The sequence below is a fragment of the Pseudomonas sp. BMW13 genome (genome assembly GCF_013357275.1).
Taxonomy (GTDB): Bacteria; Pseudomonadota; Gammaproteobacteria; order Pseudomonadales; family Pseudomonadaceae; genus Aquipseudomonas; species Aquipseudomonas khazarica.
On sequence record NZ_SUKD01000002.1, the window covers coordinates 52,514 to 107,952 of the forward strand.

The window sequence follows — 55,439 nt, forward strand, 5'->3', positions numbered from 1 at the left end:
GCTGCCCTCTGTCACGGCCAGTGCGCGGACGATGCCGCTGTGCTCGGCCTTGACCTCGAATTCCATCTTCATCGCCTCCAGCACGGCGATGTTCTGGCCCACCGCAATGGCATCGCCGGCGCGTACCGAGAGGCTGACCAGTACGCCGGCACTGGCCGCATGCAGCGCCAGGGTGCCGGGCGGGGCATCGACCTCCGGTTGCCTATCGCTGGCGGCCTGGGCGCCGGCGAAGTAGCGATGCGGATGGGCCTGCTCGCGGGCCGCCAGCAGCGTCTCCAGATGACGTTCGACATAGGTGGTGTCGACCTGATTGGCGCGTACCTCGTCGCGTTGCAGCAGGTTCTGCAGCAGGTGCAGGTTGCTCGCCACGCCTTCCAGGCGAAACTCGCAGAGCCCGCGATAGGCGCGGCGCAGGGCGCCTGGGTAGTCGCTGGCGCTGGCGATCAGCTTGGCCACCAGCGAGTCGTAGGCCGGGCTCACGGCATAGCCGGCATAGCCGCAGCCATCGATGCGCAGGCCGGGACCGGACGGCGGCTGGTAGGCGCTGAGCACGCCGGCAGCCGGGCGTGCGCTGCCATCGGTAAGCAGTGACTCCAGATTCAGGCGCACCTGCACGGCATAGCCGTTAGTCGCCGGCGGTGTGAGCAGGCCCAGGTCGGCCAGGCTTGCGCCAGCGGCCAGGTGCAGTTGGCTGTGCAGCAGGTCGATGCCGGTGACCTGTTCGGTGACGGTGTGCTCCACCTGCACGCGCGGGTTGGCTTCCATGAAGTAGAAGCGCCCCGGCTGGTCGAGGTCGAGGAGGAACTCGAAGGTGCCGATGCCCTGATAGCGCACTTCGGCAGCCAGGCGCAGGGCGCTGGCGATGATGGCGTCGCGGGTGCTGGTCTCCAGGTCCGGGCTGGGAGCGATTTCCACCAGCTTCTGGTGGCGCCGCTGCAGGCTGCAGTCGCGCTCCCACAGGTGGCTGACCGCGCCGCTGCCATCCCCGAGCACCTGCACCTCGATATGCCGGGCGTGGCACACGCGTTTTTCCACGTACAACGCGCCGCTGCCGAAGGCGCCCAGGGCTTCCGACGCGCAGCGGGCGAAGGCGTCGGCCAGCTGCGTCGGATCATCCACTGCGCGCATGCCACGTCCGCCGCCACCGGCCAGGGCCTTGAGCATCACGCTGCCGTGCTCGCGCAAGAAGGCCTCGGCCTGCTCCAGGGTGACGGCGTGGTTGAGGCCGGGCACCAGCGCCACGTCGCAGCGCTGGGCGAGTGCGCGGGCCGCCGCCTTGTCGCCGAACAGCTGCAGGGTCTCCGCCGTCGGGCCGATGAAGGTCAGGCCTGCCGCCTGGCAGCGCCGGGCGAACTCGGCGTTCTCGGCGAGAAAACCGTAGCCGGGGTGGATCGCGGTGCAGCCGTGCGCCACGGCGCTGGCGATCAGCTGGTCCATGTCCAGGTAAGCGGCCACCCCGCGTCCCTCGAGTGCCACGGCGAGGTCGGCCTTGCGCGTATGCAGCCCGGCCGCGTCGTCCTCGGCGAACACCGCCACCGAGCGGATGCCGAGATCGGCACAGGCCTGGGCAATGCGGATGGCGATCTCGCCACGGTTGGCGATGAGCAGGGCGGGGAAGGGCATGGCGGCTCCAGACGTCTTGTCGTTATGGAGCCATCTTAGGAGGCTGGGCGCAGGGGTAAAGCAAGCCTCATGCGGCGATCATGCGGTCATAGATGACAATGATGGTGCGATCGCGGCGGCAGCCGCCTTCACGAGAGCGGCCTAGCTGCGCCGCTCGACGATGTAGCGCGCCAGCTCGCGCAGCGGTTCGGCGCTGTTGCCGAAGGCGCGCAGCACGTGCAGCGCCTGGTCGCGCAGCTCCAGGGCATAGTCCTTGGCGGCGTCGAGGCCGAGCAGGGCCGGGTAGGTGGGCTTGTCGTGGGCCTCGTCCTTGCCCTGGGTCTTGCCCAGAGTGGCGGTATCGCTCTCCACGTCGAGGATGTCGTCCTGCACCTGGAAGGCCAGGCCGATGGCGCGGGCATATTGCAGCAGGGCCTTGAGGCTGAGGTCGTCGGCCTTGCCGCTGGCCAGGGCCCCCAGCAGCACGCTGGCTTCGATCAGGGCGCCGGTCTTGTGTCGGTGCATGGTTTCCAGCGCCTCGCGGTCGAGTTTCTGTCCGACCGAACCGAGGTCGATGGCCTGGCCGCCGACCATGCCGGATGGCCCGGCGGCACCGCCCAGGGCACTGAGCATCTGCAGGCGCACCTCGGGGTCCTGCGGGTTGCGGCGGCGGTCGGCGAGGACCTCGAAGGCCAGGCTCTGCAGGCCGTCGCCCGCGAGGATGGCGGTGGCTTCGTCGAAGGCCTTGTGGGTGGTCGGCTGGCCGCGACGCAGGTCGTCATCGTCCATGGCCGGCAGGTCGTCGTGGACCAGCGAATAGGCGTGGATCAGCTCCACCGCACAGGCGGCGCCATCGGCTCGTTCGATATCGCCTTGCAGGGCTTCGCAGGCGGCGTAGACCAGCAGTGGACGCACGCGCTTGCCGCCGTTCATGACGCTGTAGCGCATGGCCTGGTAGAGGCGTTCGAGTTCGTCGCGCGGGGCCTGGAACAGTTCATCCAGCGCTGCGTCGACGCGGCTCTGGCAGCGCTTCTGGTAGCTCGCGATCATGCCTGTTCATCCGTGTCGAACGGCGCGGCCTGCAATTCACCGTCGCGTTCGAGGAGGATCTGCACCTTCTGCTCGGCCTGGGCCAGCGAAGCCTGGCATTCGCGGGTCAGGCCAATGCCCTGCTCGAACGCAGTCAGCGAATCCTCCAGCGACAGCTCGCCGCTCTCCAGGCGCTCGACCAGCGTCTGCAGTTCGGCAAGGGAGTGTTCGAAGTCGGGAGCGGCTTTCTTGCGGGCCATGGCGCGGGTTCTCGCTGATTCTGGAACGGGCGCGACACTAGCAGAGCCGCGCCTCTCGGGCAAATCAGGGGGGCTGATCGATAGGCGCTTGCAGAAGCGGCTGGGCGGCATTCCGTTTTGTCCGCGATGCTGTCCAGGCACCCACCGGCCATCGAGGCTGAAGCCGCTCCTACAAAGAAGTCGCTTCATTACGCGGAGAAGTAGGTGCTCCAGAAGTAATAGAGGGTCATGCCGCTGCCCACCAGAATCACGAAGCTGCGCAGCAGCGCGGGCGGCAGTTTTTCGCCCAGTGCGCCGCCTGCGTAGCCACCCAGGGTGGCGCCGGTGAGCAGGATGACCAGCTCGTACCAGCTGACGCGGCCGGCGATGACGAAGGTCAGGGTGGCGACGCTGTAGATCACGGCCGAAATCAGATTCTTCAGCGCATTGGCACGGGCCAGCGGATGCCCCTCGATGGAGAAGGCCGCCAGTTGCAGGATGCCCATGCCGGCGCCGAAGTAGCCGCCATAGATCGACACGCCGATATGCGCCCCCAGCGACAGCGGCGTGTGGGGCGGATGCTCGGCCTCCTTGCGCCGCGCCGCCAGTGCGCGCCCCAGCCAGGGGCTGGCGGCGAACAGTGCGGTGGCGGCCAGCAGCAGCCAGGGGATCAGCACGCGGAATACATCGTCGCCGCCGGCCAGCAGCAACAGGCCGCCGAGCAGGCCCCCGGCCAGGCCTGCACCCAGCAACGGCAGCAGGTAGCGGCCCAGCGGGCGCAGCGAGGCACGCGCGGCCCAGGCGCCGGCCAGGCTGGCGGGCCACAGCGCCACCGCGTTGGTCGCGTTGGCGGTCACCGGTGGCAGCCCGGCGGCGAGCAGTGCGGGGAAGGAGAAGAACGTACCACCGCCCGCCAGGGCGTTCATGCCGCCGGCGGCGAAACCGGCGAGGGCCAACAGCAGCAGATCGAACAGGGACATCGGGCAGGCTCGCACAAAAAGAGTGCAGCATAGGGCTGACCGTACGGTCAGCCAAGTGCGACCAAGGTCCGCTCGCAAAGTGGCGCCGGGGCGGACAGGTGCTCGACGGTGCTGGCCGGGGACCTTCATCAGGCCTATAGTTAGTTGCCTTGCTAATCATTTGCGGCGCGCCGCGCGTCGAGTATCCAATGACCTCCCTTCCGCTATCCGGCGCCAATCACCCCTTCAAGGGGGTCGCGCTCATGGTCGTGGCGACGTTCATGTTCGCCAGCCACGACGCCATGTCCAAGTACCTGTCGGGGTTCTACCCGATCATTCTGATCGTCTGGGCGCGCTACCTGGTGCATACGCTGCTGATGGCGGGCATCTTCCTGCCGCAGTCGGGGCTGCGCGTGCTGCGCACCAAGCGCCCCGGCCTGCAGGTGCTCAGGGCGCTGTGCCTGCTGGGCGTCAGCCTGCTGTTCACCTCGGGGCTGATGTTCATCCCCCTGGCGGAAGCGACGTCGGTGATCTTCCTGGCGCCGTTGCTGGTCACCGCGCTGTCGGTGCCGCTGCTCGGTGAGCGCGTCAGCCTGGGCCAGTGGCTGGCGGTCAGCGTCGGCTTCGTCGGCGTGCTGGTCATCGTCCATCCGGGGGGCAACCTGTTCACTCCCGCCGTCCTGCTGCCGTTCAGCGCTGCCTTCTGTTTCAGCCTCTATCAGCTGCTGACACGGCGCCTGAGCGAAGTGGACAGCGCCACCACCAGCAACTTTCTCGCCGGGCTGGTCAACACCCTGGTGATGAGTGCGCTGGTGCCGTTCTTCTGGCACGTTCCTAGTCTTACCCACGGGCTGATGATGCTGGCGCTGGGCGGTTTCGGCATGGGGGCGCACCTGCTGCTGACCCATGCCTTCCGGCATGCGGCGCCTGCATTGCTGGCCCCTTTCGGCTACGCGCAGATCATCTTTGCCGGCCTGCTGGGCATGCTGGTGTTCGGTCACACGCCCGACAGCACCACCCTGATCGGCATTCTGATCATCTGCCTGAGCGGCCTGGCGGCAGCCTGGCAGACCCGCCGCCGCTGAGGCCTCAGCGCTCAGTCGTGTCGCTCGCCTGCGCCACCTGGTTGCGACCGCTGTGCTTGGCCAGGTACAGGCCTTCGTCCGCCTTGATCACCAGGCTCAGCGGGGCGCGCTCCGCCGAGGGGCGGATGGTGGCGACGCCGATGCTGACGCTGATCGACGAGCCGGCCTTGGGCAGGTCGTGGGGGATGCCCAGGGCCTCGACGGCACGGCGGATCTTCTCCGCCTGCAGACGGGCGCCACCCATGGCGGTGCCCGGCATGATCACGGCGAATTCCTCACCACCGTAGCGCGCGGCCAGGTCGCTGGCGCGAGTGCAACTGCTGCGCAGGGTCTCGCCGACCTGGCGCAGCACTTCGTCGCCGGCCACGTGACCGTGCTGGTCGTTGTAGGCCTTGAAGTAGTCGACGTCGATCATCAGCAGCGACAGCTCGCTCTGGTCGCGCTGCGCGCGGCTCCACTCGATCTCCAGGTACTCGTCGAAGTAGCGGCGGTTGGCCAGGGCGGTGAGGCCATCGGACTTGATCAGGCGTTGCAGCACCAGGTTGGTGTCGAGCAGCTGCTGCTGGCTCTCGCGCAGGGCGCGGTAGGCTTCGTCGCGTTGCAGCAGGGTCAGGTAGGAGCGCGAGTGATAGCGAATGCGCGCCAGCAGTTCGATGACGTCCGGCAACTTGACCAGGTAATCGTTGGCGCCGGCGGCGAAGGCGGCGCTCTTGACCTTGGGGTCTTCCTTGGTCGACAGGACGATGATCGGCACGTCGCGCAGGCCCGCAGCGGTGCGGTACTGGGAGAGCAGTTCGAGGCCGTCGACGCCAGGCATGATCAGGTCCTGCAGGATCACCGTCGGCCTGATCTGCTGAGCCACGCTCAGGGCCTGCTGCGGGTCGGAGCAGAAGTGGAAGTCGATATCGCTCTCTTCGCTCAACGCACGCCGCACGGCCTCGCCGATCATGGCCTGGTCATCGACCAGCAGCACCATCATCGAATAGTCGGGCAGGCCATGATGGTGAATCGGATTGTCTTGAGGCCCTTGCATAAATGCGTCTCCGCCGGTGTGTTCGTTAAGGGGGCGGCGACTCTGGCCGCCAATTGGCATTCTCAGCCCAGGCACTCGACCAGGCGTGCCGCGATCCGTTTCAGGGGCAGCACTTCCGTTGCTGCGTCGAGTGCCACGGCGGCCTTGGGCATGCCATAGACGGCGCTGCTGGCCTGGTCCTGGGCGATGGTGTGAAAGCCGCGTTCGCGCATCTGCTTCAGGCCTCTGGCGCCGTCACGGCCCATGCCGGTCAGCAGCACGCCGATGGCCTCGCCGCGCCAGTGGTTGGCCACGCTCTCGAAGAATACATCGATAGAGGGCCGATAGACCTGATCGACCGGCTCCGGTCGATAGACCAGGTGCCCTTCCGGGGCCAGGTACAGGTGATTGTTGGTGCCGGCCAGCAGCACGGCGCCCGGTTGCAGGACCTCGCCCTCCCGGGCCAGGCGGACCGGCATGTGCGCCTCGCTGGCGAGCCACTGGGCCATGCCCGCGGCGAACACCTCGTCTACGTGCTGGACCAGCACGATGCTGGCGGGGAAGTCGGCGGGAATCTGTTGCAGCAGCTCCACCAGCGACGCCGGCCCACCCGCCGAGGCGCCGATGGCGACCAGGCGCTTGCCACGGTTGTCGCTCTTGCGCACGACGCTCGGCTTGACCGTGCGCGAGGCCTTGTGCCCGATCATCCAGGCGATGTTGTGGATCTTGCGCCGGACGCTGGCGGCGTCGAGCACCAGTTGCGGGCCGAGTGACGGGGCGGCGACCACATCGAGCGCGCCGACGCCCATGGCGTCGAACACCCGCGCCATGTTGCGCTCGACATCGGAGGTGACGATGAGAATGGCGCAGGGCGTGTCCTGCATGATTCGCCGGGTCGCCTCCACGCCGTCCATGCCCGGCATCAGCATGTCCATCAGCAGCAGGTCCGGCAGGTCGTCGTGGCAGCGGCGCACGGCTTCTTCGCCGTCACTGGCGACCCAGATCAGCTCGTACTCCGGTTCCGCAGCCAGGGCGCGGCGCAGGGCCTCGACGGCCAGCGGCATGTCGTTGGCGATGGCAATCCTCATTCGCGGGCTCCGCCGATCAGGGTCTGCACGGCGTCCAGCAGGGCTTCGTCGTGGAAGCTCGCCTTGGCCAGGTAGTAATCGGCGCCGGCTTCCAGGCCGCGGCGGCGATCCTCTTCGCGGTCCTTGTAGGACACCACCATCACCGGCAGGGTGCGCAGGCGGGGGTCCTGGCGGACCTGGGTGACCAGCTCGATGCCGTCCATACGTGGCATGTCGATATCGGTGATCAGCAGGTCGAAGTGCTCGGCGCGCAACGCGTTCCAGCCGTCCATGCCGTCGACCGCCACCGAGACCTGGTAGCCGCGACTGAGCAGCAGCTTGCGCTCCAGTTCGCGCACGGTCAGCGAATCGTCCACCACCAGCACGCGCTTGCTCACCGTCTGGCGGGCGTTGCTGGCATGGTCGACGCGGTCCAGGTGGCCGGTGCCGAGCAGCTTGCCCACGGAGTTGAGCAGGTCATCGACATCGAGGATCAGCACCGGCGTGCCGTCGTGCAGCAGCGCACCGGCGGCCACGTCACGCACCTTGCCCAGGCGCGCATCCAGCGGCATCAGCACCAGGGTGAATTCACCGAGGAAGGCTTCCACCGCCAGGCCGTGGTACTGCTCGCGATCGCGAATCAGGACGATGGGAATGCTGTCGTCATCGTCCTGTTTCTCCTGGCGCTGCAGCAGCTGCGCCGCCGAGATCAGGCCGACGTGCTCGTCCTCCAGCCAGAAGTGCTGGCGGCCCTCGAGCTGGACGATGGCGCTGCGCGGCAGGCGCAGCATGCGTTCGATCTGGGCCAGCGGGAAGGCGTAGGCCTCGCCGCCGATGGTCACCACCAGGGCGCGCACCACCGACAGCGTCAGTGGCAGCTCGAGGTGGAACAGGCAGCCCTGGTCCGGCTGCTGCAGCAGGCGCACGTTGCCACGCATGCGGCGAATCTCGTGCTGCACCACGTCGAGGCCGACACCGCGACCGGACACTTCGGTGACCTGCTGGCTCATGCTGAACCCAGGCAGGAAGAGGAAGGCCAGCAACTCTTCCTCGGTCATCTGCTCGACCTGCTCGGCGGAGGCGAAGCGCCGCTTGACCACGGCCTCGGCGACGCGCTGCAGGTCGATGCCGGCGCCGTCATCGCTGACCTCCAGTACCAGCATGCCGGCATGGTGACGTGCGCGCAGCTGCACCACGCCCTCTGCCGGCTTGCCTTTGCGCGAGCGCAAGGCAGGCGGCTCGATGCCATGGTCGACGGCGTTGCGCAGCAAGTGGGTCAGTGGCGCCTCCAGGCGCTCCAGCACGTCGCGGTCGACCTGGGTGTTCTCGCCCTCGATCTCCAGGCGGATCTGTTTGCCCAGCGTGCGGCCCAGGTCACGCAGCATGCGCGTCTGTCCGGTCAGCACGTCGGAGAAGGGGCGCATGCGCGACGCCAGCGCCAGGTCGTACAGCTGCTGGGTACGCTGGCCGCCGTGCCAGACGAAGTCGTCGAACAGTTCCTGGTGGCCCTGCAACTGTTGCTGGCACTCGATCAGCAGGTTGCGGCTCTCGTTGAACAGCGCCTGGGCGGTGGCGTCCAGGTCACTGCCCAGCAGGTGCTCGCGCAGGGTTTCCAGGGTGCGCCGGGCCGACTCCTGTTGGCGCTTGAGGCGGTGCAGCGACTCGCTCAGCGGCTTGGTGCGCTGGAACTCCACCAGCGACTTGCCGGAGAGGTCGATGAGGTGGTCGAAGCGCTCGGCCGAGACCCGCAGCACGCGGCTGGTGCGCTCCTCCGGGACGGCGGGTTCGAGCGTGGCGCTGGCCGGTGCGCTGGCGGGCTCGGCGGCGTCGCTCGCCTCGGCAGGCGTTTCCTGCGCCTCGGGGCTGGTGGCCGGCAGGCGCAGCGTCGGCACGGCGTTGCCAAGCAGCACCTGCAAGCGGCTGGTGACGGTCTCGACGCGCGCCTCCAGGTCGGCATCCTGCTGCGCCTGGCCGATACGCAGGAGCAGGTCGGACCCCTGCAGCAGGGCGTCGATATGCTCCGGTAGCAAACGCAGCAGGCCTTCCTGGGCGGCGACCAGCAGGTCCTCCATCGCATGCGCGACCTGCACGCCATGATCCAGGCCGACGATGCGCGCGGCGCCCTTGAGCGAGTGCGCGGCACGCATGCAGGCTTCCAGCTGGCCGGCGTTGCTCGGGTCGCGTTCGAGAATCAGCAGGCCGGTATCGAGTACCTGCTTCTGCGCCTCGGCCTCCAGCCGGAACAGGTCGAGCAGCGATGCATCCCTCATCTGGTCCGGTGTCACGCGAGGCTCCCGATCATGTTCTGCAGCAACTGCTCGTCGTTCAGCAGGGTGATGCTCTGTCCCCGCCATTGCAGGACGCCGGCAGTGAAGCGGCTGATGGTTCGCTTGTCATCCTGCTTGGCATTGCTGATGCGTGCCAGCGGGATCTTCTGGATGCCGCTGACTTCGTCGACCGGCACGACCAGCGGGCCGCTGCCGCTTTCCAGGATCAGCATGCGCGGGATGACGCGCTGGCCGTTCTGTCGGCTGTCGTCCGTTTCGAGATCGAGCAGCTCGCTCAGCGACAGGCAGGCAACCAGCGTGCCGCGCACGTTGGTCACGCCCAGCAGGCCGGCGCTCTTGCGGTGCGGCAGGCTGTGGATCGGCGACACCGGCATCACCTCGGCCAGGCAGCGGGTGGCGATGGCCAGCCATTGTTCGCCGAGGCGGAAGATCAGCAGTGAGCGTTGCTCGCCAACGGGTTCCTGCGCCTCGCCCTGGCCATAGTCGTCAGCGTCGCGCTCCAGGCTGCTGCCGTAGCGGTCGAGCAGGGCGATGGCGGCGGCCCCGTAGACCTCGCAGTTGCGGCAGTGGATGTGGCGCTCCAGGCGCTCGCAGCGCTTGTCGCCAAACACGCCGATACGGTTCCAGCAGTCGTCGACGGCGGGTTGGCTCTGGAGCAGGTCGTGGTCAGTCACGTTCGCCTACCTCGGGGTTCTGGGCGCGTCGGTACAGGCGCTGTGCGCCGGCCAGATCACCCTGGGATTCCAGGTGCGCGGCCAGGTGCGTCAGGGCTTCGCGGTGCTGCGGTTCGAGATAGATCGCCTTGCGGTAGTAGGCGCATGCCTGGTCGCTGCGGCCTGCCGAGTCGCTCAGCAGGCCCAGCCAGTAATAGGCGGTGGCGCTGGGGCCGCTCTGTTGCAGGTGCTGCTCGCTGCGCAGGCGCGCTTCGTCGGTGCGCCCGGCATTGGCCAGGCTGGCGACCTCGGCCCAGATGTCTACGGCAGCGACCTGGGGCGCGGCGGTGACCACGGCCTTGGGCGTGGCGCGGGGCCTGGCCGGCGGCTGCGGGCGGATCGGCGGCGTCGGGAGCGGGCGCGCGCGGCTGACGGTGCCCCGGCCGGGCACGCTCCTGGCGGGTTTGGCCGGGGCCAGGCGGAAGGCGAAGGTCTGTTGCCGCCCCAGCGCCTGCAGGCCGTTCTGGCTGGCCAGGCTGGCTTCGGCAGGGCCGATGAACAGCATGCCGTCGCCCTGCAGCTGGCGCTTGAGCAGCTCCAGCACGCGCACCTGGGTGGGACGGTCGAAATAGATCAGCAGGTTGCGGCAGAAGATGAAGTCATAGGCCGGCTCGCCCGCGAACAGGTTGCTGTCGAGCAGGTTGCCGGTGCGCAGCCTGATGCAGTTGCGCACCCGCTCATCGAGGAGGAAACCGCCACCCGGCTGCTCGCGGAAGTAGCGCTGGCGAAAGTCCAGGGCGTCGCCGCGGAATGAATTGCGCCCGTAGAGGCCGGCGCGGGCCTGCTCCAGCACCTTGTCACTGACGTCCAGGGCGTCGATCTGGAATTGCTGGGGCATGAGGCCGCTGTCGAGCAGCGTCATGGCGATCGAGCAGGGCTCTTCGCCGCTGGAACAGGGCAGGCTGATCAGGCGCAGCGGACGTGCGCCGTGCAGTTGCGCGTGGCGCTCCAGGGCCAGGCTGGCGAGTGCGTTGAACGACTCCGGATAGCGGAAGAACCAGGTCTCCGGCACCACCACCGCCTCGACCAGGGCCTGCTGCTCGCGCGGCGAGCCGCCGAGCGTGGTCCAGTAGCCTTCCAGGTCGTCCTGGCCGAGCTGATTCATGCGCTGGCGCACGGCACGTTCGATCACGCTGCGCCCCACCGATTCGGCGTCCAGGCCGATGCGGCTCTTCAGCAGGCGTTCGATATGCTCGATCATGGCCTCAGCCCTGTGCCGGCTGCTGGAACAGCAGGGCGCGCATCTCGTCGTCGAGCAGGCCGCCGACTTCGATGCGCTGGATCATGCCGCGGGCGTCGCGTTGCAGCGGGCCCAGGTAACCGGGCTGGCTGGCTTCCAGGCCGCTGGCCTTGAAGGCCTCGGCCGGCAGGCGCAGGGTATCGGTGGCCTGCTCCAGTATCAGCCCGAGCACCGGGGAGCGCTCACCCAGCTGCGGATCGAAGCGCACCAGCACCACGCGTGTGCTGCTGCGGGGCAGGGCGGGGCGGCCCAGCACCCGGCGACTGAGGTCGATCACCGGGGTGACCCGGCCGCGATGCTCGAACACCCCGGCTACCCAGGCCGGCGCCTCGGGCACCTGCTTCAGGCGCCGCAGCGGCAGCACTTCGACCACCTCCTGCGCCGGGAGGGCATAGCGGTCGTCGCCGAGCTGGAACTGCAGGTGCAGTTCGCCGGCCTGGGCCTTGCTGGAAACCGGCATGTTCAGACCTTGAAGCGACTGACGCCAACACGCAGGTTGTTGGCCACCTGGTTGAGCTCGTCGATGGCGGCACCGGCCTGGCGCAGCGAGTCGACGGTCTGGCTGCTGGCCTCGCTGAGCTGCACCAGCGCCTGGTTGATCTGCTCGGCCCCGGTGGACTGCGCCTGCATGCCTTCGTTGACCATCTGGATGCGCGGTGCCAGGGCCTGGACCTGCTGGATGATCTGGCTGAGCTGATCACCCATCTGGGTCATCTCGCCGATGCCACGGCGCACTTCCTCGGAGAACTTGTCCATGCCCATGACCCCGGCCGAGACGGCGGACTGGATCTCGCGCACCATCTGCTCGATATCGTAGGTGGCCACTGCCGTCTGGTCCGCCAGGCGGCGCACCTCGATGGCCACCACGGCGAAGCCCTTGCCGTACTCGCCGGCCTTCTCCGCTTCGATGGCGGCATTCAGCGAGAGCAGGTTGGTCTGGTCGGCCACCTTGACGATGGTGGTGACCACCTGGGTGATGTTGCCGGCCTTCTCGTTGAGGATCGACAGCTTGCCGTTGACCACGTCGGCCGCGCCCATCACCTGGTGCATGATTTCCTCCATGCGGGCCAGGCCCAGCTGGCCGGTGCCGGCGAGGATCGAGGTCTGCTCCGCGTTGTCGGACACCTCGCCCATGGTCCGCACCAGGTCGCGTGAGGTGGCGGCGATCTCGCGTGAGGTGGCGCCGATCTCGGTGGTGGTGGCGGCGGTCTCGGTGGCGGTTGCCTGCTGCTGACGCGAGGTGGCGGCGATCTCGGTGACCGAGGTGGTCATCTGCACCGCCGAGCGCTGGGCGCTGCCGACCAGGGTCTTCAGCTCGCCCACCATGCTGTTGAAACCCAGCTCGATGGCGTTGAACTCGTCGCGTCGATGCAGCTCCAGCTTCATCGACAGGTCGCCGCTTTCCAGCGCCTTCAGGCCGTTGACGATCAGGTCGACCGGGCGGGTGATGGCGCGCACCAGCAGCCAGCCACAGACTGCCGAGGCGATGATCGCCAGCAGCACGGCCAGCAGCAGGTCGATCTTCAGGCCGAGCACTTCATCGCGGATCGAGCGCGCGGCGTGGTCCGACTGCACGCGATTGTTCTCGACCAGCTCGTCGAGCACCTGCTGCGCCTGGTCCCAGGCCGGGAAGACATTCTGGATGCTGAACTGGCTGGCCTCCTGTGGCGTGGCCTGCTGCAGCATTTCCCGCAGCTGCGCATGCTGGCGCAGGTACTGCTGGGCCTGCTGCTCGAAGCGTTCGATGAGGGCGCGGTCGCTGGCCATGCGCACCGTCTGCTGGTACTGCTTGAGCAGTTCCACCAGGCTGCTTTCGATTCTGGCGAACTCCTCCTGGTGGGCGGTCATTACCATCGAGTCCGAGCGCGTTACCAGGTCGACCAGGGTGCGGCGGGTTTCCAGCATGTGCCGCGCCCACTCGTTCTGCGTCTTGTTGATGTAGTAGGCACCCGGAACGGAGTCATCGAGCATGCTCTGCGTGCCTTTCTCGATCTGCGCCAGGCGCAGATACGAGGCGCCTGCCAGCAGGGCCAGAATGGCGATGATCAGCAGGAAGCTGCCAATGATTCGATTGCGTACGGTCAGGTTCATCATGTCCCTTGGGCCTGGCGGGTCAGGTGTGGTGATCGATTACAGCATACCGGCGCATGGCCGTTTTGCCTGAAAGTAGCGAATTTGTACCGTCGGCCTGAAGCGAAAGGCAATAAAAAAGCCGGCTTGTGGCCGGCTTTTCGGAGGTGGTCAGGGCTTATTTTTGATAAGCCGCGACTGCCTTGTTGATCAGGCCGCGGGCTTCTTCAGCGCCGCCCCAGCCTTCTACCTTGACCCACTTGCCCTTCTCGAGATCCTTGTAGTTCTCGAAGAAGTGCTTGATCTGTTCGATCAGCAGCGCGGGCAGGTCGGTGTATTCCTGAACGTCCTTGTACAGAACGGTCAGTTTGTCGTGCGGTACGGCAACCAGCTTGGCGTCGCCGCCGGCTTCGTCGCTCATGTGCAGTACGCCGACCGGACGCGCGCGGATCACCGAACCCGGAGCGACCGGGTAGGGGGTCACGACCAGCACGTCGAGGGGGTCGCCGTCGTCAGCCAGGGTGTGCGGGATGAAACCGTAGTTGGCCGGGTAGAACATCGGGGTGGCCATGAAACGGTCGACCATCAGGCAATCGGTGTCGTGGTCGATTTCGTATTTGATCGGCGCGTGATTGGCCGGGATCTCGATGGCGACGTAGATGTCGTTCGGCAGGTCTTTGCCAGCCGGGATCTTGCTGTAGCTCATGGGGGAACTCCCAGGGAGGGCCAAAAAAGTGGGGCGCATTATAGGCGTATTCGCATGGCGTTACTACGTTGGCCTACTCAGCCATTGGTCGCGTTTTCGACCTCCCTGTAGTCGGGGTGTTCCGCCTGCAGGCGCTGCAGCCTGGCCAGGGTGTCCTGGCGGTAGAACAGTGACAGCTGCCGGTAGACCTCGGGAAAGGCCGCTGCCAGCAGGTCCGGGGCGGTGAAGAAGTATTCGCTGGTCACGGCGAAGAACTCCGCCGGGTCTTCGGCGGCATAGGGGTCGATGGCCGTGTGGGCCTCGGGGTCGGCATCCAGTTCGGCATTCATCCGTTCATAGGCCGTCTGCATGGCATTGGCCCAATCGAGCACGCGCATGTCCCGGTGCAGGGGCGGCAGGCCGTTGGCGGTGCCATCGAGCATGTCCAGCTTGTGCGCCAGCTCGTGGATGACCAGGTTGTAGCCCTCCCAGCCGCCGCTGGCCACAACGCCGGGCCAGGCCAGGATCACCGGACCCTGTTGCCAGGCCTCGCCGCTGCGGGCGTCATCCCACTCGTGCTCGATGCCGCTGGCGTCGCGATGGCGCTGCGGGCTGAGGAAATCATCCGGGTACAGCACGATTTCGTGAAAGCCGCGGTACCACTCCAGTTCGCCCAGGTGCAGCAACGGCAGCTGCGCCTGCACGGCCAGCAGCAGGCGCTCGACCGGACCGAGCGCGAGGCCGGACAGCGTGGTCAGGTGCTTGTCGTGCAGGAACAGTACGGCGCGTTCGCGCAGCAGTTGCTCTTCCTCTTCATCGAGGCCGTCGAGAATGGGCAGGTGCCTGCGCACCTCGGCCCACTGGGCGGGATCGACGGGGTTGTGTTCGAGGGTGCGGCGGCGGCGCCAGGCCTTGAAGGACCACATGCAGACAGGCTCATGGAAAAGACCCGTTCACCATAAGTGCGGGCGGCCTTTGCCACAAGTCGGCACAAAGGCTGCAACGCTGGCAGTGACATCGCTGCTACAGGAGGGCGGGGCATGGCGTTGCAACTGCTCGAACATCCCGGCGTCAGTCTGGCGTCCGGCGCGGGACTGGACTTGCCGCAGCAGGCTGCGCGCACGCGGGCCATGTGGCTGGCGGGCCGGCAGCAGCGCCCGCCGCTGCTGCTGGTGATGCTCCTTTGGGCGCGCCACTGCCCCGATGTGGTGCAGTACCTGGAGCGCCACCTCGATGCCTTGTTCGCCGATTTCCGCTGCACCCCGCAAAGCTGGAGCGAGACCCAGGCCGCGCGCCAGGTGCTGGCGGCGTTGAACCTGCAGCTGTTCCGCCGGCGCCAGAGCGGGCAGGGCGTGGCCGAGCTGCATGCCGGCATGCTGTTGATCCAGGGCGAGGAACTGCAGTTTCTGCAGGCGGGCAGCGTCGGCCTGACGCGGGTTCGCTGCGGCGCGCCGAGCACCCTGGTCGGGCGTGACGGTCAGGCCCTCGGCGGGCAGGCGGAGCTGGCCCTGGTGCAGCACAGTCTGCTGCTGCAGCGTGACGAGCGGGTGTTGCTGGCGCCGCAGCCGTTGCTCGACGTCAGCGACCTGCAGGCATTGTGCGGTCAGCTCGACGCGTCCCCGGGCGAGCTGCTCCAGCCCCTGCTGCAGGCCCCCGGCGCGGCGGTGCTGCTGCGTGCCGGCGCGGGCGACGAGTGGCCGGCGCTGGCACCCGTGGCGAGCTGCCCGGCATTGGCCGAGGTGGCGTGCGGTCAGCGGATCGACGGTTGGACGCTGCGCCGCGACTGCGCCTATGGGCCTGCCGGGCGGATGTTCCTCGCCCGTGACGAGGCGGGAAGAGACGCGCTGCTGTGGTTTGCCGAAGAGGCCGCCGACGAGGCGTTCTGGCAGCGTGAGTGGGCGTTGCGGCGCAGCACGCACCAGGCGTTGCCGCAGGTGCTGTCGTCGCTGCGTGCCCGCACGCGGGCCTACCTGGTGTTGGCCGCGCCGCCCCGTGGCATGCGCAATCTGGTCGACTGGGTGGCCGCTCAGGGGGCGCCCGATGCGCAAACGCTGCTGAGCGTGCTGGCGCAACTGATCGGCGCCGTGCGCTCGTTGCAGCGCCGGGGCATGCAGGGGCTGTGGCTCAACCCGAGGCAGATCCTGCTGGGCGATGACGGCCGGGTGCTGTTGCTGCCCGGCGCCGCAGCGATTCTGCCCACTGTGGCGCGTCAGCCGTTGCCCGAGCATGCGCTGCCGCTGGCGCCGGAACTGCGCAGCGGGCGTGCCCTGGATGGCCGCGCCGACCAGTTCGCGCTGGCGGCGCTGGCGTACTGGCTGTTGTGTGGGCAATGGCCCGAGGCAGCGCGAGCGGATGTCGGTCCCGGACATTGCTACGTGCCCCTGGCCAACTTCGCCGTGCGCGCCCCCCAGGGCTGGGATGGCGTGCTGGCGCGGGCACTGGCCCCGCAGCCGCAGGCGCGCTTCGAGGCGCTGTCGGAGTTTCAACTGGCCTTGCAACAGCCGTTGCAGCAGCGCCGCAGCCGGGCCTTGCAGCGGCCTTCGCTGCAGCCTGCGCGGCTGCTGACCCTGGCTGCGCTCGTGCTGCCGCTGTTGCTGGGCCTGCTGCTGAGCCTGGGCGGGTGAGGCTCAGTCGCTGTTGATCGGCAGCACGTAGTTCTTGAACTGCTCGTCTTCGACGAAGCCGATGGACTCGTAGACCTTCTGCGCGACTTCATTGTCACGGCTGGTGGCCACGCGCATGCGCACCGCGTGGGTGTCCTTGGCCATCTGCTTGGCGGTATGCAGCAGGCGGTCGGCTACCAGCTGGCGGCGAGCGTCTTCGGCGACATAGATGTCGTTGAGGATCCACACGCGTTTGAGCGACAGCGAGGAGTAGCTGGGGTACAGCTGGCAGAAGCCGAGCAGCTTGTCTTCGTCATCGGCCAGGGCGAGGTAGATCACCGACTCCTTGCGGCGCAGGCGTTTTTCGAGAAACTTGCGCGAGGACTCCGGGTACGGTAGTTCGTTATAGAACTCGCGGTATTTGACGAACAGCGGGTTCAACAGGTCCAGGTGCTCCAGGGTGGCTTGGACGATGCGCATGGTGGGCCTCGGCTTCTGTCTGTGATGGGGCAGGCGTGACGATGCAGCTGTTGTGCCAGTCGCCCGAACGATGCTGCCTCAAAGCCAGTTGAAAGCGCAATCCAAGCAAGCGTTTGATTCTGTTCGGCTGCGCACCTAGCGTCGGATTCGTGCCGTGGTCCTGCTTGCCAACCTGCCGGCAAAGGCGGCGTGCAGGTCGGTAGTGGGCGGCGGGATGAAACGCAGGCGGGCGAACAGGTTGCGCAGGTGATGCTCCATCAGGGTTTCAGCACCGGCGTTGTCACCTTCGGCCAGCCGCTCGATCAGTCGCTGCTGCTCATCGCAGGCACTTGCGTCGTAGGGCTGGGTGCGGCTGAGCGCGACATGCAGGGCGGTCTGGCGCAGGAGCCTGGCGAGAAAATCCCGGAGCCAGGGGTTGTCCGCCAGCGTTGCCAGCTGAAGGTGCACGCCGTTCACGGCTTCGATCAGGCCCGCGTGGTCGCGTCGTTGCAGGCAGTCACGCTGGCGTTGTACCTGCCCGCAGAGGCTTTCGAGTTCAGCCTGTTCCAGGCGGGCAGGGAGCAACCTGAGGATCTGCATCTCGAGTGACAGGCGGGCCTGCAGCAACTTGCCGGCGCGTTTTGCGCAGGGGCGCGTCACCCGTGCAGGTTGGTTGGCTGGCAGTTCCACGGCGCCATCCTGCGCCAGACGTTGCAGCGCTCGCTGCACGGCGTTGCTGCTCAGGCCGAACAATTGGCCGAGCGTCGCCTTGTCCAGCGCTGCCGCCGGTGCCAGGCGGCGTTGCAGTATGGCGCCCTGCAGTGCCTCGTAGAGCGTCTGTTCCGGCGGTCTGCTCATGCCTTGTGGAGGCTGCTGCTGCGCGGGCGTTGGGCCGGGGGTGATGACTCGCATCGCTGAGGATCTCCGAGGGCACGAGCCGCGTTCAGGTTTCTGGCAGTTGCAGCTGCAGGTCGAGACGGCTGCCTTCGTTGAGGATGTGCTGGCGCATGGCGCGGCTGGCCAGTTCGCTGTCACGGCGGCGAATGGCGCGCAGGATGGTTTCGTGCTCTTCGAGAACCTGCTCGGCGTGTTCAGGCTCGCGCAGGGTCGGGCCGTCGCTTTGCTCCAGTGCGCCAGCGGTCTGCTGGGACACGCTGAGGAAGATCGGATTGGAGGTGATTGCCACCAGCTTGCGATGGAAGGCCGAGTAGGCCGTGCCCAGCGCCTGCGGATTGCGTTCCTCCACCGCTTCGCGCATGTCCAGAACGAGCAGGCGCAGCTGGCTCAGCGCGCTGTCGTCGATCGACTGCGCCACCAGACCGGCGATGAATGGCTCCAAGGCATAGCGCAGCTGCAGCACGTTCTCCAGGGTGGCCGAGCGCGGAATCGCTTGCCGGGCCGCGCCGTCGCGTCGCTGCGGCGAGCTGTCCAGCACCTGCACGCCCTTGCCCGGCAGGGAGCGCAGGACGCCCAGCGTTTCCAGCACGGTGATGGCTTCACGCAGGCTGGGGCGGCTGATCTGGAGTTGCTCGGCCAGCTCTCGTTGTCCTGGCAGCATCTGGCCCACGGCCCATTGTCCGCGCTCTATGGGCTCAAGGAGCTTCTGCACGATCGAATCGACTCGTTTGGATGAGGCGAACATTGAGCCTTCCCCTATGGTTGAAATCTTCTGTGGGCCGCCGTCATCTCTCAGGCGTCTGTCTTGCCGGGGCGAGCCAGTGGCGTCTGTGGGCTGCCGGAGGGCTCGGCGTTGCGCGCTTGTGCATGCTCGGCGATGCAGTGCTGGGCCCGAGTGAGGTCCATGTCGCTCTCCCAGCGGGCGATGGCGACGGTCGCGACGCAGTTGCCGGTGAGGTTGGTCAACGCCCGGCCGATGCCCATGAACCAGTCGACCGAGAGTACCAGCACCAGCCCGGCTGCGGGGATGGCGGGAACGGCCGTCAGGGTGGCTGCGAGGATCACCAGGGCCGAGCCGGGAATGCCATGGGCGCCCTTGGAGGTGACCAGCGACACCAGCAGAATGGTCAGCAGATCACCTGCCGAGAGCGCGGTACCCGTGGCATGGGCGATGAACACCACGGCCAGCGTGAGATAGATCGAGAAACCGTCCAGGTTGAAGGAGTAGCCCGTGGGGATCACCAGGCCGACGGTGGAGCTGCGAATGCCCATGCGTTCCAGCTTGCGCATCACCTGAGGCAGCACGGCATCGGAGGAGGCGGTGCCGAAGACGATCACCAGTTCTTCACGGAAGTAACGCAGAAACGGCAGCAGCGGCAGGCCGCAGACACGCAGGACGCTACCGAGCACCAGCACCACGAAGAGGATGCAGGTGAGGTAGAAGACGGCGACCAGGGCGCCCAGGTGGCTCAGGGACTCCAGGCCGTAGCGGCTGGTGGTGAAGGCCACCGCGCCGAACACCCCGATGGGGGCCAGGCGCACGATCATGCCCATGATGCGGAAGATCACGTGGCTGACCTCGCCGATCAGTTTCGACACCCCGGCCGCCTGCTCGCCCACCAGGTTCAGGGCGCTGCCGAACAGCACGGCGAACAGCAGCACCTGGAGGATGTTGTTTTCGGCGAAGGCACTGAATACCGAGGTGGGAATCAGGCCGAGGATGAACTCCACCGGGCCGTGCAGGTGGGTTCCCGAGCTGAGGGCCGCTGCCTCGTTGCCGGACAGGCTGGCCAGGTCGATGTTGGCGCCCGAGCCAAGACCCAGGCCGTAGGCGACGCTCAGGCCGATGACCAGGGCGACCGTGGTCAGTACCTCGAAGTAGATCACCGATTTCAGGCCGATACGGCCGACCTTCTTCAGGTCGCCCGCACCGGAAATGCCGTTGACCACGACGCAGAAGACGATCAGCGCGATGAGCATCTTGATCAGTTTGATGAAGCCATCGCCGAGTGGCTTGAGTTGCGCCGACAGCTCCGGCAGCGCAACGCCGGCGAGGATGCCGAGAATCAGGCCGATGATGACTTGCAGAAATATCGAGCGGGAGCAGAGCTTGAGTAGCATGGCGGGGGTCTCCGTTCGGCGCGCTCGCGGTGCCTCTGGCGGCATGGGTGGCGAGCGCTATTCATTATTGTGGTATTACCGGTCAGACCAGTTGAGCCTACTGCCAAGACTTGCCGGTTGGCAAGCGCCGTTTGTCCTGCGTGCCGTGCGCAGAATTCTGCGAGGTGCCGTGATCTTTTCCGCGCGCGCGGGTCAAACGGCTGCTGCGTCGGGCATGGGGTTGGCCTGGGCGCTGTGCTAACCTGCGGCAAGCTTTCCGGGCTGAAGCGGCCCGTTCTTGAGGTCATCCATGCATATCCACGTTCTCGGCATCTGCGGCACCTTCATGGGGTCGCTGGCCGTCCTGGCCAAGGAACTTGGCCACCGCGTCACCGGCTCCGACGCCAATGTCTATCCGCCCATGAGCACCCAGCTCGAAGCCCAGGGCATCGAGTTGCTGCAGGGTTATGATCCGGCGCACCTGCAGCCGGCACCCGATCTGGTGGTGGTGGGCAACGCCATGAGCCGGGGCAACCCCGCCGTCGAGTACGTGCTGAACCAGGGCCTGCCTTACGTCTCCGGCCCGCAGTGGCTGGCTGACCACGTGCTGCAGGGGCGCTGGGTGCTGGCGGTGGCGGGCACCCACGGCAAGACCAGCAGTTCGAGCATGCTGGCCTGGGTACTGGAGCATGCCGGCATGAGCCCGGGCTTCCTGATCGGTGGCGTGCCGCAGAACTTCGGCATCTCCGCGCGCCTGGGCGGGACGCCGTTCTTCGTGGTCGAGGCCGACGAGTACGACAGTGCCTTCTTCGACAAGCGCAGCAAGTTCGTGCATTACCGTCCGCGCACGGCGATCCTCAACAACCTGGAGTTCGACCACGCGGATATCTTCCCGGATCTGGCGGCCATCGAGCGGCAGTTCCATCATCTGGTGCGTACCGTGCCGGGTGAGGGGCTGGTGATTCATCCGGCCAGTGAAACGGCGCTGGCGCGGGTGATCGAGATGGGCTGCTGGACGCCCGTGCAGACCACCGGCGACGGCGGCCAGTGGCAGGCGCGGCTGCTCGCTGCCGATGGTTCGCGCTTCGAGGTGAGCTTCGAGGGCAAGGTCGAAGGCACCGTGGAGTGGAACCTGACCGGCCAGCACAATGTCGCCAATGCCCTGGCCGTCCTGGCTGCGGCGCGCCATGTCGGCGTGGTGCCGGCCCTCGGCATCGAGGCGCTGGGCCGCTTCGTCAACGCCAAGCGGCGCATGGAAAAGGTCGCCGAGGTGAACGGCATCACCGTGTTCGACGATTTCGCCCATCACCCGACGGCCATCGCCACCACCCTGGATGGTCTGCGCAAGCGCGTGGGTGACGACACGCAGGTGATCGCGGTGATCGAGCCTCGTTCCAATTCCATGAAGCTCGGCGCGCACCGTGATGGCCTGGCCGAATCGGCGGTGCAGGCCGACGCGGTGTTCTGGTATGCGCCGGCGAACCTCGGCTGGGACCTGGCCGCCACCGTCGCCGGGGCGAGCAACCCGACCCGTGTGTGCGATTCGCTGGAGGCGATCATCGATGGGGTGAAGGCGCTGGCGCGACCGGGCACCCAGGTGGTGATCATGAGCAATGGCGGTTTTGGCGGCCTGCACGGCAAGCTGGCGCAGGCCCTGGCCTGAGACGCATAACCCGGTGACAGGGCGGGGCAGCCCGCCACCCAGATGAACCGGCGGGGCACACCCGCCCAGTGGAGCATCCATGAGCGGTCCTGAACGCATTACTCTGGCCATGACCGGCGCTTCGGGCGCGCAGTACGGCCTGCGCCTGCTTGACTGCCTGGTGCAGGAAGATCGTGAAGTGCACTTCCTGATCTCCAAGGCTGCGCAACTGGTGATGGCGACCGAAACCGACGTCGCGCTGCCGAGCAAGCCGCAGGCCATGGCGCAGTTCCTCACCGAGTACACCGGTGCTGCGCCGGGGCAGGTGCGGGTCTACGGCAAGGAGGACTGGATGGCGCCGGCGGCATCCGGTTCGGGGGCGCCGACCGCCATGGTGGTGGTGCCGTGCAGCACCGGGACCCTGTCGGCGATTGCCAGCGGTGCCTGCAACAACCTGATCGAACGCGCCGCCGACGTGGCGCTGAAGGAGCGCCGCCAGTTGGTCCTGGTGCCGCGCGAGGCGCCCTATTCGAGCATCCACCTGGAGAACATGCTCAAGCTGTCGAACCTGGGGGTGACCATCCTGCCGGCCTCGCCGGGCTTCTATCACCAGCCGCAGACGCTGGATGACCTGGTGGACTTCGTCGTCGCGCGCATCCTCAACTGCCTGGGCATTCCCCAGGACATGCTGCCGCGCTGGGGCGAACATCACATGGTCTCGGACGACTGACGTGCGCCTCGCCGCCCTGGCGCTGCTGATCCTGGCCATGCAAGGCTGCGCCACGCTGCGTACGCTGGATGCGGCCAAGGCCGACGCGCCGGTGGTGTACGCGGGGACGCGGTTGGACTGGTATGCGCTGAACGGAGGCTGTTGCCCGCTGGAACGCTTCGGCACCGAGGCGCCACGCTATCCGGGGCTGGATCTGCCGGGCAGTGCGCTGCTCGACACCCTGCTGCTGCCGTTCTCCCTGGCCGCTGCGCTGGGCGTGAGCCTGGGTGTCAGCGGCGGCCTCTAGCTTCGTTCAGCAGGCTTCGGTTTCCACCGCCTGGCAGACATCGACCCATTCGGCATCGACCAGCTCGGCCATGCGCCGCGGTGCGATGCGCACCGCGCTGTGGGTAGCGCCGGCCGCCGGCAGCACTTCATCGAAGGCCAGCAGCGAGCGGTCGCAATAGACGCTCAGTGGCGTGGCCAGGCCGAACGGGCAGACGCCGCCGACCGGATGGCTGGTCAGCTCGATCACGGTCTGTGCGTCGAGCATCTTGGCCTTGGCGCCGAAGCACTCCTTCATCTTGCGGTTGTCGATACGCGCATCGCCACTGGCGACGATCAGCAGGTCGCGTTCGGCGATGCGGAAGGCCAGGGTCTTGGCGATCTGTCCCGGCGATACACCATGGGCTTCGGCGGCCAGCGCCACGGTGGCGGTACTGGACTGCAGCTCGATGATCGAAATGTCGGGCGCCTTGGCGGCGAAGAAGGCGCGTACAGAGGCCAGGCTCATGAAGCGGTTCCCCAGGGCTGTCGAGGTGGACACGGCACCACGGCCAGTCTTCCGCTGACCAGGCGCGAACCCCTCCCTGGGGCGCCGGTGTGGTTGCGACCACGGCTGAAAAACAAGCGGCCATGCTCGCGCTGCATGACCGCTACGTCAAGGCCCGGTGGCGTCAATTTGCCAGCAGATGCGCCGTTTTTACCGCCTCATCGAGACCATAACGGCCTTTTTCATCGCGGCTTACCCGGCCCATGGCGGTGTCCGGGTCATGGGTGAACACCAGCCGGCCGCCACGGCCGAACAGGTCGGCGAGCAGGGCTTCCTTCTCTTCGATCAGGCCTTCGGGAAAGCGGTCGTAGCCCATGGTGATCGGCAGGTGAACCCAGGGCGCGCCGGGAATCAGGTCGCCGGGGAACACCACCGGCCCACCCGGCATGGCCACCTCCGGCAGCAGCTGGCCCGGGGTGTGGCCATCGCTCCAGTGCAGGCGCCAGTCGGCGCCGAGCAGGTCGCAGTGGGTCGCGCCTGCGTCGATCAGTTGCAGGCGGCCACTGGCTTCGAGCAGGTCCAGCAGCTCCGGGATGTACGACGCACGATCACGCGCATGGGGCTGGCGCGCACGCTGCCATTGCTGGCGGCCGGTGACGAACTGTGCATGAGGGAACAGCAGGCGCGGCGGCTGGTCGTCCTGCCAGGCGGCGAGGAGGCCGCCGGCGTGGTCGAAGTGCAGGTGGGTGAGCACCACGATATCGATGTCGGCGTCGCTCAGGCCCAGCGCGGCCAGGCTGTCGAGCAGCACGTGGCGATCTTCCTGCACGCCGAAGCGCTGTTTCAGCACCGGGCTGAAGAAGGCGCCGATGCCGGTTTCCACCAGGATGTTGCGCTCCTCTTCCTGCACCAGCAGGGCGCGGCAGCCGAGGTCGATGCGATTCAGTTCGTCGGCGGGCATCCAGCGTTGCCAGAGGGCCTTGGGGGCGTTGCCGAACATGGCTCCACCGTCGAGTTTCTGGCTGTTGCCGGTCAGGGTCGTCAGGGTTCGCATGGGATTCTCTTGTTCTTGTCCGGGATTGCAGGGTGGGGCGGTGCAGCCTGAGCCACCCTGCGAGCGATGCAGGCGCAGGGTGGATGGCGCTTTTTACCGCCACCGCCTCCTTTGTTCTAGCGTTCGAGAGCCAGGGCCACGCCCTGGCCGCCGCCGATGCACAGGGTGGCCAGGCCACGGCGTGCCTCGCGGCGCTGCATCTCGTGGACCAGGCTGACCAGGATACGGCAACCCGAGGCGCCGATGGGGTGGCCGAGGGCGATGGCGCCGCCGTTGACGTTGACCTTGGCGCTGTCCCAGTGCAGTTCGCGGCCCACGGCGATGGCCTGGGCGGCGAAGGCTTCGTTGGCCTCGATCAGGTCGAGCTGTTCCAGGCTCCAGCCGGCGCGCTCCAGCGCCTTGCAGCTGGCGAACACCGGGCCGATGCCCATCACGGCCGGGTCGACCCCGGCGCTGGCGTGGGCGGCGATGCGCGCCAGCACCGGCAGGCGCAGTTCGGCGGCCTTCTCGGCACTCATCAGCAGTACCGCAGCGGCGCCGTCGTTGAGGGTCGAGGCATTGCCGGCGGTCACCGTGCCGTCGCTCTTGAAGGCCGCCCGCAATTTACCCAGCCCCTCCAGGCTGGCGTCGGCGCGTGGCTGCTCGTCACGCTCGACGATCAGTGCTTCGGCACCACGGCGGGGTACGGCGACCGGGACGATCTCGGCGCTGAAGCGCCCGGCCTGGATGGCCGCCTGCGCGCGTTGCTGCGAGCGCAGGGCGAAGGCGTCCTGTTCGGCGCGGCTGATGCCGTACTGCTCGGCCAGATTCTCGGCGGTGATGCCCATGTGATAGTCGTTGAACGCGTCCCACAGGCCATCCTGGATCATCGTGTCGAGCAGTTGCGCATGCCCCATGCGCAGGCCCGTGCGGGCGCCGGGCATGACGTAGGGGGCCAGGCTCATGTTCTCCTGGCCGCCAGCGACGATGATCTCGGCGTCGCCACCGCGAATGGCCTGGGCACCGAGGATCACCGCCTTGAGGCCGGAGCCGCAGACCTTGTTCAGGGTCATGGCCGGCACCGTGTGTGGCAGACCGGCGAGCAGGGCGCTCTGCCGCGCGGGGTTCTGCCCGCTGCCGGCAGTGAGCACCTGGCCCAGGATGACCTCGTCCACCTGGGCCTCGTCCACGCCGCTGCGGGCCAGCAGCTCGCGGATCACCATCGCACCCAGCTCCGGGGCCGGGATGCGGCTAAGCGCCCCCTGGAAACTGCCGATGGCGGTACGGCAGGCGGCGACTATCACGACTTCACGCATAAGGGGTCCTCGGCGGAGGCCTGTGCTGCCTCCGCTGCTGAATAAAAAAGCGCGGCGCAAGGCCGCGCAACACGCTCAACCTTCAGAATTGCTCGGCGGCCAGGCCGTACAGCGGCTGGCTGCCGGCGCGAATGCTCGCTTCCAGACTCAGGGTGCGCGGCAGCAGGCGGCTGAAGAAGAACTCGGCAGTGGCCAGCTTGGCGCTGCAGAAGGCTTCGTCCTCGGCCTGCTTGCGCTGCGCCACGGCGGCCATGCGCGCCCACATGTAGGCGTAGGCGACGTAGCCGAACAGGTGCAGATACTCCACCGAGGCGGCGCCCACCGAGTTGGGGTCGGCCTTGGCCTGCTCCAGCACCCAGCCACTGACCGCCTCCAGGCGCTCCAGTGCTTCGACCAGGCGCTCGCCATGGGACGACGCGTTGGCGTGGGCGAAAGCACGCACTTCACTGGCGAACAGGCGCAGTGCGGCGCCGCCGTTGGCCACCACCTTGCGCCCGAGCAGATCGAGGGCCTGGATGCCGTTGGTGCCTTCGTAGATCTGCGCGATGCGCACGTCGCGCACCAGCTGTTCCTGGCCCCACTCGCGGATGTAACCGTGGCCGCCGAACACCTGCTGGCCATGCACGCAGCTTTCCAGGCCGGTGTCGGTGAAGAAGGCCTTGGCCACCGGTGTGAGCAGCGCGACCAGGGCTTCGGCGTTCTGCCGCTCGCCGGCATCCTCGGCGTACTTGGCCAGGTCCAGCTGCTGGCCGACGTAACAGGCAAAGGCGCGGCCGCCTTCGTTGAGCGCCTTCATGGTCAGCAGCATGCGGCGCACGTCGGCATGCACGATGATCGGATCAGCGACCTTGTCCTGATTGACCGGGCCGGTGGCGGCGCGGCTCTGGATGCGCTCGCGGGCATAGCCGACCGCCGACTGGTAGGAGGCCTCGGCGCAGCCGATGCCCTGGATACCGATGGACAGGCGTTCGTAGTTCATCATGGTGAACATCGCCGCCAGGCCCTTGTTGACCTCGCCGATCAGGTAGCCGGTGGCGCCGTCGAAGTTCATCACGCAGGTGGCCGAGGCCTTGATACCCATCTTGTGCTCGATGGAGCCGCAGCTCACCGCATTGCGCGCGCCCAGGCTGCCGTCGGCGTTGACCAGCACCTTGGGCACCAGCAGCAGCGAGATGCCTTTCGGGCCCGCGGGCGCGTCCGGCAGCTTGGCCAGCACCAGATGGATGATGTTCTCGGTCAGGTCCTGCTCGCCGCCGGTGATGAAGATCTTGCTGCCGGTGACCTTGTAGCTGCCATCGGCCTGGGGTTCGGCGCGGGTGCGGATGATGCCCAGGTCGGTACCGGCATGGGCCTCGGTCAGGCACATGGAGCCGGCCCAGCGGCCTTCGTACATCGGCGGCAGGTAGGTGCTCTTCAGTTCCTCGCTGGCGTGGGCGTCGATGGCCAGGCAGGCGCCGGAGCTCAGCGCCGAGTACAGGGCGAAGCTGGAGCCGGCGGCGTAGAGCATTTCCTCGAAGGCCACGGCGAGCATCTTGGGCATGCCCATGCCGCCGTACTCGGGGTTGCCGGAGAGGCCGACCCAGCCGCCCTCGGTGTAGGTGGCATAGGCTTCGCGAAAGCCTGCCGGGGTGCGTACCTCGCCCGCTTGCCACTGCGCGCCTTCCTCGTCGCCGCTGCGGTTGAGCGGGGCGATCAGGGTGCCGGTGACCTTGGCCGCCTCTTCGAGGATGGCGTCGGCGGTGTCGGCGTCGACGGTTTCCGCCAGGGCCGGCAGGCGCGCCCACAGGCTCGGCGCCTGGAACACGTCATGAAGGACGAAGCGCATGTCGCGCAGCGGGGCGTTGAATTCGGGCATGGTGCAACCTCGACAGCAGGGGCGCCGCGACGAGCGCGGCGCGTGTGGAACGAAAAAGCGTCAGTCGGCTTCGGCCGTCTCGCTCGGCTTATCCTTGACGCTGGTGAATTTAAGCAGATGGGTGCGCTCGACCAGAATGTACAGCGCAGCGCCTGCGGCCAGGCCCCAGCCCGCGCCGTAGACGGCGAGCACCACACCCATGGTGCCGGCGATACCGCGTTCGGTGTTGTTGTTCAGCTGCTCGAAACCGACCATCAGGCAGATGTAGCCGGTGAGGATCAGCGTCAGCGACAGGGCGATCGGCAGCACCGGCTGGAAGAAGCTGACCAGCGGCAGCATGAACAGCGCGGCGAAGCCGGTGATCCAGAAGGTGCCGGCGCCGCTGTAGATCGAGTCCATCGCCTTGCGTCCGTACTTGTAGCGCTCGGCCATGGTCGCCGCCACGGCCGTCCACAACGGCCCGGCGAGGCCAGGGTAGGGCGCGAAGAAGGCGTGCAGGGCGTTGCGGATGGCGGTCACCAGGTGCACGCGGTCGACGTTGTTTTCGATCACTTCATCGGTGCGCAGTTCATCGGCGCGTTGCATCAGCGACTGGCCGACGATGATGTCGCCGAAGGCGATCACGTAGGCGATCACTGCGGTGGGAACGGCCAGCATGAACACGTCCAGGCCGGGGAAGCCGACGCTGAACGGCAGGTAGTTCCACATTTCGCCGAAGGCCGGCGCGGTGATGCCCCACCTGACGTCCGGCATCTTGTACTCGCCCACGGCGATGCCGATGAAAATGGCGATCAGCATCCCGGGCACCATGCCGTAGTTGACCACCTTGCGCGCCAGCGGCAGGCGCTCGGTCAGGCCCTTGAACGACACCGAGAACATCAGGTACAGGCAGATCAGGCTGCCGAGCACCAGCGAGATCGGCGTATTGGCCAGGCGTCCGCCGGCACTGATCTCGCCCATCAGGGCGGCGATGCCGGCGCCGATGATGATGCCGCCCTTCATCGAGTTGGGGATCAGCCGCACCAGTGTGCTGCCCAGGCGCGTGACGCCGAGGAAGAGGAAGATCACGAACACCAGGAACTGCAGGGCGAACAGCGCCCGGATGGCCTCCGGGCCAGGTTCGTAGTTGCCGAGAAACAGCAGCACCACGGGGATGCCGGGGGTGATCCAGCCGGGCACGAAGGGCACGCCGAGCAGTGCCGGCAGCATGAAGCCGATGCCGCATACCACCACGTAGGCCAGCGCCACGTCGTAGGGCAGGCCGAGGTACTTTTCCAGCAGCGGGATCATCGCCAGGCTGACCACGAACATGATCAGCGCCTGCAGCATTTCGGCGGTTTCCCAGCGGTAGTGGACGAAAGGCAGGCGCACCTTGAACGGGCCGACAGGCCAGTGCGGTTGCTCGTCGCCGTCACGGCGCTTGAAGATTTGCATGAGGGTTCTCCGTCGGCCGCCAGGGCCAGTTCTTGTTGTTGTGAAAACGGTAGGCTGCGGTCTGTGGGAGGCGCTCGCGGCTGAAGCCCCTCCCACATAGGGTCAGAGCGCCTTGGCCATGTCGCGCAGGACGAACTTCTGGATCTTCCCGGTGCTGGTCTTCGGCAGTGCCGTGAAGACCACGGTCTTCGGCACCTTGAAGCCGGCCAGGTGCTCGCGGCAGAAGGCCATGATGTCGCTGTCGCTGGCCTGCTGGCCGGTCTTGAGGGTGATGAAGGCACAGGGCGTCTCGCCCCATTTCTCGTCCGGGCGGGCGACCACGGCGGCCTCCAGCACGGCAGGGTGGCGATAGAGCACGCCCTCGACCTCGATGGTGGAGATGTTCTCGCCGCCGGAGATGATGATGTCCTTGAGGCGGTCGCGGATTTCCACGTAGCCATCGGCGTGGCACACGCCCAGGTCGCCGGTGTGGAACCAGCCGCCCTCGAAGGCTTCGCTGGTGGCGCTGGGGTTCTTCAGGTAGCCCTTCATCACGGTGTTGCCGCGCATGAAGATCTCGCCGATGGTCTGGCCGTCACGCGGGACCGGCTCGAGGGTTTTCGGGTCGGCGACCATGACGCCTTCCAGGGTCGGGTAGCGCACGCCCTGACGCGCCTTGATGGTGGCGCGCTCCTCCAGCGGCAGGTCGTCCCACTCGGCGTGCCAGGCGCACAGGGTCACCGGGCCGTAGACCTCGGTCAGGCCATAGACGTGGGTCACGGAGATGCCCATCTCTTCCACCGCGCCGATCACCTTGGCCGGTGGCGCGGCGCCGGCGACCATGGCCTTGACCGGATGATCGATGGCCGCCTTGGCCTCCGCGGGCATGTTCACCAGCGCGTTGAGCACGATGGGCGCGCCGCACAGGTGGCTGACCTGCTCGTCGCGGATCAGGGTGAGGATCTTCGCCGGGTCGACGCGGCGCAGGAACACATGCACGCCCGCCAGCGCGGTGATGGTCCAGGGGTAGCACCAGCCGTTGCAGTGGAACATCGGCAGGGTCCACAGGTAGACCGGGTGGTTGCCCATGTTCCAGGTCATCTGGTTGCCCATGGCGTTGAGGAACGCGCCGCGGTGGTGGTAGACCACGCCCTTGGGGTTGCCGGTGGTGCCGGAGGTGTAGTTGAGGCTGATGGCCTGCCACTCGTCCGTCGGCCATTGCCAGGCGAACTCCGGGTCGCCCTCGGCGAGGAAGGCTTCGTAGTCCAGGTCGCTGACCGCCTGGCCTTCGCCGTACTCGGGGTCGTCGACGTCGATCACCAGCGGCGGATGGTCGAGCATGCCGATGGCCGCGTGGATCACATCGAAGAACTCGCGGTCGGCGATCACCACCTTGGCTTCGCCATGCTGCAGCATGAAGGAGATGGCTTCGGCATCCAGGCGCACGTTGAGGGTGTTGAGCACCGCGCCGATCATCGGCACGCCGAAATGCGCCTCGAGCATCGCCGGGATGTTCGGCAGCATCACCGCCACCGTGTCGCCCTTGCCGATTCCGCGTCCGGCCAGTGCCGAGGCCAGGCGCCGGCAGCGCGCGTAGGTCTCGGCCCAGTCACGTCGAATCGAGCCATGCACCACGGCCGGGTAGTGCGGGTATACCGCCGCCGTACGTTCGATGAAGCTCAGGGGGCTGAGGGCGACATGGTTGACGGCGGCGCGGCCGAGGCCCTGCTCGTAGATCGACATGGCGGATACACCTTTGGCTGATTGTTAGCTCTGGTTATTCCGGTAATGATGCAGGCATTACCGAATCTTTCTGGCGGTAATTTATAGGGCATTTCTAATTTATATGGAAGTTGTACCAAGGTTTTATAGAATAACTACTATATGAGTCTTTCGAGCGATCAGGCGGCCGTGCCGCTGCAGGCCTGGCTACGCATTCAGCGCGAGGCGCCGTCCCTCAACGAACGGGCGGCGGCTCTGCGCCGCGCCGTGCTGGGTTGCCCGCAGGTGCGCCAGGCCTGGTACCTGGCCTGGCAGCCGGCCAGCGGGACCTATGCGCAGGAGGGCGGCGGCCCGCGCCTGCCGCCGGGGCAAGGCGACCCCCTGGCTGCTGGCGACCAGGTGCTGTTCGAGGCGCTGCTGGCGCAGCCGAGCATGAGCCTGGACGCATTGCGCCAGCTGCCGTGCTGGCTGGCCGGGCGCTTGCGCCGCGCCGCCATCCACCATGGCCAGGCGCTGGCGCTGAGCCTGGAGGACGGTAGTGCGGGGCTGTTGCTGCTGCAGGTGGAGGAAGGCGCCGGGCTGGAGTGGTTGCCCTGGCTGCGTCAGTTGCTGGTGCAGCTGGTTGGCCTGGCCGGCGGCATGAGTCGCAGTGCGCCGTTGCTCTCGGCCGATCCGCAGCCGGCGCTGCTGCTCGACGAACGAGCGCAGCCGCTGGAGTTCAACCAGGCCTTGCAGGCGCTGCTTGGCGAGCGCTCGCTGGCGCAGGTCGAGGCCCTGCTGCCGGTCAACCACCTGCCACTGGTGCGTGCCTGCCTGGAGCAGCGCAGGGCCATCGAGGCGGTCGAGGCGCAGGATGGCGAGCGCATCCTGATCTGGAGTTTCATCCCCGACCTGGCGGAGCGGCAGGTGCTGGCGCGCTGCCGCGAGGCGACCCAGGAGGTGCGTGATCAGCGGGAAGCCGCGCGTGCGCGTCGCCTGTACCGGCTGATCACCGAGAACACCACGGACCTGATTTCCCGTCACACGCCCGAAGGCGTGTTCCTCGATGCCTCGCCCGCCAGCTGGACCCTGCTCGGCTACTGGCCGGAGGAGCTGCGCGGGCGCAGCGTGGACAGCCTGCTGCATCCGCTGGACCAGACCCAGCAGGCGCGCCAGGCCTATGAGGCGCTGGAGCAGGATGGCTATCACACCATGACCTACCGGATTCGCCATCGGGACGGCCATTACCTGTGGTTCGAGACCGCCAGCCGCGCCATTCGCGAGACCTACACCGGCGCGGTGGTGGAGGTGGTCAGTGTCTCGCGCGACATCACCGCACGCATTCAGGCCGAAGAGAACAAGCGGCGTCTGGCCGAGGTCGTCGAGGCCAATACCGATCTGGTGCTGTTCATCGAACCGGGCGGACGCCTGACCCACCTCAACCCCTCGGCACGCCGGGCGCTGGGCATCGCCGCCGAACAGCCGCTGCCGACCTTGCCGCAACTGCTGGCCGAGGCCGATCTGGCGCTGCTCGAACGCGAGGGCTGGGCCCGCGCCGATGCCGGCGGTGTGTGGAGCTGCGAGGCGCGCCTGCTGCCGCTGGCAGGGGGCTCGCTGCCGGTGTCGCTGGTGTTGCTGGCGCATCGTGGCGCCGGTGACGAGCGCTACTACTCGCTGGTGGCGCGGGACATGACCGAACGTGAACTGCGCGAGGCCCAGCAGCGTCGCCACCAGGACGAGCTGGCGCACACCGCGCGGCTGGTCACCCTGGGCGAGCTGGCCTCGGGCATCGCCCATGAGATCAACCAGCCGCTGGCGGCGGTGGTCAACTACGCCGGCGCCAGCCAGCGCTACCTGCAGGGCGTCGGTGGCGACCCGGCGGCGACGGACAAGGTGGCCCAGGGCCTGGCGCGCATCACCGAGCACGCCAACCACGCCTCGGAGGTGATCAAGCGCCTGCGTGCCTTCCTGCGCAAGGGCCAGCGGCGCATGCAGGCGCTCGATCTGGCCGAGGTGGCGCGCGAGGCGGTGCGCCTCTGTCATTGGGAAGCCGGTGCCGCGCAGGTGGCGGTGTGCGACGCCTTGCCGGACAATCTGCCGCCGGTGTTCGCCGACCGGGTGCTGCTCGAACAGGTGCTGCTCAACCTGCTGCGCAATGCCATCGAGGCCAATCGTGAAGTGCATGCCGGCGCGGCTTCGCAGATTCGTCTGGAGGCCTGCGAGCAGGACGGCAGCCTGGCGATCCGTGTGCTCGACCAGGGGCCGGGAGTCAGTGACGAGCAACTGGTCAAGCTGTTCACGCCGTTCTACACCAGCAAGGCGGAGGGCCTGGGTCTCGGCCTGTCCATGAGTCGCAGCATCGTCGAGGGCTTCGGCGGGGCGCTGGAGGCATTCCCGCTGGAGGGCGGCCTGTGCCTGGAGTGCCGCTTGCCGCTGGGCAGGGACGACGAGTCGTTGTCGAACAGTCGCGGCTAAGGCCCCTCCCACCAAGCCTGCACGTTGTGGGAGGGGCTTCTAGCCGCGAGCGATGAAATGCATAACAACAAGAGGAGCTGCACGCGGATGCAACAACTGGTTTATGTGGTCGATGACGACCAGGGCATGCTCGACTCGACGCTCTGGCTGCTGGAGTCGGTGGGCCTGAAAGGCGTGCCCTTCACCAGTGGCCGCGCCTTTCTCGAAGCCTGCGAGGCGAACGCCAATGCCTGCGTGCTGCTGGATGTGCGCATGCCGGGGATGGGCGGGCTGAACGTGCAGGACGAGATGCGTGCGCGCGGCATCGAGCTGCCGGTGATCTTCGTCAGCGGCCATGCCGATGTTCCCATCGTGGTGCGTGCGTTCAAGGCCGGCGCGGTGGATTTCATCGAGAAGCCCTACAACGAGCAGCTGCTGCTCGACAGTGTGCAGCAGGCGCTGGAGCGTCGTGCGCCGGTACCGCGCCGCGATTCACGTCTGGCCGAGGTGCAGGCGCGTCTGGAGCAGCTCACCCCGCGCGAGCGTGACGTGCTGCTGCCGCTGGTGCGCGGCTACACCAACCGTGAGGTGGCCGAGCAGCTGCATATCAGCGTGAAGACCGTCGACCTGTACCGCTCGCGGGTGATGAAGCGCATGCAGGCCGAGACCCTGCCGGAGCTGGTGGGCATGGCCATCGCTGCGGGGCTGGTGGATGCGCTGGCGCTGCGGGGCTAGTGGGCCTGCTCGTCGCCGACGCGCTCCAGCCGATAGCCATAGCCATAGATGGTGAGCAACTGCCAGCCATGTTCGGGCGACAGGCCCAGCTTGTTGCGCAAACGGTAGATATGGGTATCCAGCGGGCGCGAGGAATGCACTTCTTCATGGGGCCAGAAGCGCTCGTAGAAGTACTCGCGTGATAGCGGGCGGCCGAGGTTGTTGAACAGATAACGCGCAATGCGGTACTCGCGCTCGGTCAGCGTCACCGGCTGGCCGGCGCGGCTGACGCAGAGCTCGGCGTCGTCGAACAGCAGGTCGCCGAACTGACTGCGTTCGGCCTCTGCCGGGCGGACTCCGCCCCGACGGCGCATCACCGCGAGGATGCGCGCCCGCAGCTCGTGCGGGCGAAAGGGCTTGCAGATGTAGTCGTCGGCACCGGCGTTGAGGGCTCGCACCACGTCCTGCTCGCTGTCGCGGCTGGTGATCATGATCACCGGTGGCGAATCTTCCAGGTGCTCACGGCTCCACTTGAGAATCTGCAGGCCACTGATGTCCGGCACCTGCCAGTCGAGGATGAGCAGGTCGTAGCGCTCGCGCTTGAGCCGCCGGAGCATCTCTTCACCGCGACAGAAACAGTGCGTGAGCCAGGGCGCGCGCTGCGACTCGTCCATGCTCTGCAGGGTCTGCTCGAGGCGCTGCAGTTCAGCCGTCTCATCGTCCAGTATCGCCACGCGCATGGCCTGTCCTCCGTTACTTCGCTGCTCTGATCGCCTGGCTGGCGATGAATTCTCGCTGATTCTGAAGAAATGTGACGGATCCCTCAAATCCCGCGGGGTGCTTGCTAGAGTCCGCGTCAAAGGGAGGGGCCCCGGTGTTGTCTGCGGGGCCTGTATCAGGCCGCCAGGGAGAGGGCGGATGTCTGGAGGCAAAGGGGCGTTGATGCGTACAGGAGTCGTGTTGGCATTGGGGTGCTTGGCTCTGTTGTCGGTCACGCCCACGCGTACTCGGGTGTTCGTCGAGGCAGAAGCGGCGTTGCCACGCCAGCCGGTAGGCCATCTCGAGCAGAGGGTCTGGTCCCGTCCTGCGGTGCCGGAACATCTGCTGCTGATCGGCGACGACTACCCGCTGGAGGTGGTGAGGCCGCGCTGGGTCTTCTGAAGACCCTGTCCAGGGACGGTTTGGGCACCCGGATTGGGTGCCCGGGCAGGGAGCCCGCAGCGAACCGGTCCGGGATGGACCTTGCCTCGTGGCTCAGGGACTGGCCGTCGGGGTTCCTGGCGGTGGACGGCGTGCCATGGAGGCTGCCGTCGGCTGGCCAGAGGGGCGCAGGGAGGCGCTGCCCCTCATTCATGTCGTGTGTGCTGGAGTGATGATGATGAATAAATACGCTGCCGAACTGCTTGGTACGTTCTGGCTGGTGATGGGGGGCTGCGGTACGGCCATCCTGTCGGGGTTCGGTGTGGGCCTGCTGGGTATCTCCCTGGCGTTCGGCCTGAGCGTGCTGACCATGGCCTATGCGGTGGGGCATGTCTCCGGTGCGCACTTCAATCCGGCGGTGACGCTGGGTGTGTGGGCCGCCGGGCGTTTTCCGTCGAGGGACGTGCTGCCTTACATGCTGGCGCAGGTGGCTGGCGGCCTGTTGGCCGGGGGCGCGCTGTACCTGATCGCCGCCGCCAGCTCGGACTTCGACCTGGTCGGCTCCGGCTTCGCCGCCAATGGCTATGGCGAGCACTCTCCCGGCAACTACCCGCTGCTGGCGGCGCTGATCTGCGAAGTGCTGATGACCGCGATGTTCCTGCTGATCATCCTGGGCGTCACCTGCGGGCGAGCGCCCACCGGCTTTGCGCCGCTGGCCATCGGCCTCGCGCTGACGCTGATTCACCTGATCAGCATTCCGGTGACCAACACCTCGGTGAACCCGGCGCGCAGTACCGCCGTGGCCGTCTATGTCGGTGGCTGGGCCATCGAGCAACTCTGGCTGTTCTGGCTCGCGCCGTTGCTGGGCGCGGTCCTGGGTGCCGGATGTCACCGCCTGATCGGGCGTGAATGAATTCGCAACGGAGGTGGGCGATGGCAACTATCACATCGATCCATGGTGCGGACGTATCACCTCCGCATGGGCCGACGCATGCCCGGTTGCGCCAGTTGCTGGAGGCGCTGCATGCCCAGCAGCACACCGAGCAGATCATGCAGGCGCGCATCGTCAGCCTGCAGGTCGAACTCGATGGATACCGCAAGCGCCTGCAGCGCCTCAACGGGCTGGCTCACCAGCAACAGCGCCAGGCGCTGACCGATGTGCTGACGAAGCTGCCGAATCGCCGGGCCTGGGAACTGCGCCTGAGCGAAGCGCTGGCCTGTCACCGGCGCCACGGCGGCGACCTGCAACTGGCATTCCTGGATGTGGATCACTTCAAACGCATCAACGATGACTTCGGTCATCCGGCGGGCGACAAGGCCTTGCGCCTGATCGCCCGGTTGCTGGCGTCGCGTTTGCGCGACAGCGACTTTCTGGCGCGATATGGTGGCGAGGAGTTCGCTATCCTGTTGCCCAATACTGGCCGGGAAGCCGGCTACGCGGTGCTCTCGGAACTGTGCAAGAGCATCGAGTCGGCGCCCTTTCATGTGCGTGGCCGGCGCCTGCGTATCACCTGTTCGGCTGGTCTGGCGTCGTTCTCGGCTGGTGAGTCGGGCGTGGATACCCTGCGCCGGGCCGATCAGGCCCTGTACAGAGCCAAGAGAAATGGCCGCAATCGCCTGGAGTTGGACTGAGTGACAAGGGAAATGGGGATGCTGGGGTTGCGTGGTGCCTTGAGCGCTGGCGCGTGGTTCTGCAGGGCATTGCTGGTCGTGGGGGCGTGCGCCAGCGTGGACGCATTGGCCGAGCCTGTCGAGGACGGCGAGCTGGCCGGCCCGCTGGCTCCGCAGTTGCCCGTCTATGTCCAGTACCTGGAAGGGCGGGCGTGGATCGTCGACGCGCGCGGCGCGGAAACGGCATTGCGCGAAGGCATGCTGGTCGATGACAAGGAAGGTATTCGCACCGAGGACTCCACGTTCGTCAGCCTGGTCAGTGGCGACGGTTCGCGCATCGTCTTGCCGTCCAGCTCCCAGGTCGAACTGCACTGGGAAGAGGAGCACGAACGCCTGCAGATCATGCTGCGCCAGGGCCAGGTCGAATCCTACGTGCGCAAGCAGGCGGAGGACGACGAGCACTATCAGGTGCTGACCCCGGTCGGGGTGCTTGGCGTGCGTGGTACCCACTTCCGCGTGCGCATTGCGGAGGGGGAAACGCGCAGTCTGTCCGAGGTGCTCGAAGGGGGTGTCGCGGCGCGGCGCGTCGATGACGAGCAGTCTGCGGTGCTGGTCGGTGCCCGTCAGGGGCTGAACCTGCTGCCACAGGGCGAGCTGCGTCCGGTCGAGCTGCTACCGGCGCCGCGTCTGCTGGGGCAGGGCGGTCGCGACATGAGTTCGGGCAACTGGACACTGCTGCTGCAGCCGCTGCCCGGCGCCACCCGCTATCGCGTGCAGCTGGCCAGCGACGAACAGTTCCTGCGCATTCGCCAGGAGCGTTTTTCCGAGACGCCCAGCGTCAACTTCAGCGGGCTGCCGGTCGACACCTACCACGTGCGCCTGTCCGCCTTCGATGACAATGGCCTGGAAGGCATGACCTCGGTCTACCAGATCCTCTATCTGCCGGCCTGGCGTCGCAATGCCCCATGAGCCGGGGCGCTCGGGCGCCTTCTCGATGTCCGGGCGGCTGTTCCGGCGCATCGTCCGTGAATGGGCGTTGCTGGCGCTGATCCTGCTGCCGCTGGTCGCCTTTCTCGCGCAGGGGCGACTGAGCACGCTCGACAACCTGATCTACGACCGCTTGCTCGGCTGGACCGCGGTGCCGCAGGACTCGCGCTTGCTGCTGGTGGAGATCGATGACCGCAGCCTGGCGGCCATCGGGCGCTGGCCCTGGCCCAGAGGCGTGCATGCCGACCTGATCGAGCGTCTGCAGCAGGCGGGGGCCGAACTGGTGTTGTTCGACGTGATCTTCACCGAATCGGCCCGTCCTGAAGAGGATGAGCCGCTGGCCAGGGCCGTCTGCCGTTCAGGCAATCTGCTCCTGCCGCTGCTGCGTGACGGCAGGACCCGGCAGGGCCAGGCCCCGGGTGAGATCCTGCCCTTTTCATCGCTGCGCGAGTGTGCGCTCGGCCTCGGTCACATCAATGTCGAGGCGGATGGCGACGGCGTGGTGCGCTCCGTCTACCTGCACGAGGGCCCGCCGGGGCGAACGCGCCCCCTGCTCGCGCTGCAGGCCTTCGCCCATCTGCAGCCGGATGCCGCCGCCGAGTTGCCGGGGCGCCCGGAAGGGGAACTGCTGGCTGGCTGGCAGCGGCAGAACAGGATCCGTATTCCGTTCTCGCGGCAGTTCCCCGTCGTGCCCTATCTGAGTGTGCTGCGCGGGGAAGTGCCGGACAGCCTGTTGCGCGGTCGCGTGGTACTGGTCGGCGCCAGTGCGCCGGGTCTTGGCGACCGCTACGTCACTCCCGTAGCCGGTAGTGCGGGCGTGACGCCGGGGGTGGCGATCCAGGCCAGCATTCTCAACGGCTTGCTGCAACGGCGCAGCATCGTCGAGCCCGCCGCCTGGGTCACGGCGCTGATGGCCTGCCTGCCGGTGGCGTTGCTGCTGATCGCCTTCCTGCTGGCGCGCTTGCGTCATGCCCTGGCGCTGACACTGCTGATGGCCACCGCGAGCCTGGCGCTGTCCTGGGGGCTGCTGTCCAGCGGCTGGTGGTGGTCGCCCGCGGCGAGTCTGCTGGGGCTGCTGCTGACCTACCTGCTGTGGCACTGGCGGCGGCAGAGTGCGGTCCTGGCCTACTTCGGCTGGGAGCTGGCCCGCCTGGACGCCGAGCCTCGCGTGCTACCCGAGCAGGGCGTGGCGGCCGCCCCCGAGGGGGATGTGCTGCAGCAACGCATCATGGCGCTGGAGCGTGCGCTGGCGCGGGTTCGCGACACCCGCCGCTTCATGACCGAGGGGCTGGAGCAACTGCCCGTGGCGACACTGGTGTGCGATCCGCAGGGGCTGATCCTGCTGAGCAGCGCAAGGGCCCGGCGCATCGTCGGCGATGCCCGTCTGGGCGGGCAGGTGAACGAGTTGCTGGTCGAGCTTGGCTATCCGCCGGGCCTCGCGGGTGACCTGCGTGACATGGGTGGCGTGGAGTTCCGCAGCCCGTCCGGTCTGCACCTGCGCCTGGAAGTGGCAGCGATGCGCTCTGCCAGCGGAGCGCTGGCACTGGGCTGGCTGGTGGCCCTGCTCGACCTGAGCGCCGAGCGCGAGGCGCAGGCGCAGCGCAGCACCATGCTGCGCTTTCTGTCGCATGACCTGCGGGCGCCGCACTCGGCGATTCTCGCCCTGCTCGAGCTGCAGAAGCGCGTGGCGCCGGGTGACGACAGCGTGCTGCAACAGATCGAGGGGCAGGTCCGGCGGGCGCTGGGCCTGACCGAGGATTTCGTTCAACTGACGCGTGCCGAGTCCGAGGACTATCGCTTCGAACCGACCCTGATCGGGACGATCGCGCTGGACGCCTTCGAGCAGGCCTGGCCGCTGGGGCGCGCCAAAGGCATCGAGCTGGTGCACCGGCTGGACGACGACGAGACGCTGGTCAGCGCCGACCACGGGCTGTTGTGCCGCGCGCTGTTCAACCTGCTGGAAAATGCCATCAAGTACAGCCCGTCCGGAACGCGCGTCGAGCTGGCGCTGCGGCTCGAAGGCGACTGGATCTGCTGCAGCGTCATCGACCAGGGGCGTGGTATCGCGGCCGCGGACCTGTCCCAGCTGGCCCTGCCATACCGGCGGCTGGGCGATGTCGAGGCGAGCGAGGGGCTTGGCCTGGGGCTGACCATGGTGCGGGCCGTGGTCGAGCGGCATGCCGGGCATCTGGTCTGCGAGAGCGAGGTCGGTACGGGCAGCCGTTTCAGTATCGTCCTGCCGCGTCTGGAGAGCTGAGCGCTCAGTCTGCCCAGCCGCGATAGACGTGGGTCATGGGCCGTGGACCCTTGAGGTAGCCGCTGTCCAACTGGCGGATGTGAAAACCACCGGCCTGGATCAGCGCCGGTATGTCACGGTCCAGGTGGCAGCCGCCGGCCAGGGGTTTCCACACCGGCGTGAGGCGTCGCTGCCAGCGCACCACTGGCTGATCGGGTGCCAGGCCGTGTTCGCAGAACAGCAGGCGACCTCCCGGCTTGAGCACGCGGCGCATCTCCCTGAGCGCGGCGACGGCGTCGGGAATGGTGCAGAGGGTGAAGGTACAGACGATGTCGTCGAAGCTGGCATCCGCCGCCTGGATCTGCCCCAGCTCCAGGGCGATCATCTCCACCGCGACAGGGCAGCGCGCGGCCCGTTCGCGGGCCAGGCGCTGCATGTCGGCGGAGGGGTCGACCCCGACCACGACCTCGACCCGCTGCGGATCGTAGAACGCCAGATTGAGACCGCTGCCGATGCCGATCTCCAGCACCCGGCCCCGTGCCAGTGGCACGATCTGCGAGCGGGCTTTCATCACCGCCCCCATGCCGCAGGCGAAGTCGATCAGCTGCGGCAGCACATGACGGTCGTAGAAGCCCATGGCCTAGGCTTCGTCCTCATCGTCATCGTTGTCACCGCGAAAGGCGGCGAAGCACTTGAGGTCATGGCTGACGCCGTCACTCTCGAGGTGCCAGCTGTCGTCCTCTTCGCTGTGGCGTGCGGCCTGGACCGAGGCCAGGGAAAACTTCCACAGGCGCCGTTCGCGGCCATCGATGCAGTGCACCTGCAGCAGGGGCTTGGCCGAACTGTCGCTGCCGGCCGTGCCCGCGCTGATCTGTGCCAGCAATTCGGTGTCGAGGTCGAACTGCCAGGCGTACAGGCCGTCGATCTCCAGCATGTCGGCGTCTTGCAGGGCTTCGATCAGGCTCGTCGGTTTCATCGTTTCATCCACGGCATCAGCGCCCCAGACGGCGCAGGTCGGCAGACTCTATCACGCGGATACCGTCCTCTTCCTCCAGCGCCAGGCGCCACAAGGCACGGGCCAGGGCGCAGGCGTCGATGCCGCGGTACTTGCCTGGCAGCCAGCGCAGCAGGGGGGCCGCGAGGCGCTCGCCAAGGCGGAATTCATGGCGCGCCCCGAGCAGCAGCGACGGGCGGGCGATGGTCAGTTGCGGCCAGCTCATGGCCTTCAGCGCCTCTTCGGTCTCGCCCTTGACGCGGTTGTAGAACACCGACGATTTCGGGTTGGCGCCGAGTGCGCTGATCACCACCAGGTGCCGCGCACCCAGCTCGCGAGCCCGGCGGGCGAAGGCCAGGATCAGGTCATGGTCGATGGCGCGAAAGGCGTCCTGCGAGCCTGCCTGCTTGATGGTGCTGCCCAGGCAGCAGAACGCAGTGTCGACCTGGCCGGACAGTTGCGGCAGCAGGCCCTGCAGTTCGCCAACCGGGTTTTCCAGGTGTGGGTGGGCTGCCAGGGGGCGACGGGTTGGCGCCAGCACGCGGGCTACCGTCGGTTCGCTGAGCAGGCGATCGAGCAGGTGTTCGCCCGTGAGCCCGGTGGCTCCGGCGATAAGGATGTGCTGCGGAGTCAGATACATGCACTTGTCTCTTGTTCGTTACAACTGAGCTTAGTCGTTCGCTGCAGGACTGGCCACGGCACTGAGTGCGCGTTCGGCCTGGCTCTGGCGCAGGTTGCGCCAGTGCTGGAGTACACCACGCGGCGCCCAGATCTGCGGTTCGGAGGGTTCGAAACCGTCGCTCTGCTCACGTTCGGCAACTCTTTCCTTGGCCAGTTCAAACGCTCGTTCGAGATTGTCGGTCTCGCCCAGTGCCTCGGCGAACAGGGCGCGGCCGAAATAGGTGAAGTCGTTCTCTTCGCTGCAGCCGAAGGACACCCGGTCGGCCCGTGCCGCGGTCATTACCAGGGTCTTCTCGTCCTTCAGCGGTGGGATGAAGCCGCCGGAGTAGCAGGCGGAGATCACCACCACCTTGTTGCGCTGCTTGAGCGGCGCCAGCAGCGCGGCGAGCTCGCTGGCCGGCAGGTCGGCCAGCTGCAGGCGTGGCTGGTCGAGGCTGAGTTCGTGACGGCGCGAGCCGTGGCTGGTCAGGTAGATGAAGATCAGGTCTTCCTCGCCAGTGCGCTCGGCCAGCGTCCGCACCACCCGGGTCAGGTTCTCGCGGGTGGCCAGCGGGCGGTCGGCGAGGTGGTCGCGGTGGTTGACCAGGGTGGTGCTGGAGAAGGCGCCGAAGCGTTCGCGCATCAGGCTGCTGACGTAGTCGGCCTCGCGCATGAACACGCTCTGCTTGCCGTCACCGGCCAGGCTCAGGGCGTACAGCTCGCGCGCCGGCGTGGATGCCGGGATGGCGGCGATGGTCTCGTCGAGCAGACGTCCCTGCAGCAGCAGGCCCAGTTCGAGGCTGTCCGGCAGCGCCTTGCCCTGTTCGTCGCGGATCAACCGGCCGCGCTGCCAGGTGCCGACCAGACGGCTGCCATCGGCCTGGGTCAGGGTGCCCTTGCCATTGTATTCCCCGGCGGCGAAGCGCCCCTGGTAGACACTGCCGTCGGCCAGGGTCAGCAGGCCTTCACCGGCGTATTGCCAGTCCTCGAAGTCGCCGAGGTAGCGGGTGCCGTCACCATCGTTGTATTCGCCGGAGCCCTGCATCACGCCGTCGATGAACTCGCCGGCCCAGACTGCGCCGCTGGCGCTCTGGTAGCGGCCCTTGCCGTTGAAGTCGCCGTTGTGGAAGCCACCGCTGTAGGTGTCGCCGTCGGCGCTGCGATAGCTGCCCTGGCCGTTGAGCTGCCCCTGGCTGAACACGCCGCTGTACTGGTCGCCATAGGCATCGTCGCGCACGCCCTGGCCCTCGGGCTGGCCGTCGACGAATTGCCCCTGGAAGCTGCTGCCGTCGGCCATCTCCAGTTTGCCCAGGCCATGGAACTGGTCGTTGCGGAACTCCCCCTGGTAGCGCTGCCCGTGTTGTTCGAACACGCCTTCGCCGCTGAAGCGGTTGCGCTCGAACTGGCCCTGATAGCGACTGCCGTCGCTGTAGGTGAGGGTGCCCTGGCCATGGAACATGCCCTGGTGGAACTCGCCCTGGTAGTGCTCGCCACCCGGTCCCTGCCATTCGCCGTCGCCTTCGAGCATGCCATCCTGGAACTGGCCGACGAACCAGCTGCCGTTGCGGTAGTCCAGGCGCCCGGGGCCCTGCAGCAGGCCATCGACGATTTCACCACGGTACTGGCCGCCATCCGGCAGGGTGGCGTTGGCGGGCAGCAGCGGGCGTGCTTCGTCGCAACCGGCGAGGAACAGGGCCAGACAGAGAGGGAGCAGGCGCAGGGCAGGGGGATTCATCGTGGACATCCAAGTCGGTACGTTGCGAGCAGTATGCCGCAAGCCCGGAGGCTTGCGCTGCTGCACTGCACGCTTTGCCGTCGCAAGGTTGCCGCTTCCGGCGGCGAACGCCGGAAGCGACAACGACTCGGTATGCCCGGGGGGCTCAGACGAAGCAGAGGGTCAGCGGTTCGGCGATGTAGGCAGGTTTCTCCTGGCCTTCGATCTCCAGTACGGCGCGTGCCTTGAGCAGCCACTGGCCGGGGTTCTTCTCGTTGGCGTCGGTCAGCGTCACCACCAGGCGCACCCTGGAGTCGACCTTGACCGGCTGGATGAAGCGTACGCTGTCGAGGCCGTAGTTCACCGCCATCTTCAGGCCTTGCGGCATGATCATGATCTTTTCCATCAGCATCGGTACCAGCGACAACGAGAGGAAGCCATGGGCGATGGTGGTGCCGAAGGGCGTCAGCTTGGCCTTTTCCGGATCGACGTGGATGAACTGGTGATCGCCGGTGCACTCGGCGAACTGGTTAATGCGCTCTTGATCGATGGTCAGCCACTCGGATTTGCCGAGTTCCTTGCCAACCTGGTCCTTGAGCTCTGCTACGGGTACGAACGGCATAGTTCCTCCTTGAGGACGCGGGTGTTTTTCTTGTGTGCGTGAATCCGTTGCGGCCTAGATCATCATGAGGGCAGCAGTCGGTCAAGCCTGCCTTGGCGCACTGAATGACGCGGCATAGGCCAGCCTGACGAAGCAATACGGAGGCCAGTGACGGCGTATCACGCCTATAATGGCCGACATGCCTCAAAGGATGCCCGGAATCCCCTCGTTCAGTCGGGGTGATGGTCGTCGCTCGTCTTCTGGAGACCTCAACCATGCTGCTTCGCGGCCTCTCCTGGCTGGTGCTCTGTCAACTGCTCGGCACCGCCCTCAACGTTCTGCTGCTGCCGATGCTGCCCGGCCCGATCATCGGCATGCTGCTGCTGTTCGTCTTTCTCCTGCTGCGTGGTGAAGTGGGTGAGCCGCTCAGCGTCGCCTCCAGCAGCCTGCTGAAGTACCTGCCGCTGATCCTGGTGCCGCCGGCCGTTGGCGTGATGGCTTACGCCAGCGATATCGCTGCGGATTTCTGGGCGGTGGTCGGCGCGCTGCTGCTGTCGTTGTTGCTGTCGGTGGCGTTTGCCGGCTGGCTGATGCAGAAGCTGATCGAGCGCCAGCAGCGCCGGGAGGACGCATGAGTCCGGACTGGCAGGGCGCCTGGCAGGCGCTGACGCATCACCCGCTGTTCGGCATCGGCATCACCCTGGGCGCCTACCAGCTGGCGATGGCGGCCTACGAACGTACCCGCTGGGTGTTCCTGCAGCCGGTGCTGGTGTCCATGCTCACGGTGATCGGCATTCTCCTGCTCTGCGGCCTGAGCTTCGCCGAGTACAGGAACAGCGTGGCCGCGCTGACCCTGCTCCTCGGCCCGGCCACCGTGGCCCTGGCGGTGCCGCTGTATCTCAACCTGCGGCGGATTCGCCAGCTGTTCTGGCCGATCGTCCTGACCCTGCTGCTCGCCGGAACCGTCGCCACCGTGCTCGGTGCGGGGCTGGCCTGGCTGTTCGGTGCCGAGCACCTGATGCTGATGAGCATGGCGCCGAAGTCGGTGACCTCGCCGATCGCCATGCTGGTGGCCGACCAGATCGGCGGTATCGCGGCGCTGGCAGCGGTGTTCGTGATGATCACCGGGGTCATCGGCGCCATCGTCGGGCCGTCGATCCTGCGCCTGTGCCGGGTCCACCATCCGGCGGCGCAGGGCATGGCGCTGGGCATCACCGCACATGCGGTGGGGACGGCGCGGGCGCTGCAGGACAGCGATGAGAGCGGTGCCTTCGCGGCCCTGGCCATGAGCCTGATGGGGGTGATCACGGCGGTGCTGTTGCCGCTGGCGATTGCCCTGTTCCTGTGAGAGCCTGCCCCACGACCGACCACACGTCGCCTGCGCGGCGTCGAAAACAGGCTGTGAAACCATGAATCTCCCGCTGTTTCCGCTCAACACCGTGCTGTTTCCGGGCTGCGTGCTCGACCTGCAGGTATTCGAGGCGCGCTACCTGGACATGATCAGCCGCTGCATGAAGCAGGGCAGCGGGTTTGGCGTGGTCTGTATCGTCGAGGGCGAGGAGGTGGGCGAGGCCGCCAGCCGTTTCGCCGCCATCGGCTGCGAGGCGTTGGTGCGCGACTTTCAGCAGCGCACCAACGGCCTGCTGGGGATTCGGGTCGAGGGCGGGCGGCGCTTTCGTGTCGAGCGGGCGCAGGTCCTGCCCGATCAACTGACCGTCGCCGAGGTGCACTGGCTGGAGGAACAGCCGGACAGTCCGCTGCACGGCGAGCATGCCGACCTCGCCGCCCTGCATGCGGCACTGGCCGAGCATCCGCTGGTCGCCGGGCTGGAGATGGCGGGCGTGGTCAGCGGCCAGCAGCAACTGGCCAACCAGCTGGCCTACCTGCTGCCGCTGGAGCCGGGGCAGAAACTGCAACTGCTGCAGCTGGACGATCCCGGCCTGCGCCTGGAGCAGCTGCACGCCATGCTGGAGCTGCTTCAGGGCGATGCCTGAGCCTCAGTAGGCGTAGCGCAGCAACGCCGTCGACAGTTGCCAGGTGGCCATGCCGCCGAGTACCGCCAGGCAGGCTGGCAGCACGATCCACCACAGACGCGCCGGGAGTGCCGGCAGCGGCTGCTGACGCTGACACAGGGCCAGGCTGAGACCGCAGACGGTCGAGGCCAGCAGGGCGCCGGCGATGATGTCGCTGGGCCAATGCACACCCAGGTAGACCCGTGACAAGGCGATCGCCACGGCCGGCAGACTGGCCACCACCAGCCAGGCGAGCCGCAGGCGCGCCGATTGGCTGCGCCCGGCCAGCACGCCGAGCACCAGGAAGAAGGCGAAGGCCGCCGAGCTGTGGCCGCTGGGGAAGCTGAAACTGGTCAGGGGTTCGCTCAGCACGTCGGGGCGGGCCCGGGCGAAACCATGCTTGAGCGCCGCGTTGCTCAGCGCCGTCAGCAGCAGGGTGGAGCCGGCGAACAGCAGGTGACGCCAGCGCCGCGCCAGCAACAGCAGGGCGCACAACACAATGGCGGCCGCCAGCTGGGTATGGAAGTCCCCCAGCCGTGTCAGGGTGCCGATCCACTTGTCCAGGTGCGCCTGGCGCTGTTCCTGGACCAGGCTCATCAAGCCCTGGTCCAGGGCATCCAGATGCGGCCAGCCGATGACCATGGCCAGCAGCAACAGCAGACTGAGGCCGCCGCCCAGCAGGCTGGCGCGTGGTTTCTCCGCCAGGCTGGCGTGAATCGTCGCCAGCAGGACCACGCCGATGCCGGCCAGCAGCAACGCGGCTTCGCTCCAGAAACCCTCGGCCATCGGCAGGCGCAGCGCGGCGCCGGTCGCCCAGCCCGGCAGCAGGTAGGCCACGGCCCAGCCAGCGGCGGCGACGAGGCTGACCAGCACGAAGCGCAGCAGCGGCATGTCGAGCATGCCGGCCACCATCGGCAACATCGGCCGCAGCGGGCCGATGAAGCGACCGACCAGCAGGCTGGCCACGCCATAGCGCTGGAAGTACAGCTCCGCGTGGAGGACCCATTGCGGGTGGCGGCGCAGGACCGGCAGGCGCCCGATGTTGTGCTTGAAGTGCCGGCCCAGCGTGTACGACAGCAGGTCGCCGCACACTGCGCCGGCATAGGCCAGCGCCAGCGTCTGCCACAGGCCGAGGACGCCGCTGCCCGCGAGCAGGGCGACGCTGAACAGCAGGACCACGCCGGGCAGGAGGATGCCGACCAGGGCCAGGCACTCGAGCAGGGCAATGAGGAAGATCGCCAGCCCCAGCCACTGCGGGTGGCCGCCCAGCCAGGTGGTCAGGTTGTCCAGCCAGGCGCTCATCGCTGCCCTTCCTCGGCGTTCAGCAGTCGATAGTCGCGGCCTTCGACCTGGCCCCGGCGCAACGGGTTGCGTGTGCAGTGGCGGGCAAAGGCGGCATCGACGAAGCGGTAGGGCAGGTGCTCGTCACGCCCCAGGGGGATGCCCAGGCGTGCGCACTGGATGATCGCCTGCGGACGTTCGCCGACATCCTCGACGAACAGCCGCAGGGGATCGAAACGCTGCGCATCCCACTCCGGCACCTTGAGGCCGAGCGTCTTGCACAGCAGGGTCTGTCCGGCGCAGAGGCGTTCGGGCGGGCGTGGCTGGCCGAGGCGGTCGGGGTTGTTGCGCTGCATGGTGGCGAGCGTCTGTGCGTCGCTGATGGCGTCGAACCAGGGGTGTGCGGACTTGATCAGCACGGCATTGCCAGGGCCGCAGGCGCTGAAGTTCAGCGAGTCGCCGCCACGGGCGTAGTACATGTAGATGTGCCCGCCGCCTTCGAACAGCGCCTTGCGCTTCTCGGTGTAGCCGAGCGAGGCGTGGCTGCCCTTGTCGACCAGGTAGTAGGCCTCGGTCTCGATGATGCGCGCACTCAGCCACTGCTCGCCGACGCGGTGACGGATCACCTTGCCGAGCAGTTCGCGAGCCAGCAACTGGGCGTCGCGGTCGAAGAAGGCAGCGGGCAGTGGCCGGGCGCCAGGCCAGGGCAAACTTAGGGTGGGTTCGGCGGGCATGATCTGTCGCAGGGACTCGTGGCGTTCTACTCTGGGGCCGCGAGCATAACAACAAGAGCCTTAAAAATGCCTGAACGTGTCCGCGCCAGCAGCGCCCATATCAGTCCCTCGGCGCATTACACCGGATACGTCTGGTATCGCCATCGCCTGGCCGATCCGGCCTTCGTCACGCCATTCGGGCGTTTCGTGCACAAGCTGCTGTGGCCGGTGACCTGGGGCGCGCGAGCCGGCTTCGGGCTGGATATCGAGGCCTTTCTGTTGCAGCGCCATCTGCAGATCGATGCACAGCTGACCGAGGCGATAGAGCGGCGGGGCGTGCGTCAGGTGGTGGAGATCGCCTGCGGACTTTCACCGCGTGGCCGGCGCTTCTGCTCGCGTTACCCAGAGTTGCAGTACCTCGAGGCGGACCTGCCGGCGATGGCGGCGCGCAAGCGCCTGTTGCTGCACGGTGAGGGCTGGCTGGATGGCCGGCATCAGGTGCGTGCGGTGGACATCCTGGCCGAGCGCGGCAATCAGTCCCTGGCGTCACTGCTAGCCAGTCTCGATCGCAGTCAGCCGGTGGTGGTGATCACCGAGGGGCTGGTCAACTACTTCCCGCTGGAGCTGATCGAAGGCTTCTGGAGCCGCCTGGCGACAGGGCTGAGCGATTTTCCCGAGGCCACCTATCTCACCGAGCTCTACCCGGACCTGCGTGAGCATCCGCGTTATCGCCAGTTGCGCTGGGGCGTCGAGCTGATCGGCCGGCTCACCCGGGGCAGCTACCCGCTGCATTACCGCGATCACGCCGAGATCGTCACGGGCTTCCAGCGCTGCGGCTTCGCCCGGGTACAGGTGCTCGATCCCAGTGCCGATGCCGGCAGCCTCGGCCTGCCGGCGGCACGCTTGCCAGGGCTGGTGCGGGTGATCCAGGCACAGGTGTAGGGAGGGCGCCTGCGCGAGTCAGGCGCAGGCGGCAGCAGGCTGTGGCGCGGGGTGGAAGCGTTCGGCCAGTGCCTGGCTGGCCGCGGCATCGCTATGCGCGAACACGAAAGCCAGGCCCTGCTCGTCGTGGCGCAGCGGTATCAGGTGCTGTTCAGGCAGGTCGCCGTAGCTCAGTCGCCAGCCCCGCTGCGGCAGGTCGGCGGGCAGGTCGCCCTGCAGGCGGCCGCCGAAGAAGCCCAGTTCGCTCAGCTCGACCGCCCAGCGCGGGCCATCGGCATGCAGCATCACGGCGTGCTGCTGGCGTGGCGTGCGACGCGGCTCGCAGCGCTTCTCCAGGTTCAGCAGCTGGCCCGCGTGCAGGCGCGTGCTGCCGGGGCTGCGTGCCGGCAGCGGGCGTTCGCAGAGGAAGGGGCGATACAGGGCGGCGCAGGCTTCACGCCGTTCGAACTGGGCCAGGTGGTCGGCCTGGTGAATCACGGCGCACTCGGCCATGCCGCAGGCCGCAGCGAAGTGGGCGTGCTCCCAGGGCTGGGTGAAATGGTCATGCTCGCCGGCAAGCACCAGTGTCGGGCATTGCGGATGGCTGTCGAAGCCGCTGAAGGCCAGCAGGCGCAGGCTGTTCTGCCGATAACGCTCGACCTCCAGAGGCGAGAGGCGCTGGATCTGCCGCAGCAGCGCCTTGCGAAAGACCGGTGAAACGCCGGTTTCCTGCAGATGCAGAGGATTGAGCAGACCGGTCAGGGCGCCCTGGGCGAATTCGCCCAGGCGACCCTCTTCGAGCAGGGCCAGGCCTTCCTCCAGCATCCGCCGTGCACCCGGACGGCCGAAAGCGGTGATGCCGGCCAGCAACAGGCGGGCGCAACGCCGAGGGTGGCGGGCGGCGAACAGCGCGGCCAGCGCCGAGCCATAGGACAGGCCAACGGGCATCAAGGCCGGCAGTTGCAGCTGTTCGGCGAAAGCGGCGATCAGGTCGGCCAGCTGTTCCAGCTCCAGCTCGGGGGCCAGCTGCAGGTTGCCGCCCTGGCTGGGCAGGTCGAGCAGTATCACGGGATGTTCGCCGAGCAGCTCGTCCACCTCCGCGGCGAAGGAGCGAAAGCTCTGGAAGGCGCCACCCAGCAGGAGCACCGGCGCTCGCGTGTCGCGCTGGCGGGTCGAATAGGCCTGGTAGTGCAGGCGCCAGCCCGCGATCTCGATGACGTCGGGCGGGCTGGCCAGCAGGGTGGCGCTGTAGTCGGTGCGATAACGCAGCATGGGGGCACTCCAGTGGCTCTTGTTGTTCTTCTGGGGCGGCACTCGGCGCCGCCTCGCCTGGGCTGGCAAACCTCGATTGCAAGGTAAACATCGGGGGGCGATTTGTTTACCCAACCTTCGGGCGGCGCCGTCTGCCGGGTGTCACCGTCGCACCGCCGGCGCCCGTGCCCTGCGCTTGCGGGCGTTACCGCCGGGGCTGCGCGGACGAGCTGTCTACCGCTTGCCAGACGCCGCTGGGCGTGGCCTCGCGAGCCGGCTATAATCAGCCCCTTTTTTCAACTGCCAGACCTCCGCCGCCATGACCGAGTCCGTGCACGCTTACATGACCCGCCTGGGCCAGGCCGCCCGCCAGGCATCCAGGGTGCTTGCCCGTGCCAGCACCGCGCAGAAGAATCGCGCGCTGCAGGCTGCCGCCAATGCCCTCGACGCCGCCCGCGCCGAACTGACCGCCGCCAACGAACTGGACCTGGCCGCCGCCCGTGCCAGTGGCCTGGAGCCGGCGATGGTCGATCGCCTGGCGCTCACCCCGAAGGTGATCGACAGCATGATCGAGGGCCTGCGCCAGGTCGCCACGCTGCCGGACCCGATCGGCGAGATCCAGGGTATGCGCTACCTGCCGTCGGGCATTCAGGTGGGCAAGATGCGCGTGCCGCTGGGCGTGATCGGCATCATCTACGAATCGCGGCCGAACGTGACCATCGATGCCGCCAGCCTGTGCCTGAAGTCCGGCAACGCCACCATCCTGCGCGGCGGCTCCGAGGCGATTCACTCCAACCAGGCGATTGCCCGCTGCATCCAGCAGGGTCTGGCCGAGGCCGAGCTGCCGGCGGCAGCCGTGCAGGTGGTGGAGACCACTGACCGTGCGGCGGTGGGTGAGCTGATCACCATGCCGGCGTTCGTCGACGTGATCGTGCCGCGTGGTGGCAAGGGCCTGATCGAGCGCATCAGCCGCGACGCCAAGGTGCCGGTGATCAAGCACCTGGACGGTGTCTGCCACGTCTATGTCGACATCGCCGCCGATCTCGACAAGGCCATCCGCGTCTGCGACAACGCCAAGACCCAGCGCTACTCGCCGTGCAACGCCATGGAGACCCTGCTGGTGCACGAGGGCATCGCTGCCCGTGTGCTGCCGCCGCTGGCCGCCATCTACCGCGACAAGGGCGTGGAGCTGCGTGGCGATGCCGCGACGCGTGCGCTGCTTGGCAGCGACGTGCTGGAGGCCAGCGAGGACGACTGGTTCGCCGAGTACAACGCGCCGATCCTGGCGATTCGCATCGTCGATTCGCTGGACGCCGCGATCGAGCACATCAATCACTATGGCTCGCAGCACACCGACTCGATCATCACCGAGAACTTCAGCGATGCGCGGCGCTTCCTCACCGAGGTGGACTCCGCCTCGGTGATGATCAACGCCTCCACGCGTTTCGCCGATGGCTTCGAGTACGGCCTCGGTGCGGAGATCGGCATTTCCACCGACAAGCTGCACGCCCGTGGCCCGGTCGGCCTGGAAGGCCTGACCAGCGAGAAGTACGTGGTCTTCGGCGACGGACACATTCGCACATAAATGAACGGACTCGGCGCCCGACGTATCGGCCTGCTCGGCGGTACCTTCAACCCGGTGCACATCGGGCATCTGCGTGCGGCGCTGGAAGTGGCCGAATTCATGGCGCTGGACGAGCTGCGCTTGATTCCCAGTGCCAGGCCGCCGCATCGTGATACGCCACAGGCGACGGCGGAGCAGCGCCTGGCCATGGTCGAACTGGCGGTGGCCGGCGAGACGCGGCTCAAGGTCGATGATCGCGAGCTGAAGCGCGACAAGCCGTCGTACACGGTGGACACGCTGGAGTCGGTACGGGCCGAGCTGGCGCCGAGCGATCAGCTGTTTCTGCTGCTGGGCTGGGACGCCTTCTGCAGCCTGCCCAGCTGGCACCGCTGGGAGGAGTTGCTGCTGCACAGCCACCTGCTGGTGCTGCAGCGCCCCGATGCCGACAGCGAGGCGCCGGAGGCGCTGCGCGATCTGCTGGCGGCGCGCAGTGTCAGCGACCCGCTGAGCCTGGAGGGCGCAGGCGGGCAAATCAGTTTCATCTGGCAGACTCCGCTGGCGATTTCCGCCACGCAGATCCGCCACTTGTTGGCAACCGGCCGTTCCGCGCGTTTTCTCTTGCCGGATGCGGTACTGGCCTATATCCAGGCGCACGATCTGTACCGTGCGCCGCATGCTTGATACGCCGTGCACCTGCGCAGGCGTCCATTACACGAGGCAAACGAGTCATTTATGAGCAAGCAGAACATGCCCAGCGACGAGCTGGTCAAGATCGCCGTGGCGGCGCTGGAAGAGATCAAGGCGACCGACATCACCGTGATCGACGTCAAGGAAAAGACCAGCATCACCGATTTCATGGTGATCGCCAGCGGTAGCTCCAGCCGTCAGGTCAAGTCGCTGGTGGAGAACGTGCTGGAGAAGGTCAAGGAACAGGGCGTGCGCCCGATCGGCAGCGAGGGTCTGGACGGCGGCGAGTGGGCGCTGCTCGACCTGGGCGACATCGTCGTTCACGTCATGCTGCCGACCGCGCGTCAGTTCTACGATCTGGAGCGCCTGTGGCAGGGTGCCGAGCAGAGCCGCGCGCAGCATAGCGCCGAGTAATGCGGATCAAGCTGATCGCCGTCGGTTCGCGCATGCCGCGCTGGGTCGAGGAGGGCTGGCAGGAATACGTCAAGCGCCTGCCGGCCGAATTGCCGCTGGAGCTGGTGGAGATTCAGCTCAACACCCGTGGCAAGAACGCCGATGTCGCCCGCCTGATCCGTCAGGAGGGCGAGGCCATGCTGAGCAAGGTGCAGCCCGGCGAACGTATCGTCACGCTCGAGGTCCATGGCAAGCCGTGGAGCACCGAACAGCTGGCGGCGGAGCTGGATCGCTGGCGCCTCGATGCGCGCAACGTCAACCTCATGGTCGGTGGCCCCGAGGGCCTCGCCCCCGAGGTCTGCGCGCGCAGCGAGCAGCGCTGGTCGCTGTCGCCGTTGACCCTGCCGCATCCGCTGGTGCGTATCCTGCTCGGCGAGCAGATCTATCGGGCCTGGACCGTGCTGTCCGGCCACCCCTACCACAAATAGTCAGCCGTAACCGATGCCGCAGCCGATTCGCCTCAAGGATCACGAAAAGGACGCTCGCCTGGTCAAGCGCCGCGTGCTCGTCGGTGGTGCGGTCATCATCCTCCTGACCTGCGTGCTGGTCATGCGCATGTACTACCTGCAGGTCGTGCAGTACGAGCATCACAGCACCCTGGCGGAAAACAACCGCATCCACGTTCAGCCCATTCCGCCGACCCGTGGCCTGATCTATGACCGCAACGGCGTGATCATCGCCGACAACCGGCCCAGCTTCAGCCTGACGGTGACCCGCGAGCGCGCTGGCGACTGGCTGCAGGTGCTGGATACGGTGGTCGAGGTGCTCGAGCTGAGCGACGAGGACCGCGCGCTGTTCGAGCGTCGTGTGCGCCAGGGGCGGCGGCCGTTCGAGCCGGTGCCGATCCTGTTCGAGCTGAGCGAGGAGCAGATCGCGCGCGTGGCGGTCAACCAGTTCCGCCTGCCCGGGGTCGAGGTCGCCGCGCAGCTGGTGCGCCACTACCCCCTGCAGGAGCACTTCGCCCACTCGGTGGGGTACGTGGGGCGGATCAACGAGCAGGAGCTCAAGCGCCTGGACCCGACCGAATATGCCGGTACCCACCATATCGGCAAGACCGGTATCGAGCGCTTCTACGAAGAGGAGCTGCACGGCGAGGTCGGCTACGAAGAGGTCGAGACCAATGCCCGTGGCCGCGTGCTGCGGGTGCTCAACCGTATCGACCCGAAGCCGGGCAAGGACATCGTCCTGAGCCTCGACTCGCGCCTGCAGGAAGCTGCCGAGAATGCCCTCGGCGGGCGTCGCGGGGCGGTGGTCGCGATCCAGCCGAAGACCGGCGAGGTCCTGGCGATGGTCAGCCAGCCGAGCTTCGACCCCAATCCCTTCGTCACCGGGATCAGCTTCAAGGCCTACGGCGAGTTGCGCGACTCCATCGACCAGCCGCTGTACAACCGGGTGTTGCGCGGCCTCTATCCGCCGGGCTCGACCATCAAGCCGATGGTCGCGGTGTCGGGACTGGATGCCGGCGTGATCACGCCGACCACGCGGGTGTTCGACCCGGGCTTCTACCAGTTGCCCAACAACAGCCACAAGTACCGCAACTGGAACCGCAATGGCGACGGCTGGATCGATCTCAACCTGGCCATCGCCCGCTCCAACGACACCTACTTCTACGACCTGGCGCACAAGATGGGCATCGACCGTCTGCATGACTACATGAGCCGCTTCGGTATCGGTCAGCGTGTGGCGCTGGACATGTTCGAGGAAACCGCTGGCCTGATGCCGTCGCGCGACTGGAAGCGTGCGCGCTTCCGCCAGCCCTGGTATCCCGGCGAGACGCTGATCCTCGGCATCGGCCAGGGCTACATGCAGACCACGCCGCTGCAGCTGGCCCAGGCCACCACGCTGATGGCCACGCGTGGCAAGTGGATTCGCCCGCACCTGGCCAAGAGCATCGATGGACGGCAGCCGCTGGACCCCAATCCGATGCCGGATATCCAGCTGCGTGATCCCAAGTTCTGGGACTACAGCATCCATGGCATGGAAGAGGTGCTGCACGGCGCCCGGGGGACCGCGCGCAAGGTCGGCGACAGTGCCGTCTACCGCATCGCCGGCAAGAGCGGTACGGCGCAGGTGGTGGCGATCAAGCAGGGCGAGCGCTACGACCGCAACAAGATCCAGGAGCGCCATCGCGACCACGCCCTGTTCATCGGCTTCGCGCCGGTGGAGAACCCGCAGATCGCCGTCGCGGTGATGGTGGAGAACGGTGAGTCGGGTTCCGGCGTGGCCGCCCCCGTGCTCAAGCAGGTCATGGATGCCTGGTTGCTGGACCCGCAGACCGGCCAGCTCAAGGCCGAATTCGCATCGCCGCAGAGTGCTGAGGTCACAGTCAACGATGATCGGTAACTTCGACCGTACGCTTTCCGACGAGGACGTGCTGCGCCGGCGCGCCAGCTTGCTGCAGCGCCTGCATATCGATGGCTGGCTGTTGCTGTTGCTGCTGATCCTCGGTACCGGCAGCCTGTTCATCCTCTATTCGGCCAGCGGCAAGAACATCGACCTGCTGATCAAGCAGGCGTCCTCGTTCGGCATCGGCATGCTCGCCGTGGTGGTCATCGCCCAGTTCGACCCGCGCTTCATGGCGCGCTGGGTACCGCTGGCCTACGTGGTGGGCGTCGGCCTGCTGCTGGTGGTGGAACTGATGGGGCATACCGCGATGGGGGCCACGCGCTGGATCAACATCCCCGGGGTGATTCGCTTCCAGCCGTCGGAGCTGATGAAGATCATCATGCCGATGACCATCGCCTGGTACCTGGCGCGTCACAACCTGCCGCCGCGCTTCAAGCATCTGCTCGTCAGCCTGGCGATGATCGGCGTGCCGGTGGTTCTGATCGCCAAGCAGCCCGACCTCGGCACCTCGCTGCTGATCCTGGCCTCGGGTGCCTTCGTGGTGTTCATGGCCGGTCTGCAATGGCGCTGGATCATCGGCGCGGCAGCGGCGGTGGTGCCGATCGCGGTAG

Annotated in this window: 54 protein-coding genes (2 of these 54 running past the window's edge); 22 read left to right on the forward strand and 32 right to left on the reverse strand. The window is 67.3% G+C overall.

The window, feature by feature from the left end; all coding sequences use genetic code 11:
- The 4 genes from E4487_RS01330 to E4487_RS01345 all read right to left on the reverse strand — a co-directional run.
- On the reverse strand, window positions 1-1,623 hold the beginning of the coding sequence (locus E4487_RS01330; protein ID WP_175252555.1) for a carboxyl transferase domain-containing protein. It extends 1,650 nt beyond the left edge of the window; only the first 1,623 of its 3,273 coding nucleotides appear in the window; the start codon lies at window positions 1,621-1,623; its stop codon lies off the left edge, out of view.
- A gap of 141 nt (window positions 1,624-1,764) precedes the next feature.
- Window positions 1,765-2,652, reverse strand: a complete 888-nt coding sequence (locus E4487_RS01335) for a polyprenyl synthetase family protein (RefSeq protein ID WP_150606681.1) — start codon at window positions 2,650-2,652, stop codon at window positions 1,765-1,767.
- Window positions 2,649-2,891 (reverse strand): exodeoxyribonuclease VII small subunit, encoded by a 243-nt coding sequence (locus tag E4487_RS01340; RefSeq protein WP_037055831.1) that lies wholly within the window; start codon window positions 2,889-2,891, stop codon window positions 2,649-2,651. Before E4487_RS01340 ends, E4487_RS01335 begins: the two co-directional genes overlap by 4 nt.
- Before the next feature lie 188 nt (window positions 2,892-3,079).
- Window positions 3,080-3,850, reverse strand: a complete 771-nt coding sequence (locus E4487_RS01345) for a sulfite exporter TauE/SafE family protein (protein ID WP_037055832.1) — start codon at window positions 3,848-3,850, stop codon at window positions 3,080-3,082.
- A gap of 188 nt (window positions 3,851-4,038) precedes the next feature.
- Between E4487_RS01345 and E4487_RS01350 the strand changes: the two genes are divergently transcribed.
- The gene (locus E4487_RS01350; protein WP_150606679.1) at window positions 4,039-4,914 is read left to right on the forward strand and encodes a DMT family transporter; all 876 of its coding nucleotides are present in this window, start codon (window positions 4,039-4,041) and stop codon (window positions 4,912-4,914) included.
- Window positions 4,915-4,918: 4 nt separating this feature from the next.
- Here the strand turns inward: E4487_RS01350 and E4487_RS01355 are convergent, their stop codons facing one another.
- From E4487_RS01355 to E4487_RS01395, 9 genes are all read right to left on the reverse strand, one after another.
- Window positions 4,919-5,947, reverse strand: coding sequence for a PleD family two-component system response regulator (locus E4487_RS01355; protein WP_134675786.1), 1,029 nt, complete (start codon window positions 5,945-5,947; stop codon window positions 4,919-4,921).
- A gap of 62 nt (window positions 5,948-6,009) precedes the next feature.
- Window positions 6,010-7,014 carry a chemotaxis response regulator protein-glutamate methylesterase gene (locus E4487_RS01360; RefSeq protein ID WP_175252556.1) on the reverse strand — a complete coding sequence of 335 codons (1,005 nt, stop codon included), beginning with the start codon at window positions 7,012-7,014 and terminating at the stop codon, window positions 6,010-6,012.
- Window positions 7,011-9,278: a hybrid sensor histidine kinase/response regulator gene (locus E4487_RS01365; protein ID WP_175252557.1), complete on the reverse strand. Its 2,268-nt coding sequence runs from the start codon at window positions 9,276-9,278 to the stop codon at window positions 7,011-7,013. Before E4487_RS01365 ends, E4487_RS01360 begins: the two co-directional genes overlap by 4 nt.
- A complete protein-coding gene (locus E4487_RS01370) occupies window positions 9,275-9,955 on the reverse strand; it encodes a chemotaxis protein CheW (RefSeq protein WP_150606675.1) in 681 nt (226 codons plus the stop codon). Before E4487_RS01370 ends, E4487_RS01365 begins: the two co-directional genes overlap by 4 nt.
- Window positions 9,948-11,195: a protein-glutamate O-methyltransferase CheR gene (locus E4487_RS01375; protein ID WP_175252558.1), complete on the reverse strand. Its 1,248-nt coding sequence runs from the start codon at window positions 11,193-11,195 to the stop codon at window positions 9,948-9,950. The genes E4487_RS01370 and E4487_RS01375 overlap by 8 nt, the downstream gene beginning before the upstream one ends.
- Before the next feature lie 4 nt (window positions 11,196-11,199).
- Window positions 11,200-11,694, reverse strand: coding sequence for a chemotaxis protein CheW (locus tag E4487_RS01380; RefSeq protein WP_134675781.1), 495 nt, complete (start codon window positions 11,692-11,694; stop codon window positions 11,200-11,202).
- Window positions 11,695-11,696: 2 nt separating this feature from the next.
- Window positions 11,697-13,328: a methyl-accepting chemotaxis protein gene (locus tag E4487_RS01385; RefSeq protein ID WP_175252559.1), complete on the reverse strand. Its 1,632-nt coding sequence runs from the start codon at window positions 13,326-13,328 to the stop codon at window positions 11,697-11,699.
- A gap of 154 nt (window positions 13,329-13,482) precedes the next feature.
- Complete coding sequence (gene ppa, locus E4487_RS01390) at window positions 13,483-14,010, reverse strand: inorganic diphosphatase (RefSeq protein WP_013717208.1); 528 nt, start codon at window positions 14,008-14,010, stop codon at window positions 13,483-13,485.
- Between the two features lie 77 nt (window positions 14,011-14,087).
- Window positions 14,088-14,915 (reverse strand): zinc-dependent peptidase, encoded by an 828-nt coding sequence (locus E4487_RS01395; RefSeq protein ID WP_134675779.1) that lies wholly within the window; start codon window positions 14,913-14,915, stop codon window positions 14,088-14,090.
- Window positions 14,916-15,029: 114 nt separating this feature from the next.
- Here E4487_RS01395 and E4487_RS01400 point away from each other — a divergent pair, with 114 nt between their 5' ends.
- Window positions 15,030-16,613 carry a protein kinase gene (locus E4487_RS01400; RefSeq protein ID WP_175252560.1) on the forward strand — a complete coding sequence of 528 codons (1,584 nt, stop codon included), beginning with the start codon at window positions 15,030-15,032 and terminating at the stop codon, window positions 16,611-16,613.
- Between the two features lie 3 nt (window positions 16,614-16,616).
- On the opposite strand, the gene E4487_RS01405 is transcribed toward E4487_RS01400, so the two are convergent.
- From E4487_RS01405 to E4487_RS01420, 4 genes are all read right to left on the reverse strand, one after another.
- Window positions 16,617-17,072 carry a GNAT family N-acetyltransferase gene (locus tag E4487_RS01405; protein ID WP_047591094.1) on the reverse strand — a complete coding sequence of 152 codons (456 nt, stop codon included), beginning with the start codon at window positions 17,070-17,072 and terminating at the stop codon, window positions 16,617-16,619.
- A 135-nt stretch (window positions 17,073-17,207) separates the two neighbouring features.
- Entirely contained in the window at window positions 17,208-17,909 is a 702-nt protein-coding gene (locus E4487_RS01410; protein WP_244229814.1) for a GntR family transcriptional regulator, read from the reverse strand.
- 85 nt (window positions 17,910-17,994) lie between these two features.
- Entirely contained in the window at window positions 17,995-18,693 is a 699-nt protein-coding gene (locus E4487_RS01415; protein ID WP_037051497.1) for a FadR/GntR family transcriptional regulator, read from the reverse strand.
- Window positions 18,694-18,740: 47 nt separating this feature from the next.
- Window positions 18,741-20,114 (reverse strand): C4-dicarboxylate transporter DctA, encoded by a 1,374-nt coding sequence (locus E4487_RS01420; RefSeq protein WP_175252561.1) that lies wholly within the window; start codon window positions 20,112-20,114, stop codon window positions 18,741-18,743.
- Between the two features lie 244 nt (window positions 20,115-20,358).
- Here E4487_RS01420 and mpl point away from each other — a divergent pair, with 244 nt between their 5' ends.
- The 3 genes from mpl (at window position 20,359) to E4487_RS01435 (ending at window position 22,706) form a co-directional block, all read left to right on the forward strand.
- Entirely contained in the window at window positions 20,359-21,711 is a 1,353-nt protein-coding gene (mpl, locus tag E4487_RS01425) for a UDP-N-acetylmuramate:L-alanyl-gamma-D-glutamyl-meso-diaminopimelate ligase (protein ID WP_150606665.1), read from the forward strand.
- A 79-nt stretch (window positions 21,712-21,790) separates the two neighbouring features.
- Window positions 21,791-22,420 (forward strand): flavin prenyltransferase UbiX, encoded by a 630-nt coding sequence (ubiX, locus tag E4487_RS01430; protein ID WP_175252562.1) that lies wholly within the window; start codon window positions 21,791-21,793, stop codon window positions 22,418-22,420.
- Between the two features lie 37 nt (window positions 22,421-22,457).
- Window positions 22,458-22,706: a YceK/YidQ family lipoprotein gene (locus E4487_RS01435; RefSeq protein ID WP_052178375.1), complete on the forward strand. Its 249-nt coding sequence runs from the start codon at window positions 22,458-22,460 to the stop codon at window positions 22,704-22,706.
- Window positions 22,707-22,712: 6 nt separating this feature from the next.
- On the opposite strand, the gene E4487_RS01440 is transcribed toward E4487_RS01435, so the two are convergent.
- From E4487_RS01440 to E4487_RS01465, 6 genes are all read right to left on the reverse strand, one after another.
- Complete coding sequence (locus E4487_RS01440) at window positions 22,713-23,192, reverse strand: YbaK/EbsC family protein (RefSeq protein WP_175252563.1); 480 nt, start codon at window positions 23,190-23,192, stop codon at window positions 22,713-22,715.
- A 163-nt stretch (window positions 23,193-23,355) separates the two neighbouring features.
- Complete coding sequence (locus E4487_RS01445) at window positions 23,356-24,225, reverse strand: MBL fold metallo-hydrolase (protein ID WP_175252564.1); 870 nt, start codon at window positions 24,223-24,225, stop codon at window positions 23,356-23,358.
- A 116-nt stretch (window positions 24,226-24,341) separates the two neighbouring features.
- A complete protein-coding gene (locus E4487_RS01450; protein ID WP_037051512.1) occupies window positions 24,342-25,520 on the reverse strand; it encodes an acetyl-CoA C-acetyltransferase in 1,179 nt (392 codons plus the stop codon).
- A gap of 82 nt (window positions 25,521-25,602) precedes the next feature.
- Entirely contained in the window at window positions 25,603-27,375 is a 1,773-nt protein-coding gene (locus E4487_RS01455) for an acyl-CoA dehydrogenase C-terminal domain-containing protein (RefSeq protein WP_175252565.1), read from the reverse strand.
- 60 nt (window positions 27,376-27,435) lie between these two features.
- Window positions 27,436-28,809 carry a solute carrier family 23 protein gene (locus tag E4487_RS01460; protein ID WP_134675769.1) on the reverse strand — a complete coding sequence of 458 codons (1,374 nt, stop codon included), beginning with the start codon at window positions 28,807-28,809 and terminating at the stop codon, window positions 27,436-27,438.
- 102 nt (window positions 28,810-28,911) lie between these two features.
- Window positions 28,912-30,531, reverse strand: coding sequence for an acyl-CoA synthetase (locus tag E4487_RS01465; RefSeq protein WP_047591075.1), 1,620 nt, complete (start codon window positions 30,529-30,531; stop codon window positions 28,912-28,914).
- A gap of 141 nt (window positions 30,532-30,672) precedes the next feature.
- Here E4487_RS01465 and E4487_RS01470 point away from each other — a divergent pair, with 141 nt between their 5' ends.
- Window positions 30,673-32,964, forward strand: a complete 2,292-nt coding sequence (locus E4487_RS01470; RefSeq protein ID WP_134675768.1) for a PAS domain S-box protein — start codon at window positions 30,673-30,675, stop codon at window positions 32,962-32,964.
- A gap of 87 nt (window positions 32,965-33,051) precedes the next feature.
- The gene (locus E4487_RS01475; RefSeq protein WP_037051523.1) at window positions 33,052-33,678 is read left to right on the forward strand and encodes a response regulator transcription factor; all 627 of its coding nucleotides are present in this window, start codon (window positions 33,052-33,054) and stop codon (window positions 33,676-33,678) included.
- Here the strand turns inward: E4487_RS01475 and E4487_RS01480 are convergent.
- Entirely contained in the window at window positions 33,675-34,397 is a 723-nt protein-coding gene (locus tag E4487_RS01480) for a response regulator transcription factor (protein ID WP_134675766.1), read from the reverse strand. The genes E4487_RS01475 and E4487_RS01480 overlap by 4 nt on opposite strands.
- A gap of 235 nt (window positions 34,398-34,632) precedes the next feature.
- On the opposite strand from E4487_RS01480, the gene E4487_RS01485 reads away from it, so the two are divergent.
- The 5 genes from E4487_RS01485 to E4487_RS01505 all read left to right on the forward strand — a co-directional run bounded on the left by E4487_RS01485 (window position 34,633) and on the right by E4487_RS01505 (window position 39,652).
- The gene (locus E4487_RS01485; RefSeq protein WP_150606650.1) at window positions 34,633-34,818 is read left to right on the forward strand and encodes a hypothetical protein; all 186 of its coding nucleotides are present in this window, start codon (window positions 34,633-34,635) and stop codon (window positions 34,816-34,818) included.
- Window positions 34,819-35,035: 217 nt separating this feature from the next.
- Window positions 35,036-35,710 carry an aquaporin Z gene (gene aqpZ, locus E4487_RS01490; RefSeq protein WP_175252566.1) on the forward strand — a complete coding sequence of 225 codons (675 nt, stop codon included), beginning with the start codon at window positions 35,036-35,038 and terminating at the stop codon, window positions 35,708-35,710.
- 20 nt (window positions 35,711-35,730) lie between these two features.
- On the forward strand, window positions 35,731-36,429 hold the full coding sequence (locus E4487_RS01495) for a GGDEF domain-containing protein (RefSeq protein ID WP_257229321.1): 699 nt from the start codon (window positions 35,731-35,733) through the stop codon (window positions 36,427-36,429).
- Between the two features lie 96 nt (window positions 36,430-36,525).
- Complete coding sequence (locus E4487_RS01500; RefSeq protein WP_373921496.1) at window positions 36,526-37,377, forward strand: FecR domain-containing protein; 852 nt, start codon at window positions 36,526-36,528, stop codon at window positions 37,375-37,377.
- A complete protein-coding gene (locus tag E4487_RS01505) occupies window positions 37,367-39,652 on the forward strand; it encodes a CHASE2 domain-containing protein (protein ID WP_175252568.1) in 2,286 nt (761 codons plus the stop codon). Before E4487_RS01500 ends, E4487_RS01505 begins: the two co-directional genes overlap by 11 nt.
- A 4-nt stretch (window positions 39,653-39,656) precedes the next feature.
- Here the strand turns inward: E4487_RS01505 and E4487_RS01510 are convergent, their stop codons facing one another.
- From E4487_RS01510 to E4487_RS01530, 5 genes are all read right to left on the reverse strand, one after another.
- Complete coding sequence (locus E4487_RS01510; RefSeq protein WP_175252569.1) at window positions 39,657-40,268, reverse strand: class I SAM-dependent methyltransferase; 612 nt, start codon at window positions 40,266-40,268, stop codon at window positions 39,657-39,659.
- A 3-nt stretch (window positions 40,269-40,271) separates the two neighbouring features.
- On the reverse strand, window positions 40,272-40,607 hold the full coding sequence (locus E4487_RS01515; protein ID WP_037051535.1) for a DUF5629 family protein: 336 nt from the start codon (window positions 40,605-40,607) through the stop codon (window positions 40,272-40,274).
- 16 nt (window positions 40,608-40,623) lie between these two features.
- Window positions 40,624-41,265 (reverse strand): oxidoreductase, encoded by a 642-nt coding sequence (locus tag E4487_RS01520; RefSeq protein WP_175252570.1) that lies wholly within the window; start codon window positions 41,263-41,265, stop codon window positions 40,624-40,626.
- A gap of 30 nt (window positions 41,266-41,295) precedes the next feature.
- Window positions 41,296-43,020 carry a C13 family peptidase gene (locus tag E4487_RS01525; protein ID WP_175252571.1) on the reverse strand — a complete coding sequence of 575 codons (1,725 nt, stop codon included), beginning with the start codon at window positions 43,018-43,020 and terminating at the stop codon, window positions 41,296-41,298.
- Between the two features lie 145 nt (window positions 43,021-43,165).
- A complete protein-coding gene (locus E4487_RS01530; RefSeq protein ID WP_037051543.1) occupies window positions 43,166-43,621 on the reverse strand; it encodes a MaoC family dehydratase in 456 nt (151 codons plus the stop codon).
- 254 nt (window positions 43,622-43,875) lie between these two features.
- Here E4487_RS01530 and E4487_RS01535 point away from each other — a divergent pair, with 254 nt between their 5' ends.
- The 3 genes from E4487_RS01535 to E4487_RS01545 all read left to right on the forward strand — a co-directional run bounded on the left by E4487_RS01535 (window position 43,876) and on the right by E4487_RS01545 (window position 45,594).
- Complete coding sequence (locus tag E4487_RS01535) at window positions 43,876-44,235, forward strand: CidA/LrgA family protein (RefSeq protein ID WP_037051546.1); 360 nt, start codon at window positions 43,876-43,878, stop codon at window positions 44,233-44,235.
- The gene (locus E4487_RS01540; RefSeq protein WP_037051549.1) at window positions 44,232-44,948 is read left to right on the forward strand and encodes an LrgB family protein; all 717 of its coding nucleotides are present in this window, start codon (window positions 44,232-44,234) and stop codon (window positions 44,946-44,948) included. The genes E4487_RS01535 and E4487_RS01540 overlap by 4 nt, the downstream gene beginning before the upstream one ends.
- Before the next feature lie 61 nt (window positions 44,949-45,009).
- Entirely contained in the window at window positions 45,010-45,594 is a 585-nt protein-coding gene (locus E4487_RS01545) for an LON peptidase substrate-binding domain-containing protein (protein WP_037051551.1), read from the forward strand.
- Window positions 45,595-45,597: 3 nt separating this feature from the next.
- Here the strand turns inward: E4487_RS01545 and E4487_RS01550 are convergent, their stop codons facing one another.
- A complete protein-coding gene (locus E4487_RS01550; RefSeq protein ID WP_175252572.1) occupies window positions 45,598-46,914 on the reverse strand; it encodes a bifunctional DedA family/phosphatase PAP2 family protein in 1,317 nt (438 codons plus the stop codon).
- Window positions 46,911-47,627, reverse strand: a complete 717-nt coding sequence (locus tag E4487_RS01555) for a DNA-3-methyladenine glycosylase (protein WP_134675756.1) — start codon at window positions 47,625-47,627, stop codon at window positions 46,911-46,913. Before E4487_RS01555 ends, E4487_RS01550 begins: the two co-directional genes overlap by 4 nt.
- A 66-nt stretch (window positions 47,628-47,693) precedes the next feature.
- Here E4487_RS01555 and E4487_RS01560 point away from each other — a divergent pair, with 66 nt between their 5' ends.
- The gene (locus E4487_RS01560) at window positions 47,694-48,548 is read left to right on the forward strand and encodes a class I SAM-dependent methyltransferase (RefSeq protein ID WP_175252573.1); all 855 of its coding nucleotides are present in this window, start codon (window positions 47,694-47,696) and stop codon (window positions 48,546-48,548) included.
- A gap of 18 nt (window positions 48,549-48,566) precedes the next feature.
- Here the strand turns inward: E4487_RS01560 and E4487_RS01565 are convergent, their stop codons facing one another.
- A complete protein-coding gene (locus tag E4487_RS01565) occupies window positions 48,567-49,796 on the reverse strand; it encodes an alpha/beta fold hydrolase (protein WP_175252686.1) in 1,230 nt (409 codons plus the stop codon).
- Window positions 49,797-50,097: 301 nt separating this feature from the next.
- On the opposite strand from E4487_RS01565, the gene E4487_RS01570 reads away from it, so the two are divergent.
- The 6 genes from E4487_RS01570 to rodA form a co-directional block, all read left to right on the forward strand.
- A complete protein-coding gene (locus E4487_RS01570; protein WP_037051564.1) occupies window positions 50,098-51,363 on the forward strand; it encodes a glutamate-5-semialdehyde dehydrogenase in 1,266 nt (421 codons plus the stop codon).
- Window positions 51,364-52,023 carry a nicotinate-nucleotide adenylyltransferase gene (nadD, locus tag E4487_RS01575; RefSeq protein WP_037051567.1) on the forward strand — a complete coding sequence of 220 codons (660 nt, stop codon included), beginning with the start codon at window positions 51,364-51,366 and terminating at the stop codon, window positions 52,021-52,023.
- A gap of 66 nt (window positions 52,024-52,089) precedes the next feature.
- A complete protein-coding gene (gene rsfS, locus E4487_RS01580; protein WP_037051781.1) occupies window positions 52,090-52,443 on the forward strand; it encodes a ribosome silencing factor in 354 nt (117 codons plus the stop codon).
- Window positions 52,443-52,910 (forward strand): 23S rRNA (pseudouridine(1915)-N(3))-methyltransferase RlmH, encoded by a 468-nt coding sequence (rlmH, locus tag E4487_RS01585; protein ID WP_175252574.1) that lies wholly within the window; start codon window positions 52,443-52,445, stop codon window positions 52,908-52,910. The genes rsfS and rlmH overlap by 1 nt, the downstream gene beginning before the upstream one ends.
- A 13-nt stretch (window positions 52,911-52,923) precedes the next feature.
- Window positions 52,924-54,825 (forward strand): penicillin-binding protein 2, encoded by a 1,902-nt coding sequence (gene mrdA, locus E4487_RS01590; RefSeq protein WP_175252575.1) that lies wholly within the window; start codon window positions 52,924-52,926, stop codon window positions 54,823-54,825.
- Window positions 54,826-54,856: 31 nt separating this feature from the next.
- On the forward strand, window positions 54,857-55,439 hold the 5' portion of the coding sequence (rodA, locus tag E4487_RS01595; RefSeq protein WP_172979229.1) for a rod shape-determining protein RodA. It continues 521 nt past the right edge of the window; 583 of the gene's 1,104 nt are visible here — the first part of the coding sequence; its start codon is at window positions 54,857-54,859; its stop codon lies off the right edge, out of view.

Bases quoted from the DNA above. Each gene is read 5' to 3' on its own strand.
- rsfS (WP_037051781.1), top strand. From the start codon at position 52,090: ATGCCCAGCGACGAGCTGGTCAAGATCGCCGTGGCGGCGCTGGAAGAG.
- E4487_RS01350 (WP_150606679.1), top strand. From the start codon at position 4,039: ATGACCTCCCTTCCGCTATCCGGCGCCAATCACCCCTTCAAGGGGGTC.
- E4487_RS01455 (WP_175252565.1), bottom strand. From the start codon at position 27,375: ATGCCCGAATTCAACGCCCCGCTGCGCGACATGCGCTTCGTCCTTCAT.
- E4487_RS01460 (WP_134675769.1), bottom strand. From the start codon at position 28,809: ATGCAAATCTTCAAGCGCCGTGACGGCGACGAGCAACCGCACTGGCCT.
- E4487_RS01495 (WP_257229321.1), top strand. From the start codon at position 35,731: ATGGCAACTATCACATCGATCCATGGTGCGGACGTATCACCTCCGCAT.
- E4487_RS01515 (WP_037051535.1), bottom strand. From the start codon at position 40,607: ATGAAACCGACGAGCCTGATCGAAGCCCTGCAAGACGCCGACATGCTG.
- E4487_RS01420 (WP_175252561.1), bottom strand. From the start codon at position 20,114: ATGCCGCCAGAGGCACCGCGAGCGCGCCGAACGGAGACCCCCGCCATG.
- nadD (WP_037051567.1), top strand. From the start codon at position 51,364: ATGAACGGACTCGGCGCCCGACGTATCGGCCTGCTCGGCGGTACCTTC.
- E4487_RS01410 (WP_244229814.1), bottom strand. From the start codon at position 17,909: ATGAGCAGACCGCCGGAACAGACGCTCTACGAGGCACTGCAGGGCGCC.
- aqpZ (WP_175252566.1), top strand. From the start codon at position 35,036: ATGAATAAATACGCTGCCGAACTGCTTGGTACGTTCTGGCTGGTGATG.
- E4487_RS01470 (WP_134675768.1), top strand. From the start codon at position 30,673: ATGAGTCTTTCGAGCGATCAGGCGGCCGTGCCGCTGCAGGCCTGGCTA.
- E4487_RS01380 (WP_134675781.1), bottom strand. From the start codon at position 11,694: ATGCCGGTTTCCAGCAAGGCCCAGGCCGGCGAACTGCACCTGCAGTTC.
- E4487_RS01405 (WP_047591094.1), bottom strand. From the start codon at position 17,072: ATGCGCATCGTCCAAGCCACCCTGGAGCACCTGGACCTGTTGAACCCG.
- E4487_RS01340 (WP_037055831.1), bottom strand. From the start codon at position 2,891: ATGGCCCGCAAGAAAGCCGCTCCCGACTTCGAACACTCCCTTGCCGAA.
- mpl (WP_150606665.1), top strand. From the start codon at position 20,359: ATGCATATCCACGTTCTCGGCATCTGCGGCACCTTCATGGGGTCGCTG.
- E4487_RS01355 (WP_134675786.1), bottom strand. From the start codon at position 5,947: ATGCAAGGGCCTCAAGACAATCCGATTCACCATCATGGCCTGCCCGAC.
- E4487_RS01400 (WP_175252560.1), top strand. From the start codon at position 15,030: ATGGCGTTGCAACTGCTCGAACATCCCGGCGTCAGTCTGGCGTCCGGC.
- E4487_RS01570 (WP_037051564.1), top strand. From the start codon at position 50,098: ATGACCGAGTCCGTGCACGCTTACATGACCCGCCTGGGCCAGGCCGCC.
- E4487_RS01450 (WP_037051512.1), bottom strand. From the start codon at position 25,520: ATGCGTGAAGTCGTGATAGTCGCCGCCTGCCGTACCGCCATCGGCAGT.
- E4487_RS01360 (WP_175252556.1), bottom strand. From the start codon at position 7,014: ATGAGGATTGCCATCGCCAACGACATGCCGCTGGCCGTCGAGGCCCTG.
- E4487_RS01520 (WP_175252570.1), bottom strand. From the start codon at position 41,265: ATGTATCTGACTCCGCAGCACATCCTTATCGCCGGAGCCACCGGGCTC.
- E4487_RS01435 (WP_052178375.1), top strand. From the start codon at position 22,458: ATGCAAGGCTGCGCCACGCTGCGTACGCTGGATGCGGCCAAGGCCGAC.
- E4487_RS01480 (WP_134675766.1), bottom strand. From the start codon at position 34,397: ATGCGCGTGGCGATACTGGACGATGAGACGGCTGAACTGCAGCGCCTC.
- E4487_RS01505 (WP_175252568.1), top strand. From the start codon at position 37,367: ATGCCCCATGAGCCGGGGCGCTCGGGCGCCTTCTCGATGTCCGGGCGG.
- E4487_RS01415 (WP_037051497.1), bottom strand. From the start codon at position 18,693: ATGTTCGCCTCATCCAAACGAGTCGATTCGATCGTGCAGAAGCTCCTT.
- E4487_RS01385 (WP_175252559.1), bottom strand. From the start codon at position 13,328: ATGATGAACCTGACCGTACGCAATCGAATCATTGGCAGCTTCCTGCTG.
- mrdA (WP_175252575.1), top strand. From the start codon at position 52,924: ATGCCGCAGCCGATTCGCCTCAAGGATCACGAAAAGGACGCTCGCCTG.
- E4487_RS01345 (WP_037055832.1), bottom strand. From the start codon at position 3,850: ATGTCCCTGTTCGATCTGCTGCTGTTGGCCCTCGCCGGTTTCGCCGCC.
- E4487_RS01465 (WP_047591075.1), bottom strand. From the start codon at position 30,531: ATGTCGATCTACGAGCAGGGCCTCGGCCGCGCCGCCGTCAACCATGTC.
- E4487_RS01475 (WP_037051523.1), top strand. From the start codon at position 33,052: ATGCAACAACTGGTTTATGTGGTCGATGACGACCAGGGCATGCTCGAC.
- E4487_RS01445 (WP_175252564.1), bottom strand. From the start codon at position 24,225: ATGCGAACCCTGACGACCCTGACCGGCAACAGCCAGAAACTCGACGGT.
- E4487_RS01545 (WP_037051551.1), top strand. From the start codon at position 45,010: ATGAATCTCCCGCTGTTTCCGCTCAACACCGTGCTGTTTCCGGGCTGC.
- E4487_RS01375 (WP_175252558.1), bottom strand. From the start codon at position 11,195: ATGATCGAGCATATCGAACGCCTGCTGAAGAGCCGCATCGGCCTGGAC.
- ppa (WP_013717208.1), bottom strand. From the start codon at position 14,010: ATGAGCTACAGCAAGATCCCGGCTGGCAAAGACCTGCCGAACGACATC.
- E4487_RS01510 (WP_175252569.1), bottom strand. From the start codon at position 40,268: ATGGGCTTCTACGACCGTCATGTGCTGCCGCAGCTGATCGACTTCGCC.
- E4487_RS01395 (WP_134675779.1), bottom strand. From the start codon at position 14,915: ATGTGGTCCTTCAAGGCCTGGCGCCGCCGCCGCACCCTCGAACACAAC.
- E4487_RS01555 (WP_134675756.1), bottom strand. From the start codon at position 47,627: ATGCCCGCCGAACCCACCCTAAGTTTGCCCTGGCCTGGCGCCCGGCCA.
- E4487_RS01535 (WP_037051546.1), top strand. From the start codon at position 43,876: ATGCTGCTTCGCGGCCTCTCCTGGCTGGTGCTCTGTCAACTGCTCGGC.
- E4487_RS01525 (WP_175252571.1), bottom strand. From the start codon at position 43,020: ATGAATCCCCCTGCCCTGCGCCTGCTCCCTCTCTGTCTGGCCCTGTTC.
- rlmH (WP_175252574.1), top strand. From the start codon at position 52,443: ATGCGGATCAAGCTGATCGCCGTCGGTTCGCGCATGCCGCGCTGGGTC.
- ubiX (WP_175252562.1), top strand. From the start codon at position 21,791: ATGAGCGGTCCTGAACGCATTACTCTGGCCATGACCGGCGCTTCGGGC.
- E4487_RS01440 (WP_175252563.1), bottom strand. From the start codon at position 23,192: ATGAGCCTGGCCTCTGTACGCGCCTTCTTCGCCGCCAAGGCGCCCGAC.
- E4487_RS01540 (WP_037051549.1), top strand. From the start codon at position 44,232: ATGAGTCCGGACTGGCAGGGCGCCTGGCAGGCGCTGACGCATCACCCG.
- E4487_RS01530 (WP_037051543.1), bottom strand. From the start codon at position 43,621: ATGCCGTTCGTACCCGTAGCAGAGCTCAAGGACCAGGTTGGCAAGGAA.
- E4487_RS01335 (WP_150606681.1), bottom strand. From the start codon at position 2,652: ATGATCGCGAGCTACCAGAAGCGCTGCCAGAGCCGCGTCGACGCAGCG.
- E4487_RS01550 (WP_175252572.1), bottom strand. From the start codon at position 46,914: ATGAGCGCCTGGCTGGACAACCTGACCACCTGGCTGGGCGGCCACCCG.
- E4487_RS01560 (WP_175252573.1), top strand. From the start codon at position 47,694: ATGCCTGAACGTGTCCGCGCCAGCAGCGCCCATATCAGTCCCTCGGCG.